The organism is Polaromonas sp. (assembly GCF_030680935.1).
Lineage (GTDB): Bacteria > Pseudomonadota > Gammaproteobacteria > Burkholderiales > Burkholderiaceae_C > Polaromonas.
The window spans coordinates 1-56,186 of sequence record NZ_JAUXUP010000010.1; the positions used below are offsets into that span (position 1 = coordinate 1).

Consider the following 56,186-nt stretch of genomic DNA (forward strand, 5'->3'; position numbering starts at 1 on the left):
AATTTATCGCTGGTGGAGAGGGCTGGATTCGAACCAGCGTACTCGTTAGAGGGCAGATTTACAGTCTGCTGCCATTAACCACTCGGCCACCTCTCCTTTGGCGAACCTCAGATTATGCCATGGAAATTTGACATCCGGCAATCCTGAACAACAAGTGCTTACCAGTGAATACGGCTCTGCCCCTGCCCCTGCAAAAAGAGGTTGGCAGCGCTGAAATGCCCACAGCCAATGAAGGGCACGGGCGGACGCAAAGCCGACAGCGGCGAAGGGTGATTAGCCGTCAGCACCAGGTGCCGCGCAGGAATCAGCGCCTGTTTGGTCTGCGCGTGGGCGCCCCAGAGCATGAACACCACCGGCTCGGGCTTGGCTGCCACCGCAGCCATGAGCAGGTCGGTCAGCACTTCCCAGCCCTGTCTGGAATGGCTGGCGGCCTGGCCTTCTTCCACGGTCAGGCTGGTGTTGAGCAGCAACACCCCCTGGCCAGCCCAGCGTTCCAGCGATCCACCGCTGTGTGGTTCGGTATCGACGGCCAGATCCCGAACCAGCTCCTTGAAGATGTTGCGCAGGCTGGGCGGCGGCCTGACGCCGTCAGGCACCGAAAAAGCGAGTCCCTGGGCCTGCCCGGGGCCATGGTAGGGGTCCTGACCCAGAATCACGACACGCACATCGGCCAGTGGCGTCAGGGCCAAGGCCCGAAACGGCTGGGGCGGATAGACGACTGCGCCGGCGGCCAGTCGCCGCTCCATAAAGGCACCCAGTTGCTGGCCAGCCTGACTGGCCAAAAACCGGCCGACAACCGGCGCCCAGTCAGCGGCCAGCGGCCAGTCGGCCGGGTTCCAGCGGGACAGATGCCGGCCGTGCCCTGGGCCTTCGGGGAGCGGTTTTGGCAGGTTTTCAAAGGCCAAATCGGCCTGTAGCCCTTGTGACATAAGCGCAAGCAGCTATTTAATTTATAGCGTCGGGAAACAGGGCCGCAAGCGCAACGCCGGGATCCTCGGCGCGCATGAAGGCCTCGCCGACCAGGAAGGCGTTGACCCCGGCCCCGCGCAACCGCGCCACATCGGCCGGGGTCGTGATGCCGGACTCAGTCACCAGCAGGCGGTCGGCCGGAACGTCCTGCAGCAGGCTCAGCGTGGTATCCAGCGACACCTCGAAGGTCTGCAGGTTGCGGTTATTGATGCCCAGCAAGGGCGTCTTGAGCTTGAGTGCACGCTCCAGCTCGACGCGGTTGTGCACCTCCACCAGCACAGCCATGTCCAGCGACAGGGCCAACGCCTCCAGCGATTGCATTTGCTCATCGTCCAGGCAGGCGGCGATCAAGAGGATGCAGTCCGCGCCCATGACACGCGACTCATAGACCTGGTAGGGATCGACAATAAAGTCCTTGCGCAATACCGGCAGGTCGCAGGACGCCCTCGCCTGCTTCAGGTAATCGACGCTGCCCTGGAAAAAATCCTTGTCAGTAAGTACTGACAAGCAAGCAGCCCCATGCTCCGCATAGCTTTGAGCAATATCCGCCGGAATAAAATCAGGCCGCAACACGCCTTTGGAAGGGCTGGCCTTCTTGACCTCGGCGATCACCGCGGGCTTGCCGGCGGCGAGTTTGGCGCGCAGGGCGCCGGCGAAGTCCCGCGTCAGCACCCGCGATTCGGCATCGAAACGCACCGCATCCAGTGGTTTGCGGCGCGTCGCCGCGGCCACTTCCTGGTGCTTGACGGCAACAATCTTGTTGAGGATGTCGGACATGGTTCAGGCCGCCAGGGCTTGGGAGGTGGCAACCAGCTGGTCCAGCTTGCCCTGGGCCGCGCCGGAATCGATGGCCTCTCGCGCCAGCGCGATGCCGGCTTTCATGCTGTCGGCGACATTGGCGGCATACAGCGCGGCGCCGGCATTGAGGATCACGATGTCGCGCGCTGCGCCGGGCTCCTTGTTCAGCACCCCCTTGAGCATGGCCATCGACTGCTCGGGCGTTTCCACCCGCAGCGTGCGGTTGCTGGCCATGGCCAGGCCGAAGTCCTCGGGATGAATCTCGTATTCGGTGATTTCACCGCCCTTGAGCTCGCCGACCACGGTGGCTGCACCCAGCGACACCTCGTCCATGCCGTCCTTGCCGTAAACCACCAGCGCATGTTCGGCGCCCAGGCGCTGCAAGGCACGCACCTGGATGCCGACCAGGTCGGGGTGGAACACGCCCATCAGGATGTTGGGCGCGTCGGCCGGGTTGGTCAGCGGCCCGAGGATGTTGAAGATGGTGCGTACGCCGAGCTCCTTGCGGACAGGCGCGACATTTTTCATCGCCGGATGGTGATTCGGCGCAAACATGAAGCCGACGCCGACATCCGCGATGCATTGGGCAATCGCCTCGGGCTTCAGGTTGATGTTGATGCCCAGGGCTTCGAGCACGTCGGCGCTGCCGGACTTGCTGCTGACGCTGCGTCCGCCATGTTTGCTGACCTTGGCGCCGGCCGCCGCCGCGACAAACATCGAGCAGGTCGAGATGTTGAAGGTGTGCGAACCGTCGCCGCCGGTGCCGACGATGTCCACCAGGTGCGTCTTGTCGGCCACGTGGACCTTGGTGGAAAACTCACGCATCACCTGCGCCGCCGCGGTGATTTCGCCGATGGTTTCCTTCTTGACGCGCAAGCCGGTGATCAGCGCGGCCATCATGACGGGCGAGAGCTCGCCGCTCATGATCAGGCGCATGATCTTGAGCATCTCGTCGTGGAAGATCTCGCGGTGTTCAATCGTGCGCTGCAGCGCTTCCTGGGGCGTGATTTTGTTGCTCATGGGCATGTCGTGCTCTTCTCTTGTCTCTTGATTTAGTCGGTGGGATTGTCGGTCAGCGCCAGCTTGATGCCAAACCCGATGAACATCAGGCCGGCGGCGCGGTCCAGCCAGTGCATGCCCCGCTGTACCGCATCGCGCCTGGCCATCCACGCGGCGGCCAGGGCCCAGCCCACATTGACAGGGATGGCGTTGAGGTTGAACAACATGCCCAGCAGCGCAAAAGCCAGCGCCGGGTTGGCGGCGTCGGGCGTTATGAACTGCGGCACAAAGGCCAGAAAAAAAATCGCCACCTTGGGATTGAGCACATTCGTCCAGAACCCGCCAACAAACACCTCCTTGAGCGGGCGCTGCGGTTCGCTGGCGGCCACTGCTCTCAGGTCGGTGCTCGCCTGCGGGCGCCTGGAAAACAGGATCTTGATGCCTGTCCACAGCAGGTAGGCCGCGCCCAGCCACTTGAGCACCATGAACGCCGCGCTAGAAGCGGCCAGCAACGCACCGACACCGACTGCAGCCGCGAAGATGTGGACAAAACAGCCCGCCGTGATGCCCAAGCCGGCCACGACACCCGCACGTGCGCCGGAGCGCAGGGAGTGGGTCACGATGTAGAGCACATCGGGACCCGGCGTCAGGTTAAGCAACCAGCCAGCGGCGATGAAAAGCAGAAGATGCTGAAAGTCGGGCACGGCTTGCTCCTCAAGCTTTGAAGAATTTCCGAATGGCGGCGACAGCGCGGTCCACGCCGCCAGTGTCCACATCCAGGTGGGTGACGAAACGCAGGCGGTAAAGCCCCGTCGCCTCAATACCCTGACCCGCCAGGTGTTTGAGCAGTGCGGCCGACTGCGCCCTGGCCTCACCCGTCAAGTCCACAAACACGATATTGGTTTGCGGTGCCTCGACCTGCAGGCCCTCGATACCAGCCAGGCCATCTGCCAGATGGCGGGCCAGCGCATGATCCTGCGCCAGACGATTCACATGGTGATCCAGGGCGTACGAAGCCGCCGCGGCCAGCAGGCCCGCCTGCCGCATACCGCCGCCGGCCATCTTTCGGATGCGATGCGCGCGGGCGACGAATTCGCGTGAGCCGCACAGGGCAGAGCCAACCGGGGCGCCGAGGCCCTTGCTGAAACACACCGAAACGCTGTCAAAACACTGCGCGATACGCCGTGCCTCATCCAGCGGGTTGCTGCCGGTTTGCGCGGCCTGCGCCACGGCGGCATTAAAAAGTCGCGCGCCATCCAGATGGCGGCTCAAGTCTTTGCTTTTTGCCAGCGCCGTGGCCTGCTTCACATAGTCGAAGGGCAACAATTTGCCGCCCAGAGTGTTCTCCAGCGCCAGCAGCCGGGTCCGCGCAAAGTGTGCATCATCCGGCTTGATGGCCGCTTCGATGTCGGCCAGGGCCAGCGTGCCGTCGGGCTGGTGATTCAGCGGCTGAGGCTGCACGCTGCCAAACACCGCGGCGCCGCCACCTTCCCAGCGATAGCAGTGCGCCATTTGCCCCACGATGTACTCGTCACCGCGCTGGCAATGGGCCAGGATGGCGCACAGGTTGCTCTGGGTGCCGGTGGGCACAAACAGGGCCGCTTCAAACCCCAGCATGCCGGCGATTTTTTCCTGCAAGGCATTGACGCTGGGGTCAGCGCCGAACACGTCGTCGCCCAGCGGGGCTCCCAGCATGGCCGCACGCATGGCCGCTGTGGGCCGGGTCACGGTGTCACTGCGCAGATCAACCATCATTTTGGCCTCCAGCTCATAAGCAGCAGGCGCGAGCAGCTACTAAATTTATAGCAATTTTCATGCGGCCTGCACCAGAAAGTTCTTCAGCATGGCGTGGCCGTGCTCAGTGAGGATGGATTCCGGGTGAAACTGCACGCCCTGAATCGGAAGCTCCTTGTGGCGCACACCCATGATTTCTCCGTCGTCGGTCCAGGCCGTGACGGCCAGCACCTCGGGGCAGGACGCTTTCTCTATTGCCAGCGAGTGGTAGCGGTTGACGGTGAACTGCGCCGGCAGGTCGGCGAACACGCCCTGCCGCGTGGTGCTGATCACGCTGGTCTTGCCGTGCATCAGCTGCTGTGCCCGGACGATCTTGCCGCCAAAGGCCGCACCCACCGCCTGGTGACCCAGGCAGACGCCCAGGATCGGCAGCTTGCCGGCAAAGTGCTGGATGGCCGCCACCGAAATACCGGCTTCCGCCGGGGAACAGGGGCCGGGTGAGACCACCAGTAGGTCCGGCGCGCGTTCGGCAATGCCTTCAACGGTGATTTCGTCGTTGCGGAACACCTCGACCTCGGCACCGAGTTCGCCAAAATACTGGACGATGTTGTAGGTGAAGGAGTCGTAGTTGTCGATCATCAACAGTTTGAGTTTGCCGCTCATGATTTACTCCAGACCTTCTTCAACCAGCTCAGAGGCACGCAACAAGGCCCGCGCCTTGGCTTCGGTCTCTTTCCACTCCAGCTCGGCCACCGAGTCGGCCACCACGCCGGCCGCCGCCTGCACGTAAAGCATCTGGTCCTTGATCACACCGGTGCGGATCGCAATCGCCACATCCATGTCGCCGGCATAACTGAGGTAGCCGCAGGCGCCGCCGTACACGCCGCGCTTGGTCGGCTCAAGCTGATCAATCAGCTCCATCGCGTGAACCTTGGGCGCGCCGGTCAGCGTGCCTGCCGGAAAACTGGCCTTGAGCACATCCATGCTGGTCATGCCGTCGAGCAACACGCCCTCGACATTGCTGACGATGTGCATGACGTGGCTGTAGCGCTCGACTGAAAACGCCTCCGTCACCTTGACCGAGCCGGTTTTTGCGATGCGGCCAATGTCGTTGCGCGCCAGGTCGATCAGCATGACGTGTTCGGCGCGTTCTTTCGGGTCGTTGATCAGTTCCTGCTCGACCGCCGCATCGGCTTCGGGGGATGAAGCGCGGGGGCGCGTGCCGGCCAGCGGCCGCACTGTGATTTTCTGTCCCTGCTCCACCTGCTCCTGGCGCACCAGGATTTCCGGCGAGGCCCCAACCACGTGGAAATCCCCGAAGTGGTAGTAATACATGTAGGGGGAAGGGTTCAGCGAACGCAGTGCGCGATAAAGGGACAGGGGCGACTCGGTATACCGCTTCTTGATGCGTTGGCCAACCTGCACCTGCATGAAGTCACCGGCCTCGATCAGCCGCTTGGCGCGTTCCACAGCGGCGAGGTAGTCTGCCTTGGCAAAATCGCGCTCGGCCGGGTAGCCCTGGGTGGGCTTGACCACCGGCGCACTGACCGAGTACTTGAGTTGCTCTTTCAGTTCACGCAGCCGCTTTTTGGCACTCGCATACGCCTCGGGCAAGGCTGGGTCGGCATACACAATCAGGTAGAGCTTGCCCGACAGGTTGTCGATCACCGCCAGCTCTTCACACTGCAAGAGCAGGATGTCGGGGCAGCCCAGCGTGTCGGGCGGGCAAGAGGCTTCCAGCTTTTTCTCGATGTAGCGCACCGTGTCGTAGCCAAAATAACCGGCCAGGCCGCCGCAAAAGCGCGGCAATCCGGGTCGCAGCGCCACTTTGAAACGCTTCTGGTAATCGTTGATGAAATCCAGCGGATTGACTTTGGAGGTTTCAATGACCTGCCCATCCCGCACCACTTCGGTCAGCACATCGGCGCCAAACCCGCTGGCCCGGACCAGCGTGCGCGCCGGCAGGCCGATGAAGCTGTAGCGTCCAAAACGCTCGCCGCCGACCACGGATTCCAACAGAAAGCTGAATTTTCCGCCGTCCCGGGAGTGGGCCAGCTTGAGGTAAAGCGACAGCGGGGTTTCGAGATCGGCAAAGGCCTCGGCCATCAGCGGAATGCGGTTATAGCCTTGCTGCGCAAGGCTTTTGAATTCAAGTTCAGAGATCACGGTGGTGTCCTTTTGCCGGTGACAAACACCCTCTGGTGCTATCACCCTCATTCACGAGGCCCGTGTGCGGGGCCGGGATGCCCGCACGGCAGCGCGGGCGCATCAACATCTGCAAGCCAGAGGCCGCGGCCTCAAGGGGCGGCGAAGTCAGGCCCGCCAGGGCCAGGCTCCCCGGTCGCTGCTACCTGTTTTTATGATGCGGTGAATGAACATAAGAGCCGGAAGTGTATCAAACCACTTGCGCTTATCGATCAGCATCGGCTCATACTCGCAAACCCTGTTGCCCTTACGCCATTTCGCTTACAAAATGCTACAAAACGAACGCTCGTTCTATTTCTATTAAGGAGATGACCATGAAGATGATCAAACGACTGACCTTGGCCCTGCTTGCAGGCCTGCTGGCCGTGGGGGCCACTGCGGCCACTGTTGAAGTGGGTGGCGTCAAACTCGAGGACAACATTGATCTGCGCGGCAGCAAGCTGGTGCTCAATGGTGCGGGCGTGCGTTACAAAGCCGTGTTCAAGGTCTACACGGCCGGCCTGTATCTGGGCAAAAAAGCCGCCACCCCGGAAGAAGTGTTTGCAACCCCCGGCCCCAAGCGGCTGCATATCACTCTTCTGCGTGAAATCGATTCGAACGAGCTCGGGAAAAATTTCACCGCCGGATTCACCGACAACGCCCCCAAAACGGAAATGTCCAAGCTGATCCCGGGTTTGATCAGAATGGGGCAAATTTTCTCTGACCAGAAAAAGCTGCTGGCCGGTGAAACCTTCTCCATCGACTGGGTGCCCGGCACCGGAACCGTCATCACGGTCAAGGGAGTGCCACAAGGCGAGCCGTTCAAGGAGCCGGAGTTTTTCAATGCGCTGATGCGCATCTGGCTTGGCTCCAAGCCCGCTGACTGGCAACTCAAGGACGCGCTGCTCGGCAAGGCCGCCTGAACCGGGCCCCAGCCACTGACAACACTAACGGGGCGCAGGCCCCGTTGTTATTTCAATCCGGGCCAGATCAATTTCGGCCAGCGTATCAACAAAGCCGTCGGCGTCCACGCCGCGCACCGGCTCGCCATGGTTGTAGCCATAGGTCACCAGCAGCACCGGGCAACCAGCGGCACGGGCCGCAGCGGCGTCATTGCTGGAGTCGCCAATCATCAGCGTGCGGGCCGGCAGGCTTTGCAGCGCCTCACAGGTCCTGAGCAAGGGCAAGGGGTCGGGCTTTTTGCGCTCAAACGAGTCGCCGCCAAACACCTGCAGGAAAAAGCCATCGAGCCCCTTGGACTTGAGCAGGGGCCGCGCAAAGGCGATCGGCTTGTTGGTCAGGCAGGCCAGCCGCAGGCCCTGGCTTTCCAACAGCTTCAAGCCGTCGGTCACACCTGGATAAACATCGGCATGCTGCCCGTTGATGGCCAGGTAATGGCGCTGGTAGCTGCGCCAGGCTGCAGCGTACAGATCGGCACCTGCTCCTGAATTGATAGCTTCTTGCGCACAACCAGCATGGGCTGGAGGCCTTTTTTTCACATACTCCAGGATTGACCGGATCAAATGCTCCGAGCCCTTGCCCACCAGTGACTGCACGACGCCTCGATCCACCTGCGCCAATGAAAGATCGCCCAGCATGCGGTTCAGGGCAACCACAAAGTCACCCATGGTGTCCACCAGGGTGCCGTCCAGGTCGATGATGGCGGCGTCAAATGCACCCGTGCCCGGCCGGAACAATAGCTCAGCGCTCACATACGTCCGATCCAGAAGCGCCCGCCCGGCCCGATATGGCCAGCCGCAAACTGCCCAGCAATCGCCGCTCATCAATCGGCTTGTCCAACCAGTCAAAAACCGCCAGGGTGGCACTGGCGTGTTGCCTGGCTTCTGCTGCAGTCACCGACAGCACCAAAATGGGAATGTCTGCCGTGCGCGCCTCCTGCCGCAGTGCATGAATCAGCTCCAGGCCGCTCTCATATGGCAGCTTCACATCGACCGTCATGGCCACATAACTGTCGGTCTTGAGGCACTCCCTGGCCTGTGCTGCGGTATGGGCTACATCGGCGTCAAACCCGCCTTTGTCGAGCATCATGGCGATCAGCTGCGCCACATCCGGATCGTCCTCACAGACCAACACCCGGGGACGACTGATGCCGTCCAGCCCCATGGGAGCCGTCACCGGGGGCGCTTCGCGCCACTCGGGCAGCTCAAAGTAGAAAGTCGTCCCGACGTTGACTTTGGACGCAAACGCAATGCTGCCGTCCATGCGCTCCATCATTGCCTTGACGATGTTCAGCCCCAGGCCGGTGCCACCTTTTTGCCGGGTGTCCGATGAGTCGGCCTGAGAGAACTTCTGGAAAATCCGCCCGCGAAACTCCTCCGGTATACCCGGCCCGTCGTCGCTGACCTCCACCCGCACCCGGCCCGCATGCCGCCCGAGCATCACTCGCACGGTGCCTTCCGGCGGCGAAAACTTGATGGCGTTGGACAAGAGGTTGGCCATGACCTGAAGCAGGCGGTCGCTGTCCACGTTCACGCGCAGTGCCAGGCGTGGCGCCTGAAGCGCGAGTTTGACTTTGTGCTGCGCGGCAAAGCCCTGATTGTCGGCCAGCGCCTGCTCCATCAGCGGCAGCATCTCCATCGGCCTGAGCTCAAACTGCATCTTGCCGGATTCTATTTTTTCGCTGTCCAGAATATCGTTGATCAGGCGAATCAATCGTTCACAATTGTTTTTGGCGATCTCCACCAGGCTGTGTGCCTTGTCCGGCAGCACACCTGCGATGCCCCCCGAGATCAGGCCCAGCGACCCGCGAATGGACGTCAGCGGGGTACGCAGCTCATGGCTGACGGTCGACACAAACTCGCTTTTCATGCGGTCAATCCGCTTGAGCTCGGAGATGTCGGTGCCGAGTGAAAAAAACCCGACGACCTTGTCTTCCTCTTCCTCTTCGCCGTAACGCGGCAAATAACTCATCACGTATTCGCGCTTTTCGCCGTTGGGGGTTGTATGCTCGCGCTCATAACGCACTGCATACCCGGCCAGCACCTCATCGACCTTCTCGCTCACTTCGGCATACAGCGCCGGCCCCATGACTTCGAGCATGGTTTTCCCCTGAATCTTCGCGCGCGGCAGGCCGAATACTTCTTCATACGCCTTGTTGTGAAACCGGAAATACCGGTCCCTGTCCACATAGGCGATCAGCGCGGGGACGTTGTCGGTCAATTGACGCATCTGCGCCTCACTGTCGCGCAACGCGTCGGCGATCTGTTTGCTTTCTGTGACGTCGCGGATGATGGCGGTGAAAAGCCGCTGGCCTCCCACATTGACATCGCCAAACGAGGCGCGAACGGGAAATTCCTTGCCATCGCGGCGCTGCCCCATCACCTGGGTGTCAGACTCCCGAAAACCGGGGCGTCGCAAGGCCAGCGACTCAAAAAAGGCCCGAAAGGCCATCCGATACCGCTCCGGCAGCAGCAGCGCGACATGTTGCCCCTGCAACTCCTGCAGGGTGTAGCCAAAAAGCTGCCTTGCAGCAGTGTTCGCATTGACCACCAGACCCGCCTGCGTGACCGTCACCACACCATCGGCCATGCTTTCAGCCACCGCACTGGCAAGCGCCTCACTGTCTGCCAGCTTTTCCTGAACGCGCAGGCGTTTGGCCTGGGTCCGGAAAATCATGATCGCCGCCCAAAGCAGGACGCCCAAAGACAGCACGCCGCCCGCGACGATCAGGTATTTGACGTTCTGCGCGTTTTCGCGCGCCGCCTCCCGGGCGCTGTCGAGTGTGCGGATTTCGCCACTTCTGATACGCGGCAACAGCGCCGCTATCTCGTCGTTGAGCTTGCGGTTCAGTTCATTGCCAACAAACGCCGCAGCTGCTTCAACTCCGGCGGTACGTCCCACTTCCACCGCACGCTCCATCAGCTGGATGCGCCCCGACATCGCGCTTTCAAGCGTTCGCCAGTCCTCTAGTTCCCCGCTGGCGCCACGCACCGCAAGCACCTGGGGCAAGGCCTGCTGCAGTTTCATGCTGGCCTGGCGGTAGAGGGCAAGGTCGGAATCTGTGCGCGTCAGCAGGTAGCGGCGCTGCAAGGACTCGGTGGTTTTGAAATCGGAAATCACCGACTCCAGGAAAAGCAGCGTTTCCTGAGTCTGCGCTTCCTGCTCTGTACCGCGAATCAGGGAGTTGATGGTCAGGTACGACGCGGTGATGCTCCCGGCAATCAGTACCACGCCCACACTCAGGGCGGTGATGATGGTGGGGCGAAAAGGCAGTTTCATGGATTCAGCACTTTTGTATTTCCCGGTGCAGCAGACCGGTCAGGGCGCTGGCGTTACTGTTGCCAGGCCCGCGTCCAGCGCAGCCATCAGCTCGCCCAGCGAATCCTCCAGCGGCATCAACAGACCTTCAATTACCTCACGAGGCTGCGCCTCATGAATAGCCTGCTCCAGAGCCCCGGCGTCCAGCGGCACGCGGACGGCGCCGATTTGCCCTGCCACACCACGCAGCGAATGCACGAGCAGCTCGGCAGTTTTCGTGTCGCCGTCGTGCAGCGCCTGGCGAACTTTCGCCGGTGTGTCCCTGCGCCCTTCCTGAAAGCGCGTCAACATTGAAACATACAGGGTTTTCACACCCATCGCACGGCGCAAGCCCAATTCGGTGTCCAGGCCAAAAATCACCAGGGGCCAGGCCGGTTCTCCGGCAGCAGGTTTTGCAGCCGCCGGCAGCGCGGCCGCTGCGGCGGGGGCCTGCTCCAGGGTCTGCAGCAAGCCCCGCAACTGGGCTGCCGCATCCAGCCGCTGCGCAGGCGTCATGCGGGCCATGTCAATTTCAACGTGCATGCCGGCTTGCTCGCAGCGCAACACGTCCTCTGCCCCGGGCGAGGTGCTGGCGCCCGGCCTGACCACATACACCGGGATCGGGTGCGCAAACCCCTTGGCCTGAACCGCTGGCCGCGCCTCGGCCGCTATTTCGCGCTGGACAAGCGCATAGGTTTCGCTGGATATCAGGATTTCGCCGGGCTCGGCCGCCTGCTCAAGGCGCGCAGCCAGATTGACCTCGCGACCGATGATGGTGTATTCCATGCGCAGGGCGCTGCCAAAGTTGCCGACATCACAAAACCCCGAGTTGATGCCTATGCGTATCTCAAACGCCTTGTTGATACCCATCTCGCGCCAGCGCGCCTGCAACTGGCCCATGCGCAGCTGCATGGCAATGGCCATGTTGACGCATTGCACCGCATCCTCGCGAACCCCCAGCGTATGCGGATCGCCAAAAAAAATCACGATCGCGTCGCCTATGAACTTGTCCAGCGTGGCGCCGTACTCGGCGGCAATCTGCGACATTTCGGCGAAATAACTGTTCAGCAGCAAGGTGACCTCTTCGGGTTGCCATTGCGCCGTCGATTCGGTGAAGTTCTTGATGTCCGAAAAAAACACCGTGAGCTTTTTGCGCTGGGTGCGGATTTCCGCCTGACGCGAACCATCAAACAGCGATTGATAGACCTGAGGAGCCAGGTAACGGGACAGCTGCTCGGACAAATCCTTGAGCCGCCGGGCGTTGATACTGCGCTCCAGGTGCAGCTTGATGCGTGCCAGCAGGATGGGCGGGCTGATCGGCTTGGCCACGTAATCGGTGGCGCCCAGATCCAGACCTCTCTCTTCTTCATCCACGCTACCCAGCGCGGTCAGAAAAATCACCGGAATATCGGCAGTACGTGCGTCCCTACCGAGGTGTTCCAGCACCTCATATCCGTCCATGTCCGGCATCATCACATCGAGCAGGATGATGTCGGGACGCGGCTCCCGCATGGCCAGGCGCAACCCTTCGTCACCCGCCGCTGCGGCCAATACCTCGTACTTGTCCTGCAGCAGCGCCGCCAGCAGATACCGTATGTCCTCGCTGTCCTCTATCACCAGAACGCGCGCCCGCGCGCCTTCACGCCGCTCTAGTGGCTCAACCGTCCCGCCCGGCGGACCCTGCTTGTCCGATGCATCCGGTTCGCCCGCTTGATTCATGATGAGGCTCTTCCGTTCAACCCAGGCCAGGACCTGGCACCTGTCAGCCGCCGGCCAGCGCCGCCCGCATGCCGGCAATCACCGCCCGGTAATCCGGCTTGCCAAAAATAGCACTGCCGGCCACAAAGGTATCAGCGCCGGCCGCCGCCACCCGGGCGATATTGTCCAGCTTGATACCGCCGTCGACTTCAAGACGGATGTCCTTGCCCGACGCATCGATACGCTTGCGCGCCTGCTCGACCTTGCGCAGCGCCGAGTCAATGAAGCTCTGACCGCCAAAACCCGGGTTGACACTCATGATCAGGATCAGGTCTATGTCTTCAATCACCCAGTCCAGCAGGTCCAGCGGCGCAGCCGGATTGAACACCAGCCCGGCCTGGCAGCCTTTGGCCTTGATGGCCTGCACGCTGCGATGTACATGGCCCGAGGCATCGGGGTGAAAGCTGATCAGGTCGGCACCGGCATCAGCAAAGGCTGCGGCCAGCGCATCGACCGGCTGCACCATCAGGTGCACATCAATGGGTACCGGCGTGCCGTCGGCCTTTTTGGCGTGTGGCTTCAGGGCGCTGCAGATCATGGGTCCGAAGGTGAGATTGGGGACGTAATGGTTGTCCATGACGTCAAAATGGATCCAGTCAGCACCGGCTGCGATCACCGCCTCCAGCTCTTGCCCCAGCCGCGCAAAGTCAGCCGACAGCAGAGAGGGGGCAATCCGGTACACCGGTGGTGTTTTTTGGCTCATGCCGGAATTGTCGCAGCAAGCGCCCGCCATGGGTGTTACCCCGCGTTTTTTCTGCCCGGTGGCGTGCGGTTAACATGATCGCCAATCCGCCTCAAGCCATGTCCAAATACCAGTTTTCCTGCGAAGTCCTGCCCCGTTACCTGCCTGAACAATCCGCGCCCGGGCAAGAGGTGTACAGCTTCGCATATACCGTCACCATCACCAATACCGGGGGTGTGGCGGCCCAGTTGATCTCGCGCCACTGGGTCATCAGCGATGCCAAAGGCCACACCGAGGAAGTCAAAGGCCTGGGCGTGGTCGGTCATCAACCTCTGCTCAAGCCCGGTGAATCTTTCCAGTACAGCAGCGGCTCGCGCCTGCGTACGCCCACGGGCACCATGCACGGCAGCTACTTTTTTGTGGCCGAGGACGGTACGCGTTTTGAAGCGCCTGTTGCGATGTTTGTGCTGGATGCCGGTGGCGCAAGCGGGCTTGCCCCGGGCAGTGGCCGGGTATTGCACTAGCATTGCAAGGCCAGATGCTTACGCTGACTGAACTGCTGGACCGGCTTGATCCGCAGGCCGAGCTCGCGGGCCGGCATCTGTGGTTCATAGCCGCAATGGACTGGATCCGCGGGGACGGCGGCAACGCGCAGGCATCTGTAGCACGGGTACGGCTCTTTATTGATGCGGCGCAGGCTCGGCCGGGTTTTGCGAGCCAATTGCAAGCCTGGTGGCGCAGGCTGACCGAAACGGTGGACGCCACCCCGCTGCTGGCCGATTTCGGATTTGCGCCCCGCGCCGCATTTTTAAGCGAAGTGGGCGAACGCCTGCGCTACAAGTTGCTTCCCGGAACGCCGGAAACCACTCACGCTACCGAATTGTTCATGCTGCTGTTCCCGCAACCGTTTGATGCCCAATGGCTCAAGCGGCTGGATCAGGCCACGCTGACGCAGCTCGGTGACCTGCTGAGCCCGTCGGGCGCAGGCGAAGAACCCGAGCCCGGCGCGCGCAGCCTTCTGCAGGGCTGGCAGGCCACACTGCTGGAGGCGCTGACCTACTGCACCAGCCAGGTCATTGCTACCGGTTTTTCCCCGGAGTTGCGCTTGCGCATGAGCCCTGCCACTTTGCAGACGCGGCCTTTTCACGGCCTGGCGAGCGATCTGGATGCGCTGCGCGCGGCGCTGATGGCGCATGGGCTGGACAGCGGCGCCCTGCACCTGTCACTGGACCAGTTCAAAAGTCGGCTCGACGCCTGCCGCAGTGCGGCCGCGTCGGTATACAACCACCTGGATGAGCACGGCATATCGGTTGGCCTGGTGTTTCGCCTGCGGCAGATGCGCGAGCGCATCTTGCGCATCCGCGAACTGCTGGACTGCCTGCTGTCTGACAAACCCGCCGCCAGCGCCATGCAACTGCTGGCGCGGCTGGTGCTGCTGGCCGAAGAGCGGCGCAGCATACGCGCGCTGATCGCCGCCAACTCCACGCTGCTGGCCGCCAAGGTCGCCGAACGCGGCGCCGAAACCGGCGAGCGCTACATCACGCGCGACCGCGCCGCCTATGTTGACATGCTGGGCAAAGCCGCCGGTGGCGGCGCCCTGACGGCCGTCACCACACTGCTTAAATTCGGCGTGGTCACGCTGGCACTTTCGGCCTTCTGGAGTGGCTTTCTGTCCAGCGTGGTGTTTGCCGCCAGCTTCGTACTGATCCAGCTCCTGCATTTGACGCTGGCCACCAAACAGCCCGCCATGACTGCCCCCGCCATGGCAGCCAAACTCAAGGACCTGCGTTCCGTTACGGCGGTCAGCGAGTTTGTGGACGAGGTGACCCATCTGGTGCGCTCCCAGGTGGCGGCAGTGTTGGGCAACGTCCTCACCGTGGTGCCGGTGGTGGTGATCATCAGCGGCCTGATGCAATTCGGGCTGGACCGCCCGATGATCGATACCCGGGAAGCGATACATGTGCTCAACGCCCTGAGCCTGCTGGGACCCACGCTGCTCTGGGCCGCTTTCACCGGCACGGTGCTGTTTGCCGCCAGCATCATAGGCGGCTGGGTTGAAAACTGGTTTGTGCTGTATCGCCTGGCATCCAGCATGCGCTACAACCCGCGTATCACACGCGCGCTAGGCGTGGCGCGCGCACGGCGCTGGGCCGGTTTCATGCGCGACAATATTTCAGGCTTCGCTTCCAATATCTCGCTCGGTTTCATGCTCGGTCTGATCCCGCCGATCACCGGATTTTTTGGATTGTCGCTGGAAATGAGACATGTCACGCTGTCGTCGGGCCAGCTGGCTGCAGCCGCCGCGACCCTTGGCTGGGAGGTATTGCGCCAGCCAGCGCTTTGGTGGTGTGTTGCGTCCATTCCACTCATAGGCGCTCTCAACCTGGGCGTGAGTTTCTATCTGGCGTTTCGCCTGGCATTGCAGGCACACAATGTCAGCGGCGTGGACCGCGCGCGCATTCGAGCCGCCATCTGGGCGCGCTGGCGCATCCGGCCCGCCAGCTTTTTCAGGCCTGATTGACAGCTTGGCGGGCAGGGTTGGCATGGCGTCGGCTCAATCCGAGTGTCAGGGCTTGTCCTACATGCTCCGCGACTGACGCGCTGTAGAATAAAAAAGCGGTTCCATGGGTTCCGCAATGGCCCGCTCCCATCGGCGCAAACATCAGTGTGTCGCCCCAAGCACCTCCGGGCTGTCGTCCCTACCGGTTTCCACCAGGCTTGGGCAGGCGCCATCGGCCATTCTCAGCCCCCGCGAGCCGGCGTAACGGCGCAGAACTTTCATTAACCAACGGAGACCCCCTTGCATGAATGAAGTCTTGGCCATCTGGGCCGAATGGATCAGGCCCTCGGCCGGCTTGCCTACCGTCCAGTGGTCGATACTGCTGGCGGTTGCCGCCCTCACCGGTCATCTGGTGCAGCGATATGCGGGTATTCCCAAAGTAGTTGGCTACTCCATGGTTGGCGCTTTTGCCGGCCTGGCCGGCTTTACCGGCGCTGTCTGGCCCCTGCAGGGCACAGGCCTTTTTCTGCTGGAGCTTGGCGTGGCTGTTGTGCTGTTTGAAGCGGGCGGGCGGATTCCGCTGCGCTGGTTTCGTCACAACCCGATGGTGCTGGTGCAAAGCCTGGCCGAATCCAGCCTGACGTTTGTAGCCGTGTACTGGGCACTGACTTACGTGGGGGTGCGCGAGATCGTTGCCGAACCCCTGGCTCTGCTGGCCATGGCCGCCTCGCCGGCGGTGCTGTCGCGCGTCATCATGGACACCCGCGCGTCCGGCCCGGTGACCGAACGCGCGATGGTGCTCTCTACCTTGAGCACGCTGTATGCACTGACCTTTTGCAGCGCCCGCGCCGGCATGATGAACACCGCCGATCTGAGCCTGACCAACACCCTCTACCCCGTGGCGGTGGTCCTGGGCCTGTCAGTGGCGGTCGGCGCCGGCCTGGCGCTGGCCCTGCGTTCGGCCCTTCGCGTGATGAGCCCGACCAGCGAGAACACCGGCATTTTGCTGTTGGCACTGATTGCCGCGGGTGCAGCGCTGGCCGCCAATTTTGGCGGGTCGGCGCCGCTGGCCGCGCTGCTGGGCGGCATGCTGCTCAAGCAGCTCAACCCGCGCCCATGGTCCTGGCCGCGGCAAATGGGCACCGCATCGAGCATGCTGACCATGTTGATGTTTGTCCTGGTGTCCGTGGTGGCGGCTCAGGCCGACTGGAGCGGGCAGGTGGCAGGGCTGGTGGCCGCACTGGTCGTGGCGCGGGCGCTGGCCAAAATCATCGGCGTCGCGCTGGGCAATGTGGGCAGTGGCGCCAGCTGGAAACAGGCCCTGTGGGTGGGCTGCGCGATGTCGCCGATGTCATCGGTCGCGCTGCTGCTGGTGTCGCAGTTTGTGGTGGCGTCCGGCTCCATCGGTCCGCGTATTGCCAGCATTGCGTTACCGGCCATTCTGCTGATGGAAGTGCTGGGGGCCATTCTTGCCACCTTTGCCATCTACCGCGCCGGTGAAAACTCCCGGCCCTGGACACACAAACCGTGGAACAACAGCACAGGAGATCTTCGTGAGTGAACACAAAGACCGGCCGACGGCGCCGGGCGGGCTGGAGCCTTTCCAGAAATCTGAGGCGCTGTCCCTGGGCGTTGAGCTGGAGCTGCAACTGGTCAACACGCACGACTACGACCTGGCGCCCTATGCCGAGGACATGCTGCGTCTGATGCACAAAATACCGCTGCCCGGCAGCGTGGTGCCGGAGATGACGTCCAGCATGATCGAGATATCCACGGGCGTGTGCCAGTCTTCGTCGGAGGTGCTGGGGCAGCTGACGCAGATTCGCGACGCGCTGGTCAAAAGCGCGGACAAACTCAACATCGCGGTGGTCGGCGGCGGCACCCACCCTTTCCAGCAGTGGCACGAACGCCGCATTTACGACAAGCCGCGTTTTCGCGAGCTGTCCGAGCTGTATGGCTACCTGTCCAAGCAGTTCACGATTTTTGGCCAGCATGTGCATGTGGGCTGCCCTGATGCCGATACCGCGCTGCTCACGCTTCACCGCATGTCGCGCTACATACCGCACTTCATTGCACTGTCGGCCTCGTCGCCTTATGTGCAGGGGCAGGACACGGCCTTTGATTCTGCGCGGCTCAATTCAGTGTTTGCCTTTCCGCTATCGGGCCGCGCACCGTTGGCCCTGACCTGGGACGACTTCACGGTTTATTTTGAGAAGATGACACGCACTGGTGTGGTCCGCAGCATGAAGGACTTTTACTGGGACATCCGTCCCAAGCCGGAGTTTGGCACCATCGAAATCCGGGTCTTCGACACACCACTGACCGTAGGCCGGGCTGCAGCGCTGTCCGGCTATGTGCAGTCGCTGGCCTCATGGTTCATGAACGACCAGCCCTTCACGCCCACCGAAGACGACTACCTGGTCTACACCTACAACCGCTTCCAGGCCTGCCGCTTTGGGCTGGAGGCCGTGTACGTGGATCCAGCCACCGGCGAACACATGGCACTGCGGGATCACATTCTGATGACCATGGACAAGATCGGGCCGCATGCCGGGCCCCTGGGCGCCAGCAGCGGCATACACCTGCTGCGCAGCAGCGTTGAGCTGTCCAACAACGACGCGCGCTGGCTGCGCGAACTCCAGGCCAAGGAACAACTGCTGGCCGAAGTGATTCGTCAGGCCGCGCTGAAGTTCAGGGGTTTGCCGGTTTAGTGCCTGTTACCAGGCCCTGGTTGGGGTCTGCCTGCTTGACCAGGTGATCCAGCGCATGCGCCACCACGCCGTGCATCTCGACGGGTATCAGCAGGCGCTCCTTGATCAGCCGCTCGCAGCTGCGTTTGGTCATCGAATGCGGATGCCCGCCGTGGCTGACAAACATGAAAAGTGTGCCGCGTGTGCTGGCCCAGATGAGCTGGGCGCGCAACCACTGGCGCTTCGAATACAGGTCCACCCAGCTGCCTTCGCGCAGCGCCATGAGGATGTCTTCAGGCTGGCGCTCATCGTCCTCGGTGACCGACTGCGCTTGCTGGTCTTCATGCCCATAAACCGCCGCAGCATATTCGTCGTCAGGCGTTGCGCTCAACTCCGCGGGGCCTGACGCAAGGGTGTCCTCAAAACCCGCGTCATCGAGCTCTTGCGGTGCCATCCATGGCTGGCCAGCGGCCTTGGCGGTGCGTTGCGCCAGTGTGGCGGGCTGAAGGTCGCTGAGGTCAGACGCGTCATTGAAGCCGGTCATATCGGTGTCGGTGGAGGTTGACTCCAGCGGCGCAGGGCAAGACTCGGCCACATCGCGCCGACTGCGCACCCGGCGCAGCTTGAGCACTGGACGGTGCAGTTGCTCCATCGCCGCGAAAAAGGCTTCGGTCTCGCGCGGGTCCTGCCCCAGCGACGCCAGGCCGGCGTGCAACCTGGCCAGCAGGCCGGGGATCATCTCAATCAGTTTGGCGGGCCGCTTGAGGGTGACCTCGCGCTTGACGCTCCACAGCAGGTCGGTCACCAGCGAGCCATAACCCTGGGGGTCGATCTGGCGCTGGGTATCGGTCAGGCGGGCATGTGCCAGCACCAGCGCCCAGGGGCCAAAGAGGAAATCCAGCACCACCCCGGGTACCTGCGCCAGGTCAGCGCGCGCACTCAGGTCGAAAGCGATCTGGTCGGCCTTGAGTTGCCGCTCTTCGGCGAACTGCATGTTCTGCCGGATATGGCCGCGCTGCGCCTGCTCCTGCTGGTCCTGCCCGTCCCATAGCTCGATCAGCGCGTTCAGCGCCGCGGCAAAGGGGCGGGCGTCGTTTATCGCGCTTGCATTGAGTGCATTGAAGGCGTCGGTGACAGACTGAAAGAAACCATCGAACTGCGGACTGCTCTCGTCCTTGTACATGAAGCTGCGCTGCGCCACGCGCTCCATCAGGCGCCTGCCTGGGTGGCTTTCGTCACTGAAAAAACGCGAGTCCACCATGGCCAGCCGAAGCAGCGAAGGCTCCAGCGCCACAATGGCTTCGCGCACCGGTACCAGCAGGCGCGGGTCTTGCGCCACGCGGCTGACGAGTTTTCTGACCACCTCCATGCCCAGCACCTGGCCGACGCGGGTGGCGTCTTTTTTCAACTGGGTGTGGACCAGCGCACGCTCGCGGGCGCGCCCATACACGCCCCAGACCTGGGAGCTGAGCTGGCTCAGCACATCCACAATGCCCGAAGCGCCCTCGGCGTCATCCGCATCCTGCGCGGGAAGCGGCTGGCGTTGCGGGTCGCTGCGGGTTCCTGAATAGCTGTGTCCCGTGCCGTTCACAGCCACAGCCGAGGATGGAGGTTCCGCCCGCAGGGGCGCCGGGGCAGAGTCGCGCGCGGCCTTCAGCGCGATCAGCTCTTCTTCGATGGTGGCGTAATAAGCGGGTGCCAGTCCATGGCCAGCGGTGCTGCGGTCACCCGAGAGGAAATTGTGAAAAAGCGCATTCCTGATGTCGTGGTTGGACAGATCGGCGAAGTGGGCAGGGCGGAACGGCTCCTCGTCAGAGGCATATCCGCCCGCAGGCCCGGCCGCGTTGCGCGCGCTGCCGCTGGCCGTTGCACCTGGGCCGCCCGGTCCGCCCGTCCGCTTGCCAGTGGCCGCCGGTGTGGGCAACACGCGGTAGCTGGCAGTGCGTACCTGGGCCAACTCAAGCACATTGATCAACCTTTCGTAAACCCGCTTGAGCTCACGCCCCAGAGGCTCAGCCAGGTGTTTGGCCCACAACACACTGACGGCGGGTTCTACCGGCGCCGCAAGCAACAGCGTGCGCAGGGTTTGCACATACACCGCAGGCCGCACGGGGTTGCGCTCGGGGCTGACCTGGATCAATCCCTGGGCTGAACTCATCAATCCATCAAGCTCGGTGAGCACCTGCTCCAGCATCGGCAACACCTGCTGCAGCAGGCGCGAGGCCTCAATGCCTTCTTCGACTTTCGAGTCATCCACCAGCGAGAACATGTCGTCCAGCAGCACCGGAGCCGGCCCATTGCCGGCAGCGGTCGGCAGAGAAGCGACGTCGGAGGCACCGGCAAGCTTGAACGCCGCCATCAGATCGGCCGGGTACCGCGCGCACCAGGCGTCTTTGTGCTTCAAAAGCTCGCGCCAGGCCATCCCCAGCTCATCGCGCTCTGCCACTTTCATGCTCTGGGTTTCAGCCACCTGCAGCGCCGAGACCGCATGGCCTATACATTGCGCCAGCGCGGGCTGCGATGCGGCGGCGGCTTCCTTCAGGCAACGCTGAAGAACATCGGCCGACGGCGCGAGGGTGGAAGGCAAGGTCGATAACAAGATGGCATCCCGTCCAGTGAATTTGCCGGAAGTCTCCGGCACAGCCCGAAAGCGGAGTGTGGGCCGAACTGGTCCGCCAGAGATGAAGGCGGGGAAGGATCTTGTAACGATTTCTAACCCGGGCGCTAGCAAATGGACGCTGCTTACATTTGTGATCGACTTCCAGGCCAGCTGCGCGGGCAGCTGGCTGATACCCCGTTGCCAGGTTTTTGCCCCGCAGAACCAGCAGCATAAAACCGCACCAGCTCAATAGGAGCAGTCGTACTTAGCTATTATTTATATAGCAACTCGCACCTTGCCATGTGCCAGGGGCGCCTCGGCCTGACTGGTATCCGGGGCGCGCCCTGCACGCCCTGCGCAAAAAAAGCCGCCACAAACCGTTGCAGTTTGTGGCGGCTTTGGCCGGGCCCGGACAAGCAATGCCCGGAAAGAGACGACTGGCTTAGTTCGGCACCAGCACCTTGTTGACCACGTGGATCACGCCATTGGACTGGTAAACGTTGGCAATGCTGACCATGGCCGTGCCGCCTTTTTCGTCGGTCACCATCACATTGGAACCGCTGGTGGTCACGACCAGGGCGTCGCCGCTGACGGTGGTCAGTGTGGCGCGGCCATTGCCAGCCATCACGCGCTGGCTCAGTGCCGCTGCGTCGAGCTTTCCGGACACCACATGGGCCGTCAGGATTTTGGTCAGTGTGGCCTTGTTCTCAGGCTTGAGCAGGGTGGCGACCGTGCCGGCTGGCAGGGCGTCAAACGCCGCATTGGTCGGTGCAAAAACGGTGAACGGGCCGGGGGTCTTGAGCGTGTCCACCAGACCGGCTGCCTTGACTGCGGCCACCAGCGTGGTGTGGTCTTTGGAGTTGACGGCGTTGTCAATGATGTCCTTGGTCGGGAACATGGCCGCGCCGCCGACCATGACCGACGAGCCACCCGACATGCTGCTGCCGGACATACCCGTGTTGGACATGCCACCGGCACAAGCGCTGAGCAAAACGGCAACGCCGGCTGCAATAAGTAGTTTTTTCATAAAAGTGAGGCTCCTGATTTGAAGTAGATGGGTCTGTGGAATCCGCCACAGTGCGTGAGCGATGTATCCGCTTGGGAGGGATACGCCAGGCTTTGGCAACTGGATTCAAAAGAGGGCGCAAGGGCGGGTCCGTTGTAGTGATGGCCACAAAAAAGGCACCCGAGGGTGCCATTCATGTAAAAGTTTGAGTCAAATCGGACTCCAGCCCTTATCCAACAAGCGTAGACAGCTATCCAATCAATAGCAGATATCAGACACTGCCTGCCTTCACCTTGAGTCGCCAGGCATGCAGCAACGGCTCGGTATAACCACTGGGCTGTTCAAGCCCTTTGAACACCAGCTCACACGCCGCCTTGTACGCCGCCGACTTGTCAAAGTGCCCGGCCATGGGCTGGTACAGCTTGTCGCCGGCATTTTGCTTGTCCACCACAGCGGCCATGCGTTCGAAGGTCTCTGTGACTTGCGCCTTGGTGACCACGCCGTGGTGCAGCCAGTTGGCGATGTGCTGGCTGCTGATGCGCAGGGTGGCGCGGTCTTCCATCAGGCCGATGTTGTGGATATCGGGCACCTTGGAGCAGCCCACACCCTGGTCAATCCAGCGCACCACGTAACCCAGAATGCCCTGGGCGTTGTTGTCCAGCTCCTGCTGCTTCGCTTCCGGCGTCCAGTTGGGCGCGTTGGTCACAGGGATTTGCAGCAAAGCGTTCAGGATGTTGTTTCGCTCCTTGCCGGCGTCGATTTTTTCAAGGTCTTTCTGCACCTTGCTGACCTTGACCTGATGGTAATGCAGCGCATGCAGGGTGGCGCCCGTCGGGCTGGGCACCCAGGCGGTGTTGGCACCGGCTTTCGGGTGGGCAATTTTCTGCTCCATCATGGCTTTCATGAGGTCAGGCATGGCCCACATGCCTTTGCCGATCTGCGCCTTGCCGCGCAGGCCGCAGCTCAGGCCAACCAGCACGTTGTTTTTCTCGTAGGCGGCAATCCAGGCGCTGGTTTTCATGTCGCCCTTGCGGATCATGGGGCCGGCCTGCATGGCGGTGTGCATCTCGTCGCCGGTGCGGTCCAGAAAGCCGGTGTTGATGAAAGCCACGCGGCTGGAGGCGGCGGCGATACAGGCTTTGAGGTTGACGCTGGTGCGGCGCTCTTCGTCCATGATGCCCAGCTTGACGGTGCTGTCCGGCAGGCCCAGCATTTTTTCGACGCGGCTGAACAGCTCGGCGGCAAACGCGACTTCCGCCGGACCGTGCATCTTGGGCTTGACGATGTAGACCGAGCCCTTGCGTGAGTTTTTGATGCCGGGCCTGCCCTTGCGTTTCAGGTCGTGCATGGCAATCGTTGTGGTGATCACTGCGTCCAGAATGCCTTCAGGAATCTCGCGCGTCTTGCCATCGGTGCCTGTGTACAGGATGGCCGGGTTGGTCATCAGGTGGCCGACATTGCGCACAAACATCAACGACCGTCCATGCAGGCTGACCGGTTTGCCTTTGGGCGAGGTGTACTCGCGGTCGGGGTTCAGGCCACGGGTGAAAGTCTTGCCATCCTTGGTCACGCTTTCGGTCAGCGTGCCCTGCAAAATGCCCAGCCAGTTGCTGTAAGCCAGCACCTTGTCGTCGGCGTCGACCACTGCCACCGAATCTTCCAGATCCAGAATGGTGGACAAAGCCGCCTCCAGCACCAGATCGCTGACACCAGCCGGATCGGTCTTGCCAATCGGCGTGTTGCGGTCTATGCGGATGTCGATGTGCAAGCCGTTGTGCTGCAGCAGTACCGACGTTGGCGCCAACGCTTTGCCCTGGTAACCAATGAGCTGGTTCGCGTCGTCCAGTGTGGTGGTTTTGCCGCTCTTGAGCGTGACGACCAGTTTGCCGCCCTTGATGGCGTAGCTGGTGGAGTCGATGTGCGAGCCCTTGGACAGCGGCGCGGTGCGGTCCAGCACATAACGCGCGTATTCGATCACTTTGGCGCCGCGTACCGGGTTGTAGCCTTTGCCTTTTTCAGCGCCGCCGGTTTCGTCAATCACGTCGGTGCCGTACAGCGCGTCGTACAAAGAGCCCCAGCGCGCGTTGGCGGCGTTCAACGCGTAACGGGCGTTCAGGATGGGCACCACCAGCTGCGGACCAGCCTGCTTTGCCAGCTCGGCGTCGACGTTGCTGGTGGTGATGCTGACTTTTTTTGGCTGCGGTGCCAGGTAGCCGGTTTTCTCCAGAAAGGCGCGGTAGGCCTTCATGTCGGCTATGGGGCCGGGGTTGGCCTTGTGCCAGGTATCCATCTCGGTCTGCAGGCGATCGCGCTCGGCCAGCAGGGCGATGTTTTTGGGTGCCAGGTCGGCCACGATGGCACCGAAGCCTTTCCAGAACGTGGCACTGTCCACACCAGTACCCGGCAGCACCTTGTCGTCGACAAAACGTTGCAAAACCGTAGCCACCTGCAGGCCATGGAGTGATGTGCGCGGGTTGGTTGTTGTCATGGAAGAACCTCAAAGAAAGAAAATGGAAAAAGGAAGAAGCGAATTACAAAGAGCGTGTTGCGGATTATCCCGCGTCAAAAAATCCAAGCACATCGCGCAGCGTGCCGCCGGTGCGTGTGGGCTGTGTGCCCAGTTCTTCAAACGGCAAGGCGTACCGGTTGACCCACAAGGTCTGGTAGCCGTACCAGGTGGCGGCCAGCGCGTCCCAGCTGTTGCAACTCACAAACACCGTCTGCGCCGCCGGCAGCCCGGTGGCCTGGGGGCCCAGGGCATAGGCCTGCGGGTGGGTTTTGTATTTGCGTATGCCGTCCACGCTGATCACATGGTCCAGCAAATCATCCAGCCCGGCAGACTTGACGGCCACGTCCAGCATGGCCGGATCGCCGTTGGACAAAATGCCAGTGACGATGCCGCGCGCCTTCAGGGCGCGCAGCACCTCGCGGTTTTCCGGAAAAGCCGAGAGATGCCGGTACTGGTTCATCAGCCGCTGTTCGCGTTCAGCCGTCAGGTCCAGCCCCAGGCGTTTACAGGCATACCGCAAGCCGGCGCGGGTCAGGTCCCAAAAGGGTTGGTAGTGCGCACCGTCATTGCTGGTGGTCACCAGGCGGGTGTATTCAATCTGTTTGTCACGCCAGAGCAGGCCCAGCGCCTGGCCCTGTCCCGGGAACAGTTGCTCGGCCAGCAGGCCCACGCTGTACACGTCAAACAGCGTGCCGTAGGCATCAAATAGAACCGCACGTGCAGGGACCGGCCCGCCTTTGGGATTTTCCATCTCCATAATGTATTTGATACTTTGTCAGTGATTAACTGGCCAAATATTAGTTTATCCGTGACTTTTACAACTGTAATTCGACACAAGAGCAGCGTCGCATAATTTGCCCAGCCGCAAAACCCGCTTTTTCCAAGGATTCCCTCTGTGTCCGATTCCACTACGCCCCTCGCCAGCCAACTCCCGCTTGCGGGGCTGCGTGTGATTGAATTCAGCCACATGGTGATGGGCCCCACCTGCGGCATGGTGCTGGCCGATCTGGGGGCCGAGGTCATCAAGGTGGAACCGCCGGGCGGCGACAACACCCGCCGCCTGCTGGGTTCTGGCGCCGGCTTTTTTGCCATGTTCAACCGCAACAAGAAAAGTGTGGCCCTGGATCTGCAGACGCCGCAGGGTCTGGAGGTGGCCCTCAAACTCATCGCGACCGCCGACGTCGTCACCGAAAACTTCAAGCCCGGTGCCCTGCAAAAACTGGGGCTGGACTACGCCAGCCTGTCCAGGCTGAACCCGCGCCTGGTGTATGCCAGCCACAAGGGGTTTTTGCCCGGCCCCTATGAACACCGCACCGCGCTGGATGAAGTGGTGCAAATGATGGGCGGCCTGGCCTACATGACGGGCAGGCCCGGCGACCCACTGCGCGCCGGCTCCAGCGTCAACGACATCATGGGCGGCATGTTTGGCGCCATTGGGGTCATGGCCGCACTGAGCGCTCGCGAAAAAACAGGCCTGGGCCAGGAGGTACAGGCTGCCCTGTTTGAAAACAATGTGTTTCTGGTGGCCCAGCACATGATGCAGTTTGCGGTGACCGGTCAACCCGCCGCACCCATGCCGGACCGCATTTCGGCCTGGGGTATTTACGACGTCTTCACGGTGCGTGAAGGCGAGCAGGTTTTTCTGGCAGTGGTCAGCGACACCCAGTGGCAGCTGTTTTGCGACGCCTTCGGTTTTGCCGACCTGCGGTCCGACCGCCGGCTGGACAGCAACAACGACCGGGTCCGCGCACGCGACTGGCTAATGCCGCTGCTGCGTGAGCGCCTGGCCTTGTACACCGCGCCAGAACTCAGCACGCTGTTTGAAGCGCGCGGCCTGCCGTTTGCGCCCATCACCCGGCCCGAGGATTTGTTTGAAGACCCGCACCTGTTGCAGACCGGCGGGCTCGCGCCCATGACCTTGCCCGACGGCCGCGCCACCAGCGTGCCCTTGCTGCCGCTGACGCTGGCTGGCCAGCGCCCCGGGGTGCGCCTGAACCCGCCGCGGCTGGGTGAACACACACTGCCACTGCTGCTCAGCCTGGGTTACAGCGAGGCGGAGGTGGCTGCGCTGGCGGCCAGTCGGGTCGCCGTTTTGGCGCAATAAAAGCCCTTTGACCGCCATTGCCACCTTTCGTGCGCATAATCGCCAGCCATGGACAAACTCAAGCAGATGGAATCATTCGTCTCGGTGGCCACGCGCGGCAGCCTGACTGCCGCCGCCAATGCCGAGGGCGTGGCCCCGGCCATCATGGGGCGGCGCCTCGATGCGCTGGAAGAGCGCCTGGGTGTCAAGCTGCTGGTACGCACCACGCGGCGCATCACGCTGACGCATGAGGGCAGCGCCTTCATGGAAGACTGCCAGCGTCTTCTGATCGATTTTGCCAACGCAGAGGCCAGCGTTTCAGCCGGCGGCGTCAAGGCCAGCGGCCACCTGCGCATCACCGCGCCTGCGGGCTTCGGGCGCCGCCATGTGGCGCCACTGATACCGCGCTTTCGCCAGCAGCACACCGATGTGACGATTTCACTGAACCTGAGCGACCGGGTGGTGGATCTGGCGGGCGAAGGTTTTGACTGCGCGGTGCGGGTCGGCGACCTGCCCGACTCGTCGCTGGTCAGCGTACGCATGGCCGACAACCGGCGCCTGTGTGTGGCCACGCCCGAATACCTGAAGCGGCACGGCACACCGCAGCGACCAACTGACCTCGCAAAGTTCGACTGCCTGACACTGTCAAGTGATGCGTCCCAAACCAGGGGCTGGGCATTTCGCGTCCCGCGCAATACCCCAGGGCAGCAAGCTGAAGGCGCCCCGACGGACGCGGCGGCCGACAGTGACTTCGATGTCATCCACCTCAAGCCAGGCGGCCCGCTCGATTGTTCGGACGGCCAGGTGTTACACGACTGGTGTATGGCCGGTTATGGCATTGCCTGGCGCAGCACCTGGGAGGTCGAGGCCGAGATTGCCGCCGGCAAACTGGTGGCGGTGCTGTCCGCGTTTGATGCGCCGCCAAATGGCATTTACGCGGTTTTTCCGCAGCGCAAGCACCTGCCGCTGCGTGTGCGGCTGTGGATAGACTTTCTCAAACACCACTATGGCCAGCGGGAGTTCTGGGCCGGGCCACAACCCGAACACCACTGAGCCAGAGGATCACCCGCCATGGCACTGGAAGCCCTGCTAGCTTACGCACACATCCTGGCCATCCTGACCATGGTGGTGTTTCTGGCCAGTGAAGCGGCCTTGTGCCGGGTGGAATGGATGAACGCGGCTGTGGTTCAGCGCTTGCGCAAGATCGACCTGATCTACGGCGCGGCAGCGGGCGCAGTTTTCCTGACGGGTCTGATGCGCGTCTTCCTTGGCGCCAAGGGCGGCGAGTGGTATGGCAGCCAGCCCCTGCTGTATGTCAAGCTGGCGCTGTTTGTCACGATCGGCCTGCTGTCCATCAAGCCCACGCTGATGTTCGCCCGCTGGCAGCGCGAGCTGGCAGCCAGCGGCGCATTGCCAGGCGCCGACCAGGTGAAGAAAGCGCGCAAGCTGGTCATGCTGCAGGCGCACATCCTGCCATTTATCCCGCTGGCGGCCGTGTTTCTGGCGCGGGGATTTGGCTAAGGGAGCGGCGCACCGCGACCGCCCCCTCCCGTCTCAGGCCCGGACGGCTGCCGGTCGGCCCGGCGAGACCAGCTTGCGTGAATGCCCCAGGCCGGTGAAGGCAAAGTCCACCTCCGGGACCCGCCCGCTGACGATGTCCGCAATTGCTGCACCGGAGCCACAAGCATGCGTCCAGCCCAGCGTGCCGTGCCCCGTATTGAGAAACAGCTTGCGGGTTTTCGAGGTGCCGATATAGGGCACATTGGACGGCGTGGCGGGCCGCAGCCCGGTCCAGTACTGCGCATTTTTTCCGTCCGTCATCTCAGGGAACAGCTGTCGCACGCGCCTCACTATCGCTTCGCAGCGCACCAGATTCAAATCGGTGTTGTAGCCGCCCAACTCGGCCGTGCCAGCAATCCGCAGCCGATTGCCCAAGCGCGAAAACACCAGTTTGAATTCGTCGTCAGTCAACGACACATGGAAGGACGCCGCCTCGTTGATCACCGGCAAAGTGACCGAATAACCCTTGGCCGGGTAAATCCGCAGGCTCTGGCCCAGCAGCGCGGCCCACTGCGCGCTGTAGCTGCCCAGACACATCACATAGGCGTCGGACTGGACCTCACTGACGATGCCGTCGGCATTGGCGATCTGCACACCTTCCAGGGCGTCGCCTTCCTTGCGCGCGCCGACGATGCGGGTGTTGTACAAAAACTCCACGCCGGCCGATGCACACAGGGCCGCCAGTTTGGCGGTGAACTGGTGGGCGTCGCCCGACTCGTCGCTGGGCGTCATGCTGCCACCCACCAGCTGGCTGCGGCTGGCGGCAAGCGCGGGTTCAATCGCCACACATTCATCGGGCGTCTTCATGTCGAGCTCGCAGCCGTATTCACGCATCAGCGCAGCGGGCGCCTGCGCATCGGCGAATTCCTTTTCACTGGTGTAGAAATGCAAAATACCTTCGGTTTTTTGCTGGTAGTCGATGCCGGTGGTGGCGCGCAGTTGCTGCAGCGTGGCGCGGCTGTAAAGGCCCAGGCTCACCATCTGTTGGATGTTGTGGCGCGTGCGGCCCGGCGTGCACTGGCGCAAAAAGTCCAGGCCCCAGAGCCACTGGTTCAGGTCAGGGCGCAGGCGAAACAGCAGCGGCGCGTCTTCGCGCAGCAGCCACTTCAATACCTTCAGCGGTGCGCCCGGGTTGGCCCACGGTTCGGCGTGGCTGACAGAGACCTGGCCGCCGTTGGCAAAGCTGGTTTCCAGGCCCGCGCCGGGCTGACGATCGACCACAGTGACTTCGTGGCCGGCCTGGCGCAAAAACCAGGCCGTGGTGATACCGGTAACGCCGGCACCCAAAACAGTGACTTTCATGAAAAACTCCAAGGAAAAAAGGCCGCAATCCCTTGCCGGGCGTGCGTGAGCAGCTATGAAATTTGTAGCATTTCAAGGCGGCAGCGTACACCCGTCGGGGTGCCGCTCCCACTGTCCTTGGTACCTGAGAGATTCAACCTGCAGCGCCTGCGGCGCGTCGGGTTTTGCTCCTTCGGTGGTGGCCGCAGGGCGCGGCCACTCTCTCCAGATTCGGCGTGTTTCATTCAATACGGGGGCCTGAGCGATCATGGGAGATTGCGCCTTCGGCGGTTTGCGCCGGGGCGCAAACACTCTCTTGAATGAGCCTTGATTGTGGCATGCCTGCGCGGCAGCCATTTGCCGCCAATAGAAAAGCCCCGGCAGCCGTGCTGCCGGGGCTTTTAATGAACCGGGGCGTGCTTACTTGCTCAGGCACGCTTTCATGAAGGCCTTGCGCTCATCGCCTTTTTTGTCTTTGGCTTCCACATTGCAGGTTTTCATCCTGGTTTGTTGCGCAGGGGCTTCGGCTTTGGCGCTCAGGCACTGCTTCATGAAAGCCTTGCGCTCGTCGCCCTTTTTACCCTCGGCCTCTTTGTTGCAGGTGCCCATTTTGCTTTGCTGCGCGGTTTTGGCCGGTGCGGCAGCGGGCGTGGCGGCGGGTTGGGCCAGTGCGGACAGGCCGGTCGACAGAACAACAGCGGCAGCAATCAGGGAAAACAGTTTTTTCATGGTGGCTCCAGTGGATTGGGGGCAAACAAATAGGGGCAGTGAGTTCCGTGTGGAATTCCCCTCCATAACGCCCGGCAGCGCTGGCCGGATGACCGCCTGCAGGCAAACCGTAAAATCAGCACATGCTCTCGATTAAAAAAGAACTGCTCGCAGCCCTGGCTGGCGCGCTGGAACAACTGTCCCCGGGCGCCGGGGACAAGGCCGCGTTTGAGTCACCCAAGGTGGCGGCCCATGGCGATTTCGCCTGCACAGCGGCGATGCAGCTGGCCAAACCGCTCAAGCTCAACCCGCGCCAACTTGCAGAACAGTTGCGTGGTTTGCTGCTGCAGACGCCCGCTTTTGAGCGCTGGGTCGATGCCATCGAGATCGCCGGACCGGGTTTTCTCAACCTCCGCCTGAAGCCCGCCGCCAAGCAGGAGACCGTACGTGAAGTGCTGCACGCCGGTGCGCAGTACGGCATGGCGCCCCTGGACCCCGCGCACAAAATGATTGTCGAATTTGTCTCGGCCAACCCGACCGGGCCGCTGCATGTGGGCCATGGCCGTCAGGCCGCGCTGGGTGACGCGATCTGCAAGCTGTTTGCCACCCAGGGCTGGGACGTCTACCGCGAGTTCTATTACAACGACGCAGGGGTGCAGATCCACACACTGGCGACCAGCACGCAGGCACGCGCCAAAGGCATCAAACCCGGCGATGTCGCCTGGCCCGAGCCCGCCTACAACGGCGACTACATCGACGACATCGCGCGTGACTTCAAGGCCCAAAAAACCGTCACCTCCGACGACCGCGCATTCACCGCCAGCGGTGACATCGAAGACCTCGATGCCATCCGGCAGTTTGCCGTGGCCTACCTGCGCCACGAGCAGGACCTGGACCTGAAGGCCTTTTCGGTCCACTTCAACAATTACTACCTGGAATCCAGCCTGTACAGCTCGGGCCGGGTGGAAGCCACCGTGGCCATGCTCAAGAACGCCGGCAAAACCTATGAGCAGGACGGCGCCTTGTGGCTCAAGTCCACCGACTACGGCGACGACAAAGACCGCGTCATGAAAAAAGGCGACGGCAGCTACACCTACTTTGTGCCCGACGTGGCCTACCACCTGGCCAAGTGGGAGCGCGGGTTTGCCAAGGCCATCAACATCCAGGGCATGGACCACCACGGCACGATTGCCCGGGTACGCGCCGGCCTGCAGGCAGCCAACCAGGGGGTGCCCGCGGGTTACCCCGACTATGTGTTGCACACCATGGTGCGGGTGGTGCGCAACGGTGAAGAGGTGAAGATTTCCAAACGTGCGGGCAGCTACGTCACGCTGCGCGACCTGATCGAGTGGACCAGCGCCGACGCAGTGCGCTTTTTCCTCCTCAGCCGCAAGCCCGATACCGAATACATCTTTGACATTGACCTGGCTCTGGCCAAAAACAATGAAAACCCGGTGTATTACGTGCAGTACGCGCATGCGCGCATCTGTTCGGTGCTGACGGCATGGGGCGGTGATGAGGCCACACTCAAGGACGTTGACCTGTCGCCGCTGGACAGCGCACAGGCCCAGGCCCTGATGCTGCTGCTGGCCAAATACCCCGACATGCTGGCCAACGCGGCCAGCGGTTTTGCGCCGCACGACGTGGCGTTTTACCTGCGTGAATTGGCGGCCAGTTACCACAGCTATTACGACGCCGAACGTATTCTGGTGGATGACGAAGCGGTCAAACACGCACGCCTGGCGCTGGTCGCGGCCACCGCGCAGGTGTTGCACAATGGCCTGGCGGTGCTCGGTGTCAGCGCGCCGCGCAAGATGTAACACCATGAATCCATCCACATCGGCCAAGGAGGCCGGGCTAGTGTCCTGTCCCACAAATAAGGTGATGCAATGAAATTGTCCAGTCAGCTGTCAGGCAAGGCGCGAGGAGGCGACATAGCCATAGCCATGGCAACGACGAGTAACGCCGTATGGCGGCTGAATGGGCGATTTCATATCGCCTTTATTTGTGGGACAGGACACCAGGTATGAACACACAAAAAGGCGGAACCCTGCTGGGTCTCATCATTGGCGCGCTGGTGGGGCTGGGTGCCGCGCTGGCGGTGGCGGTGTATATCACCAAGGTACCTATCCCCTTCACAAGCAAGGGTCAGTCGCGCAGCCCCGATCATGACGCGGCCGAGGCCAAGAAGAACCGTGACTGGAACCCGAACGGCCCCATGTACGGCAAAAACCCGGCCAAACCCTCAGCGGCTGCAAGCGGGACGGTGCAGGATGCCACGCCACCCACCGCAGCCGCGTCCGGCCCGGCGCCGGCTGCACCCAGCGCCAAGGCCGGGCCCGCAGCGGCAGATCCGATAGGCGACCTGGCCAAAGCCAGGCTGGCCACCCCGCCAGCGGCCACGGGTGGCGCCGACCCCTTCAACTATTTTGTGCAGGTGGGGGCTTTTCGCACCCCGGAAGATGCCGAGCAGCAACGTGCCAAGATTTCACTGATGGGCCTGGAAGCCAAGGTCACCGAGCGTGAGCAGTCTGGCCGCACGGTGTTTCGTGTCCGCCTGGGGCCATTTGACAAAAAGGACGACGCCGAAAAGGCCAAAGAGCGTCTGGACGCCAGCGGCGTGGAAACCGCCCTGGTCCGGGTGCAGCGCTGAACTTTTTGCCACCCGGTTAACCCAACGTGGCGTAGTAACAGAGAAATATCGGAGAAATAATTGATGCAACGACGTGAATTTTCGGTTTCTGCGGCTGCACTGGCTGCCGCTTCTGCTGGCGCCTGGACCCTGCCCGCGCAGGCCCAGGGCGCCCCGCGTGCCGGCACCGACTACCTGGTGCTGGACAAGCGTGCGGCCGTAGAGGCGCCCGACGGCAAGATCGAGGTGGTGGAGTTCTTCTGGTACAGCTGCGTACATTGCAACCGCTTCGAGCCCGCACTGGAAGAGTGGATCAAAAAGGCGCCAAAAGATGTGGTGGTGCGCCGCGTACCGATTGCTTTCCGGCCTGACTTCGAACCCCAGCAGCGCCTTTACTATGTGCTCGAGACCATGAACAAGGTCGAGGAGCTGCAAAAAAAGGTTTTTCACGCGATTCATGTTGAAAAGCAGATACTGAACACACCCGAGTTGATTGCCGCGTGGGTGGAAAAACAGGGCATCGACAAGGCCAAATTTACCGAGCTTTACAACTCGTTTTCCGTGGCGACCAAAGCGCGCAAGGCAACCCAGCTGCAGGATGCCTACAAGGTGGACGGGGTGCCCGCACTTGGCATAGCCGGGCGGTTTTACACCTCGGGCTCGCTGGCGCAGACCATGGAGCGCGCCCTGCAGGTCACCGACTACCTCGTAGGCCAGGTGCGCAAAGGCTGAGCGGCGGCGACTCTTCCTGCCGCGCGGCGACCGGCTGGCCGACCACCCGCCCCGAATGGGCGGGTTTTTTACGTGCGCTACATATTCCCGCGGGATGCGTCGCTACAATGAGCCCATACCACTCAAGCAGCAAGATTCGTGCCTTTATGAAAACCACCGCCTGTCTCCTGACGCTGGCCCTTGCCCTGACGGTCTTGCCGGCAAGTGCCGAAAAGACCGATCGCGACATGCCGATGAATGCCGAGTCCGACGCGCTGCGTTACGACGACCTGAATCAGACCAGCGTGTTCACCGGCAACGTGGTGATCACCAAGGGCACCATCATCATCCGCGGTGCGCGGGTCGATGTGCGGCAGGACCCCGAGGGCTACCAGTTTGCGATCGTCACGGCCGCGCCGGACAAACTGGCTTTTTACCGGAAAAAGCGCGACGGCGTGGACGAATTCATTGAAGGCGAAGGCGAACGTATTGAATACGACAGCCGCGCCGATACCGTCAAATTCATCAAGCGCGCCATCCTGCGCCGCTACCAGGGCGCCACCCTGGCGGACGAGACCACCGGTGACATCATTGTTTATGACAACCCGACCGATGTGTTCACCGTGGACAGCGGCTCCCTGAACCGCAGCGTCACCAATCCGAACGGCCGTGTCCGCGCCCTGCTGGCGCCACGCAACCGGGCCACCGTGCCGGCTCCTCCGCCGGCGGCACCTGCCGCCGGTGCCCCCGCCCTCAAGCCCAGCCGCGCGCTGGGTGACGAAAAAAAGTAATTGATTCCCCATGGATGTGAGCCCGGACACCGCCCCCGTCAGTCGTTTGATCGCCAGTGGCCTGAGAAAATCCTACGGAAGCCGCCAAGTCGTCAAGGACGTTTCGATCACGGTGCAAAAAGGCGAAGTGGTGGGCTTGCTGGGCCCCAACGGCGCCGGTAAGACGACTTCGTTTTACATGATCGTCGGCCTGGTGCGTGCCGATGCCGGCGAGATCACCATCGACGGGCAGTCCATCGAGCACATGCCGATTCATAAACGCTCGCGCCTGGGGCTGAGCTACCTGCCGCAGGAAGCCTCGATCTTCCGCAAGCTCACCGTCGAGCAAAATGTGCGGGCCGTGCTGGAGCTGCAAACCGACCCGGCCGGCAAACCACTGGAGCTGGCGGTCATCAACAAACGCCTGGACGCCTTGCTGCAGGACCTGCGCGTCGATCACCTGCGCGATTCGCCGGCCCCCGCCCTGTCCGGCGGCGAGCGGCGCCGCGTCGAGATTGCGCGTGCACTGGCCACCCAGCCGCGTTTCATTCTGCTCGACGAACCCTTTGCCGGTATTGACCCGATTGCGGTGATCGAGATTCAGCGCATCATCGGTTTCCTCAAAGCGCGCGGCATTGGCGTGTTGATCACCGACCACAACGTGCGCGAGACGCTGGGCATTTGCGACCACGCCTGCATCATCAGCGATGGCCATGTGCTGGCCACCGGTACCCCTTCTGAAATTGTGAACAACGCTGACGTGCGCCGGGTTTATCTCGGTGAACACTTCAAGATGTGATGGCTCCCCCCCGTTGTCGCTCACTGCGTGTAGCTCCCTCCCCCCTGCAGGGGGCGGCGCCTGCGCCCCGGCAAAGCCGGTTGCGCGGCCCCTGCTTGCTTAAAACCGTTCAACCCGCTTCCGCGCGCGCCTAGGTTTGTCATGAAGCAGGGCCTGTCCCTTCGCGTCTCGCAGCATCTGGCGCTGACGCCGCAGTTGCAGCAATCGATTCGCCTGCTGCAGCTTTCCACGCTGGAGCTGAGCCAGGAAGTTGAGCAGATGCTCGACGAAAATCCGTTTCTGGAGGTGACTGAAGAAGCGGCGCCGCGTGAAGAGTTTGGGCTGGCGCAGACCGATGCCCCGGTCAGCCAGGAGACCCGCGAGTTTGAATCTGCTACTGAATCGATAGCTGGTAGCGCAGATGAAACGGGGGCTGCAGGCCAAAATGATGCCGAACCCAGCAGCGAATCCAAGCTGGAAGAGAGCTGGGAGGGCGACGGCAGCGTGGAGACCGCGCCCGATGACAACGAATGGGGTGGCGACGCCACGCCACGCAAGAACAACAACAACGACGACAGCGACGTCGATGCCACCGAGCTGGCGCGCAGCCATGAGTCGCTGCAGGAGCATCTGCACCGGCAGGCGCTGTCGCTGCGCCTGTCGCCCGAAGGCAAGGCCGCGCTGCACTTCCTGATCGAATCGCTCAATGACGACGGTTACCTGGAAGACAGCCTGGCCTCGCTGGCCGCAGGCCTGGCCGGGGACGACATCGAGCAGCTGGAGGCGGTGGAGCATGAGTTTTCGGTGGCGCTCAAGCTGCTGCACCACATGGAGCCGGCCGGGGTCGGCGCGCGCAATCTGGCTGAGTGTTTGAGCCTGCAACTGCTCGACTGCAAGAACAACGACGAAACCCGCGCCGCCATCGCCATGTGCCAGCAACCGATGGAGCTGCTGGCCAAGCGCGACGTCAAGCGTCTGGTGCAGCTCTGCGGTTTTCCGGACGCGGTGATCAAGGGCGCGATCGCGCTGATTGGCCGGCTGGACCCCAAACCGGGCCGGCGTTTTGTCAATGTCGAGCGCAACCTGGTGGTGCCCGACGTGCTGGTGGTCAAGTCCGGCCGCGGCTTCAAGGTGTCGCTCAACAGCGATGTGATGCCGCGCCTGCGGGTGCACGACATCTACGCCAATGCGATCAAGCAGAACAAGGGCCAGGGCGGCGCCGCGCTGCAGCAGCGGCTGCAGGAGGCGCGCTGGTTCATCAAGAACATCCAGCAGCGTTTTGACACCATCCTGCGCGTCAGCAGCGCGATCGTCGAGCGGCAGAAAAACTTCTTCACACATGGCGAGCTGGCGATGCGGCCGCTGGTGCTGCGCGAAATCGCCGACGAGTTGGGCCTGCATGAATCGACCATCTCGCGCGTGACCACCGCCAAATACATGAGCACACCCTTCGGCACCTTCGAGCTCAAGTATTTCTTCGGTTCGGCGCTGGGCACCGAGACCGGCGGCAACGCGTCGAGCACCGCAGTGCGCGCGCTGATCAAGCAGTTTGTGGCGTCCGAAAGCCTGAAAAAGCCGCTCAGCGACAACCAGATCTCCGAAATGCTCAAGGAGCAAGGCATCGAATGCGCGCGCCGTACCGTCGCCAAATACCGCGAAGCGCTGCGTATTGCGCCAGCCAATCTCAGAAAATCTTTATGAACCAGCTTCAGTTATTTTTACCTTGCGCCGCCGGCGTCGAAGAGCTGCTGGCCGCAGAAGTCAGGCACATCACCGGCAACAGCGGCAAGGCCTGGCGTGCCGGCGTGCAGGTGGCCGGTTCCTGGCGCGATGCGATGCAGCTCAATCTGCACAGCCGCCTGGCCCAGCGCGTGCTGATCGAGCTGCAGCACAACAGCTACCGCAGCGAGCAGGACCTGTACAACGCAGCCGCCGCCGTGGCCTGGGAGATCTGGTTCACACCCAAACAGACCTTCAAGGTCGAGATTACCGCGCAGCACAGCCCGCTGACCAGCCTGAATTTTGCCGCCCTGAAAATCAAGGACGCCATCGCCGACCGCTTCCGCGACAAATACGATGTGCGCCCTGATGTGGATACCCGCTGGCCCGACGTGCGCGTGTACGTACACCTGACGACGGACACCGTCACGCTGTACATCGACACCTCAGGCGAGCCGCTGTTCAAACGCGGCTGGCGCGAGGACAAGGGCGACGCGCCACTCAAGGAAACCCTGGCCGCCGCCATGCTGGCCGCCAGCGGCTGGAGCGGTGAAAACGGTCTGTGCAAGCAGGGTGTGCCGCTGTACGACCCATGTTGCGGCTCCGGCACCATCGTGATTGAAGCCGCGCAGGTGGCGCGCAACATTGCCGCCGGCATGGGACGGCGTTTTGCGTTTGAAAAGTTTGTGCCCTTCCAGCCGCATGTCTGGGAAGGCCTGCTGGACCAAGCCGAAGCGGCCATCACCGCACCGACGGCGCAAGTGTTTGGCAGCGACGTGTCCTTCCGCATGGTTGATTTTGCGCAGCGCAATGCCGAACGCGCCGGCGTGGCCGATGTGGTGCAGCTGCGCGGCGGCGACGCCCTGCAGCGCATGCCGCCCGCGCCTTCCGGCGTGATGCTGGTGAACCCACCTTACGGCGAACGGATTGATGTGGCCGGTGTCGCCGGTATCCCATCGGTGCAAGGGCGCGACCAGCGCCGCACCACACAGTTCCAGGGCGCAGCCATTGATGAGTTTGGTCAGCCCCTGGCCCAGGCGCAGCGCGACACGCGCGATGAATCGGGCGCTGCCCCGGCACGCGACCGCAGCGCCAACCCGGGGCGTGAACAGGCCCAGACCGACAGCGGCGCAGAGGTCTCGGACTTCTTTCCGCAGCTGGCCAGCCACTGGAAAAAGAACTACGCCGGCTGGACCGCCCATGTGCTGACACCCGACATGAAGCTGCCGCAAAAAATGCGCCTGAAGGAATCACGCCGCGTGCCTATGTGGAACGGCCCCATCGAATGCCGGCTGTTCCGTTTCGACATGATGGCCGGATCAGCGCGCGAGAAAAAGCCCGCAGCGGCGCCTTGAGTAGCGCCTGATGCAGACACAGGTGCAAGCCGGTGACCGTGTGGTCCTCGACACCAACATCGTGCTGGACCTGTTGGTCTTCAAGGACGCGGCGACGCAGCCCCTGCAACAAGCGCTGCAAGCCGGCGCGCTGGACTGGCTGGCCACAGCGCCCATGCGTGATGAACTGCAGCGCGTCCTTGCCTACCCGCAGATTGCCAGGCGCCTGGCGTTTTACCAGTTGAGTGCGGAAGACGTACTGGCCGGTTTTGACCGCCATGCGCGCCTGGTAGCGTCGGCAGCCAAGGCGCCGGTGACCTGCAGTGACACCGACGATCAGATCTTCATCGACCTGGCCGTCGCGCACCAAGCCTGGCTACTGAGCAAGGACCAGGCAGTTCTTTGTATGCAAAAAAGGCTGCTAGCCCTTTCTGTACGTGCGCAATCAGCTATGAATACCATAGCAATGTAAGCCGGTATCGGCGGCAGATACACTTTCGACCACAAGAGCCTCGCGTGGGGTTCAGCACTGTTTTCTCATGACACCCTCCAACTCCCCCCCCTCTTCTGCCACCCCGCCTTCTGCACCGCCCGAGGGCGGCTGGATGGAAGTCGAGGGGTTTGAGGAACTCGACGACATCCTCGACGACTTGCGCAGCCGCTACGACGAAACCCCGCAGTGGGAGTTTTGTGAAGGCTTCATGGCCGCCGTGATCTGCACCCGCCGCCCGATTGCCGCCAGTGAGTATTTGCCGGTGCTGCTCGGCACACCCGCCGAGGGCGAGGCGCCCGACGCGGACGGCGGCTCGTTTTCCAGTGAGGCGCTGCAGGCGCGCTTCATGGCCCTGTGGACGCAGCGCTGGAACGAAGTGGCCACCGCACTCGACAACAAGGTCGAGACACTCGAAGACGATGCCTGTTACCACCCCGAGGTGATGGACGTGCGCGGCGCCGTGGCCGACATGCCGCCCGACGAACAAGCCGCCTTCAAGGGCGAAGACCTGCCGGCCTTTGCCCAGGTCTGGGCGCTGGGTTTTATGTTTGCGGTGGAAAGCTGGCCCGAAGAATGGGCCGCCCCGCGTGACAAAGACGCCGCCCAGTGGCTGGACGACGCGCTGCAGGCGGTGGTGGCGATGACCGAAGACGACGACGCAGCGCCCCAGGTGTCACCCCTCAACGACGAAGGCAAACCCAGTACCAGCATCGCACGCCTGAACGCTTTTGGCGACGCCATCTGGGCTGTGTACGACCTGCGAGAGCTCTGGAAGACCATGGGCCCGAAAGTGGAAACCGTGCGAAAGGAAGCTGAGCCTGGCCGCAATGATTTATGCCCGTGTGGCAGCGGCAAGAAATACAAGAAGTGCCATGGGGCGGGGTGAGCTTGAGGCCAAACGTCGGCGATGAGCGGTCGATAGCGCACCACTCGATCAATAGGTCAGGTTTCAGCGTGCCGGTACGACCGAGACGCGAGATACACGCCGAGCAAAAACGGCAGCCCCACCAGCAACACGCCCGGCGCCAGCTCTGTGAGCCACATGGTCAGGGACTCCAGGCGGTGATCACGATCCCAGTCGTTGGTCGGGATAGCCCAGGCGACCAGCACCAGCGTGAGCCAGCTTGCCAAAACCGCAGCAACCATGGTCTTCACCGTCAGTCGACGCAATTTGAGCAACAGCGCGGCCACAGGCACGCCCACCAGCCCAAGAAGCGGCAAGACAAATACGAGCGCGATGAATAGCCGGAAGATCGTCCACCCAGGAAGCGTGTCCCAACGCTGTGCCTCCGTCAGGAGCTTGTCTGCGACGCGCGCGCTGAACTCGATATAAGCCGAAGAAAAGTTGGCGACCAGCAGACCCACTGCTGCCAGTGCATAGGCGGCCAACAGCGGTTTGAACCCAATGCGCCGAAAGGCCTGCCCCAGCACAATCCGCCACACGATGAAAGGCAGCGCGACAGCCACCGCAATAAGCGCCAAGCCTGCCGGTTGCGTCATCCAGTAAAAGAGCCAGTCCAGTGCCACGCAGAAACCTCACTTTCAAAGTAGCCGAAGCCGGGCGGCTTCATCGCGCATCGTCCTTGATGAATGGGGAGTTGGGCCACATCGTATTGCGGCGCTACTTGGTCAGTAGCAAAAAGGCCCAATAGGCGGCAATGCCCATCTGTACGGCAAAGGCCACAAAGCGCATGGTGACAGCCGCCACGGAGAGCGACGCCAGGTGAATGATCGACTGAAGCACGCGAGCGCCCAGCAACGCGTAGGCCAGTGGATCGGTCACTGCCGACTGGCCCGCAAGCACCGCGACAAGCATCAGGCCGCCGAAGATGGGCAGTCCTTCCAGGCAGTTGGCGTGCGCCCTGGCCAGTCGCTGCATGAATGGCGTCAGGTTGGTGTTGTCCGGCTGGAAGCCGTTGGCAGGCATGGCCTTGGTGACGACCAGCTTAGAACGAATGATTTCCATCAGGACCAGGAGGAACAAGGTCCATGCGATGAATCCTGTCAGGGCGGTGAGGGTGGTGTTCATGGGGGTTTTCCCAAAGTGAATGACTGGTCGAAGGCTCTGAGGGGTCGCGCAGATGCGGCCTAGCGTTGGAGGCAACCGGACCACAACCTTTGCGGCGAAGCCGCCTCCTGCAGTTGTGGTTCCGTGTTGGCCGACTTGTTAGACATTTGCATCGTTAGGTAGAAAAAAGCTGCAGTACCAGCGCCACAAAAAAGCGCCCCAGAAGTCCGATCACGAAACCAATGCCGGCAAATAGCATGGCATTGTCGGGAGTTCCCGAAAGCATAGCGAGCCCGCCTCCAACAGCAGAACAATAGATTGCGAGTACAGCGAGCGAAAGTTTCGTGTTGCCCAAGCGGAAAAAGAGCCCAACTGCACCGCCAAGTAATGCACCGGCCATGGGAATTTCAAACCCGTTGCCGGAAATGCTGCCATGCAACGCTCCCCACAAGAGGCCTAGAACGGGCCAAAACACAAGCGCAAACCAGTGCGGCGCAACAGCATTGAGACAGAAGATGAACGCCGCGTGCTTACTCAGATATTTACTTTTGATTTCAGCAATGCGAAGGCGTCGTTCTCTTTTGGACGGACGTTCGCGGCTTGCAGGGGTGCTTCTGGGCACCTTCTCCGGGAAGCTAAATGGTCTGCGCTTCATGAAGGTCTAACTTAATGTATAGAGCAAATCCTGCTCTATAAAATTGCCTCTGCTCGATATTCTGGACATGACTTCCCTCCTGTAAGTGGCGTGGTTGCTGGGTTTTACCGCATAACGCTGCAAATTCATACAGGTATAAAAACTTTGTGAAATACCGCACTTCCTGCCGTCACTTTGCAACAACGCCCCGGCGCCAGAAAGAATCAATGATTCAGGCCTGCAGCCCAATGGCCACGTGCGCAAGCAGCTATTGATTCAGTAGCAACTACGGCTCGGGTTCAGAAATCGCATCGGCATCGTCCGCAGGTCAGCGCCCGGCGCTGAGGCCCTCAAACATCCTGCGAATAAACAATAAACCCCATGTGTTTGGCCACCTTGTCATACAGCAAGCGGCCCGCCGCATTGGTCGTGTGCGTTTGCCAGTACACCCGTGTGATGCCTGCCGCCCTGGCCTGTTCGTACACAGCTTGAATCAGCGCACGCCCCACGCCCTTGCCGCGTGTGGCCGGGTCGGTGAACAGGTCTTGCAGATAACAAGTCAGCTCGATGCGCGTGGTGCTGCGGTGGTAGAGGTAGTGGGTCAGGCCCAGCAATTCCCCATCAAACTCGGCCACCAGCGCGAAGACGGGCTCTGCCGGATCGAAGAACCGTTGCCAGGTGACTTGGGTGATGGCGGGCGCCAGCGCGGTGTCGCCGTGGCGGCCATAGAAGGCGTTGTAGCCGTCCCAAAGCGGCTTCCACGCCGCAAAGTCGGTTGGCTCGATGGGGCGGATAAGCATGGCAGCAGGCATGGTGCGGAATGTGCCTGAGATCAAGGCAGTGGCAGTGTCTTCGGTGTGTTTTGGTACCCGTCGACGTCCTGGTAGACCCGCGCCAGCAGCCGCTTGAAGGCAGGCAGGTGCGCGGCAGGGGTTGGGCGCAACACGCCTTGCTCTTGCAGCAGGGTGATAAGTTTGGTGGGGGCCATGCGTTTGTCGCCGACGATTTCGACATGGCCGGCTTTGACCTGCACGCGGCGGGTGCGCACATCGGCATCCACCACGGGATTGCGTTGCTCGGCCAGTGAGAAGATTTCGTCGTCCTCGACACAGCGGCCCCCGGCCTCGCGCCTGCAGCTGCCGCGCTCGTCGGTGTCGATTTTCAGATGGCTGACCACTTGGGGCGCCAGCGCCCCCGGCTCGCGAATGAAAGGCGATGAGAAAGTAATGTCGGCCCACTTGGCGCCAGTTGCCAGATAACAGCTCAAGGGAACAAAGCCCAGTGTCAGGGGATACAGCCAGGTCTTGCCGCAGGTCTGCGCCGCTTCGATGCCCGCGAAGGGGCCAGAGATGGTGACCAGGCTGACACTGGCCGGTGGGCCGCGCAAGGCGGCGCCTGAAAATTCGGTCATGGCCTTGCGGGCGATCAGCGCGCCCTGACTGTGACCGATCAGCGTGATGTGCGGCGAGCGGGATTGCGCACCCAGTTGCTGAATGGCTTTCTGAAGGTCGCTGGCCACTTCGGACAATCTGGCCCGGTCGTCGTAGGTAAAACACGCCGTCTGCTGGCCATGAAAAGCCAGTACCTGGGCCAGCCCCCTGAACTGGCCCGAAGACCCAAAGCAGCCATGCACCAACACGTGGACGGGTTTGCTGGAGTCCAGAGGCAGGCTGCGGTCCGGGTTGTCTGTGCAGGGGCCCAGCCCGGCGATGTTGAGCGTGGTGTCTGGTTGGGGCAGTTGGCCGCGCTCGATGTTGAAATAGGCCGGGTTGACGGGCTCGTAGGATGCGCACCCGCCCAGCAAGCCGGCAGCGGTGAGCAAGGCGGCAAGGTATTTCATGCTTGTTCCTGATGAGAAGGGGCCGAAGGCGTTTTGCACGATCAAGGCAGGGAGCTGCCGAAAAACTGGATGAGGGCGTCTGCCGTCTGCAGTGGCAATTCTTCAGGAATAAAGTGCCCGGCCGGCATGGCGTGGCCGCTGACAATGCCAGCGCACTGCGCCTGCCACAGGGCGAGCGGCTCGAACAGCTTGTGCACCACGCCACGCTGGCCCCACAAGACCTGGGTGTCGCAGCTTATCTTGTCGCCGCGCGCGCGACTTTCGCGGTCATGCACCAGGTCGATGCCCGCGCTGGCGCGGTAATCCTCACAGGCGGCGTGAATCGCCTCGGGGGTGCAAAAGCAGCGCTCGTATTCGATCAGCGCCTCGGGCTCGATGTAGCCCAGGCCGCTGCTGCCCCAGCCGCCCAGTTTGGCGTGCAGGTAGGCCAGCGCATTGCCACCAATCATGGTCTCGGGCAGCGGGCTGGGCTGGATCAGGTGAAACCAGTGGTAATAGGCACTGGCAAATGCCATGTTGGTGGCGTTGTACATGTCCAGCGTGGGCGCAATGTCGATCACACACAACTTGTCCACGCGGGCCGAATGGTCCAGCGCCAAGCGGTGCGCCACACGCCCGCCGCGGTCGTGGCCACACAGAAAAAAGTTGTCGCGCCCCAGTGCGTCCATCACGGCCACCGCGTCTTGCGCCATGTTGCGTTTGCTGTAGTTGCTGTGGTCCGGCAGGCCGGGGACTTTGGACGAGTCGCCATAACCACGCAAGTCCGGCAGCACCAGAAAGTAGCTCGCCTGCAGCACCTGCACCACGCGGTGCCACATCACATGGCTTTGCGGAAAGCCGTGCAACAGCAAAAGCGTGGGGCCTTGCGCATTGCCGCCGAAGCGGGCAAAGATGGACGTGCCGTTGACTTCAAAGTCGCGCGCTTCAAATCCTTCAAACCAGGTGTCGGGCAGGGTAGAGGCCATGCTCAGCTACCGCTTTTTGACCGGCTGGCCATAAATTTTTGCAAGTTGGCCGCCGCTGTTGCCCGCACCTTCGCACGCAGAAAAGGCGTCCAGCCCAGCAGCAGGCCGGGTGTACCCAGCGCCTGGCGCGACCAGGCCCAGAAGTCAAAGTGGTCCCTGTGGGTGGCAATCAGGCCTTCCCGGTTGAAAGTGAAGCGGCCGTCGATCACGTTGTGCACCATGCGCCCGGTGGCGCTGAAACGGTACCAGGCCTCCCAGTGCGCCTGGCCGCTGTTGGCGTCGGCCTGGATGTCGCTGTACTCAAGCTTCCACACATCGCGCCCTTTGGCCTTTGTGGCGCTGCACAACATGTGCCACATACCGGTGACCTGGGCATGGCCCCGCAGCGAAAAAGCCTCGTCGTCAAAAGTGGCGTCCGGCGCATAACACTGGGCCATCGTGTCAGAGTCCAGGCGCACAAAGGCGCTGTAGAACTTCTCTAAGGTTTGCTGATGGGGGTGCATGGGCACTTTCTGCTGGGGTGGGAGTGGGCCGGAGAAATCGTACACCTTCCGGGCGTGGGCAGGCATTGATAATGTGTCAAACCGTCCCATCTCCGACCCATGATCCCCTTTTCAGTTCTTGACCTGTCCCCCATCGTTGAAGGCAGCAACGCCGCGCAATCACTGCGCAACACGCTAGACCTGGCGCAACACGCCGAGCGCTGGGGCTACCAGCGCTACTGGCTGGCCGAGCACCACGGCATGCCGGGCATTGCCAGTGCCGCCACGGCAGTGGTCATGGCGCATGTGGCGGGCGGCACCTCACGCATACGGGTGGGGGCCGGCGGCATCATGCTGCCCAACCATTCGCCGCTGGTGATTGCCGAGCAGTTTGGCACGCTGGAGTCGCTGTTTCCGGGCCGCATCGACCTGGGCCTGGGGCGCGCGCCCGGCTCGGACCAGGCCACGGCACGGGCGCTGCGGCGCGACATGAATGCCGACGCCAACGAGTTTCCGCAGGATGTGGTGGAGCTGATGCACTACTTTGACCCCGTGACCGAGGGCCAGCGCGTGCGCGCCGTGCCCGGTAACGGCTTGAAGGTACCGATGTGGATTCTTGGCTCCAGCCTGTTTGGCGCGCAGCTGGCGGCCCAGCTGGGGCTGCCGTTTGCCTTTGCCTCCCACTTTGCGCCGGGGCAGATGATGCAGGCGGTGGAGATTTACCGCAGCCGCTTTCAGCCCTCAGCGCAACTGGCGCGGCCTTACGTCATGCTGGGTTTCAATGTGTTTGCCGCCGACAGTGACGAGCAGGCCCAATTGCTGGCGACGTCCTGGCAGCAGGCCTTTGTGAACCTGCGCAGCGGCAGGCCGGCGCAGCTGCCACCGCCGCTGGCCGCTTATGCAGACCGACTGGAGCCAGCCGCGCGCGCCATGCTGGACCAGGTGTTGTCGTGCTCAGCCATCGGTGCGCCGCCCACGGTACGGCGGCAACTGCAGGCCTTTGTGGACCGCACCGGTGCGGACGAGTTGATGATCACCTCGCAGATTTTTGAGCACAAGGCGCGCTTGCGCTCCTACGAGCTGACTGCTGGCCTGCAGCAGGACTGAGACTGCTCGGAAACAGCGAGCAAGCGGAAACGCCAAAATTCAAGCAGGGGCCGCGGATCTGGCTCTGCCAGTCCGCAGGCGCAGCGGCCCCCTCGGGGGGCAGAGAGCTACACGCAGTGAGCGAACGTGGGGGCTCCAGTTAACGGCTGACTGAGAGCAGCTCGATCTCGAACTGCAAGGTCGCGTTGGGCGGAATCACGCCACCGGCGCCGCGCGCACCGTAGGCAATCGCCGCAGGGCAGGTCAGTTTGGCCTTGCCGCCGACTTTCATTTTCTGCACCCCTTCCGTCCAGCAGGCGATCACGCGGTTCAGCGGAAACTCGGTCGGCTCATTGCGCTTGTACGAGCTGTCAAACTCCTTCCCGTCGGGAAAACTGCCGCGGTAGTGCACCTTCACCGTGTCGGTGGCCGCCGGGCTGGCGCCGCTGCCGTCTTTCAATGAGCGGTAAACCAGCCCGCTGGCAGTGACAGAAGCGCCGGGCTCTTTGGCGGCCGCAGCGGCAGCCACATCGGCCTGCGCCCAGGCAGCGGGCACAACAAACAATGACAAGACGGTCGCACAGAAAATGGATCGCACAAAAACTCCTTGGGTTGTTATTCAGAAGCCGATTGTGGGGTCTATCGTGGCTAACGAGGGGCGCTGAGAAACACGTCCTTGTTCTCGTTCCACCAGGGGTCATTGACACCGGCCAGAAGTTTGTCGAAGGCAAACGCTTTCTGGCTGATCACCAGCCGCGCCGCGCAACGCCGCAGCGCGTGAAACGATTCATCACTTGCATCCAGCTTCGGGCAGCGGGCGGTGAGTTTTTCGAAGTAGTAGGGCGGCCAGGTGCCGGTGCTGTTGATCTCTGGTCCCGTCAGCCAGTACACGCTGTTGTTGCGCGCGGCCTGCCAGCGCTCATAACTTGGCGGCGGCAGGCCCTGCTTGAACAGGTAGTTGCGCAGCCTGTCTGCCTGGACATCGCTGGCCTGCTGCGGCGCCAGCGGTTTTTGCAAACCGATGCGCCCCTCGGGCAGCATGCGCCAGGCGCCGGACAACCAGGTGATGGCGCAGGCGCCCGCGCAATCGCGGCTGGCCACCATGTGCGGGTAGAGCTCGGCCAGTGTGTCGGCCAGCCGCAAGGCCTCGCCGGGGTCGCCGCCCGAGATTTCCAGCTCGACCCGGCCCAGCGCAAACCAGGCGTCGGCCGGCTTGCGGCGTATCAGTTCAATCAGTTTGTCGGTGTCGCCCGCAAGGACTTCGCCGCTGAAGGTCATGGCGCGCGCAACACCGGCCAGCGGGCCGTCCGGGAACGGGTTGCTGTAGCGGACCTCCAGCGCGTGCGCCAGCGGAACCAGCATCAGCAGCGACAACAGGCAGAAACGATGCGCCACGCGATGTGCCCGGGCCACCTGACCGGCCCGGTACCCAAGCATCTGCAGCCATCGTAGTATCAGCATTCAATCCCTGTTCACCCGCCTGCCGCATGGCGGAGGGTCCTGACCGAAAAACCCACTTTACACGCGGCCCCGGGTCAACACCCTCGGGGAACGCTCTACTTTACATCGGGCGCCAGCTGGGCTCGCCTCCGGCCAGCCGTTTGACCCCTCCGCCACATGCTATTCAAATCATAGCTGCCTGCGCAACATCCGTGCTGCCTGAGGGCTTCAAAGCGCCTTCGGCAAAGCCTGGGCCAGAAAGTCATACACCGCCCGTATGCGGCGGCTGGTGCGGATCTCGCGGTGCACTGTCAGCCAGATCGGTATAGGCGGAACCTTGATCATGGGCAGTACCGCCACCACCGCCTTGTCGGTGGCGGCCAGGTAGTCGGTCACAAAACCAATGCCCAGACCGGCACGCACAGCCTGCCAGTAGGCAATCAGATCATCACTTCGAAAGGCAAACGATTCGCGCGTCACCGGCAGCCCAAACCCGGCCATACCTTTGACGATGGCCTCATCGCGATCAGTACCCACCAGATCATGGTTCAGCAAGTCCTGCGGTTGCCTGGGCGTGCCGCGCCTGCGCAGGTAGTCGCGGTGCGCGTAGGTGCCCAGGGTAGCTTTGGCGATGCGTTTGACGACAAGGCTGGCCTGATCGGGTTGCACCATGCGCAAGGCGATGTCGGCCTCGCGCCGCAGCAGGTTGCTGACCTCGTTGCTGACTACCAGCTCCACCTGCACGTCCGGCAAGGCCAACCGCATCTGCACCAGGATGGGCGGCAGCAGGTAGCAGGCGACCGGCTGGCTGGCGCTGATGCGCACCGTGCCCGAGATGCCGTCGTCTGCCCCCGCCACGCTGCGCGCCAGCTGGTTGGCGGCACTGTCCATGGCGCGCGCCGATTCGGCCAGTTGCAGTGCGGTGGGGGTGGGCAGCAAACCACGGCCTGTGCGCTCGAACAACACTACGCCCAGCTGCGCCTCCAGCTCGGCAATGTGCCGGCCTATCGTGGGCTGGGTGGCTTTGAGCACCCGCGCCGCGCCCAACAGGCTGCCCTGGTCCAGGGCCGCCAGGAAAGAGCGCACCAGGCGCCAGTCGAAGTCGTTATTCATTTTTGAATACCTGATGTGGACAGTTAGGGGATTGTCGATCAGCTTGCAGGCTTTCACAATCGACCCATTGCAACCACTTTCACTTACCGGAGCGCAACATGATCAATCGCAGAAACTTTGTCCGCATCGCCGGTGGTGGCATGGTGCTGGGCGCCACCGCTGGCCTGACCGGCTGCTCATCGGAATTTCCGCCCGAGGCGGTGGTTGCGTGGAAAGAGCCCGCAGCCAACACCGCCGACGTGCGCCACTGGGTGCTGAGCTACGCCATCCTGGCCCCGCACTCGCACAACCTGCAGTCCTGGCTGGTGGACTTGCGCCAGCCGGGCGAGATCATGTTGTACTGCGACCTGACCCGTTTGCTGCCAGAGACCGACCCGCTGTCGCGCCAGATCATGATGAGCCAGGGCACATTTCTGGAGCTGCTGGACATTGCTGCGCGGCAAAAAGGGCTGCGTGCCGACATCACCCTCTTCCCGCAAGGCGAATTCGGCCCGGCCACGCTGGACAAGCGGCCGGTGGCGCGCATCGTGCTAGCTGCCGATGCTGCCATCAAGCCGGACCCGCTGTTTGCCGAAATCCTGAAGCGCCACACGAATCGCGAAGCCTATGAGGCGCGCGAGCCTGCTGCGGCGGCTCTTCAGGCCATCGCTGCCAGCGTCGCGCCGCACGCTGTACGCACCGGTTTTGTCGGTGGCGCCCAGCCCGACGTCCTGCAAAAACACCGTGCGATTGCCATGGAAGCCTGGCACATCGAGCTGGTGACGCCGCGCACCATCATGGAATCGTTCAAGGTGCTGCGGGTGGGCCCGCGCGAGATTGCCGAGCACCGCGACGGCCTGAGCATCAACACACCCATGGTGCGCGCACTGACGGCGCTGGGCCTGTTTGACCGCAGCAAGGCGCCGGGGCCGGATGACTCGGCCACCACCGGACAGATCAAGGACTTCAACGCGAAGATAGCGACCACGCCGGCATTTTTCTGGATGGTGACCGAGGGCAATGAGCGCAAGACCCAGGTGAATGCCGGCCGGGCCTATGCGCGTGCACAACTGGCGGCCACCGGGCAGGGCCTGGCCATGCAACCCTTGTCGCAGGCCCTGCAGGAGTATCCGGAACAGGCGCGGCCCTATGCCGACATCCACGCCCTGCTGCAGGCGCCGGCACCGCGTTACACGGTGCAGATGTGGGCGCGCCTCGGTTACGCCCCTGCCGTCGGGCCATCGCCGCGGCGCGGCTTGCAGGCCCACCTGATCAAGAGCGCGTGAGGATGGGTGAGTGCGGCCTGAGCGTGCGGCGCAGCAAAAAGAGCACCACGCCAAAGTTCAGCAGGTTCCACGCAATGCCGTTGAAAAAGGCGGCGTTGTAGGAGCCGGTCAGGTCAAACACCTTGCCCGACATCCAGCCGCCCAGCGCCATGCCCAGCATGGTGAACATGATGACGGTACCGACCCGCGCGCCGGCCTGGGCAGCCGGAAAATGCTCGCGCACGATGATGGCGTAACTCGGCACAATGCCGCCCTGGAACAGGCCAAACATCGCCGAAATCACGTACAGCGAGACCAGCCCGTCAAACGGGATGAACAGCAGCAGCGCCACGGTTTGCAAGGCCGAACCCAGCAGCAACGTGCGCAGCCCGCCGATGCGGTCGCAAATGGCGCCGGAGATCAGCCGGCTCACAATGCCGCAAGCCAGCATCAGCGACAACATCTCCGCGCCGCGCGCCGCGCCAAAACCCAGGTCGCTGCAATAAGCCACGATGTGCACCTGCGGCATGGACATGGCCACACAGCACGATAAACCGGCCACACACAGCAGGGCCTGCGCTTGACGCAACGACAAGTTGAACGGCCGGTCACTGGCAGCCACGCCGCGCACGGTGACTGGCGCCAAGGCCAGCGCCGGGGGGCGCTGCCGCATCAGCTGGGCCAGCCCGAACATCGCCAGGCTGCAGAACACGGCCAGTCCCCAGTAGGTCTGGCGCCAACCCACACTTTCCACAAAGTGCTGGATGATGGGCGGCCACAACGCGCCGCCCAGGTAGTTGCCGCTGGCACACACCGCCACTGCAATGCCGCGCCGCCGCAAAAACCACAGCGAGGTGTCGGCCAGCAGCGGCGAAAACGTGGCGGAACTGCCCAGCAGGCCAATCAACACGCCGTGCGCCAGCGCAAACAGCCAGATGTTTCCCGACATGGCGGCGGCTGCGAAACCCAGGCCCATGCCGACAGCGCCCACGCCCAGCGGCAGCGCCACCCCAAAGCGGTCGGCGAGCCGGCCCATCAGCATGCCGCCCAGGCCGAAACCGACCATCAGCAGGGTGTAGGGCAAGGCCGCGTCGGCACGCGCCACGCCAAAGTCGGCCTGCACCGCCGGCAACACCACAGGCACCACATACATGCCGGCGGCGCCCACCGTCATCAGCGCCAACGTGACCAGCAGGCGGCGCCAGGCGCTGCGGGAGTCAATCAGATCGGCAGCGGCTGGCGTGGCGTGCATGGCCATTCAGCCTAGCAGTTGCACCAGCCGCTGCAAGCCGTGCTGCACGGTGGCAAGGCGCACCGCCGCGCGGTCGCCGTCAAAGTGCTGCACCTCGCTGCTAAGCTGGCCGTCCAGCATGAAGCCAAACCACACCGTACCCACCGGCTTGGCGCGGCTACCGCCCGTGGGGCCGGCCACGCCGGTGACGGCCACCGCCACCTGCGCTTTGGAATGTGTGATCGCGCCCTGCACCATCGCACGTACCACCACGTCGCTGACCGCGCCGTGCGCGGCAATCAGCGCCGCATCGACACCCAGCAGTTCAACCTTGGCGTCGTTGGAGTAGGTCACAAAACCGCGCTCAAACCAGTTGCTGGAGCCTGCCAGATCGGTACACGCGGCCGAGATCAAACCGCCGGTACAACTTTCCGCGGTGGCCAGCAGCCAGCCTTTTTTAAGCATTAAATCGGCCACCAGCCCACACAGGGCGGGCGTGGACAGCTCTTCTTTTGATAGCGAAAAAATAGTCACCAAAACCTCCAGGCGGCGATCACCAGCAAGGTGCAAAAGGCTGCAGCGATGTCGTCCAGCATGATGCCGAAGCCACCGCGCCAGCCGAAGCCCTTGAAGTGTCTGTCGGCCCAGGCGGTCGGGCCAAACTTCACCGCATCAAAAAACCGGAACAGCACAAAAGCCGCCAACTGGCCCCAGAAGCCGGCCGGCGTGACCAGCCAGAGAATCAGCCAGAAGGCCGCCACCTCGTCCCAGACGATGCTGCCGGGATCGGCAACGCCCATGTTTCTGGCCGTGACGGTGCAGGCCCAGCTACCCACCAGCAAGGACGCGGCAATCAGCAAGCCCATCTGCAGCGCCGTCAGCCAGGGCGCCATGACCACAAAAGCCAGCCAGGCCCACAAGGTGCCGGCCGTACCGGGCGCCACCGGACTCAGGCCGGAGCCAAAACCCAGCGCGATGCAATGCGCCGGATGCGCCAGCATGAAACGTGCGCTCGGTCGGCGCGGCGGGCTGAGCGGGGCGGTAGAGGCCTGGGCGAAGGGGTTCATCGGATTGAGTTGGAGCGGTCGGTGTGTGCCATGCGATTATGTTTGGTGGGGCGCAAGCCCCTGGCCACGGGCAAACCAGTCCACCCAGTGCTCGATGCAGGCGCGTATCTTGGGCAAGCGGTGCCGGGCGGTCAGGGTCACGGCGTAAATCGGGCTGGGCTGCTCATCGACAAATTCAGCCAGCACCGGCACCAGCAGGCCCCGTTGCACCAACGGCTCGGCCACCACCGTGGCAAAACGCGAGATACCCAGGCCGTGCAGCGCCAGTTGGGCGGTGATACCGGTGCTGCCAGAAGACCAATGACCCTCAGCCTGCACCACAACCGGCTTGCCTTTGACCAGAAAAGGCCAGCGATTCAGCATGGTGACCGCACTGTTGGTGATCAGGCGGTGCTGATGCAGATCATCCGGATGCAGGGGCTTTCCATGGGCTTGCAGATAAGCTGGCGTAGCGTACAGCCTGCGGCCCAGTACGCCGAGTTGCCGCGCCACCACCGTGTCGGTCGGCGGGGTGCCTGTGCGGATGGCGATGTCGATGCCGTCATGCGCCATGTCCACCAGCCGGTCTTCGACCTGCAGGTCAATATGCAGCCTGGGGTGTTTTTGATGCAGGCTTTCAAAACCGGGGATCAGCAGGTACTCGGCCACCACGGTGCTGGCGGCGACACGTACCCAGCCGCTGGCCTGGCCTGACTGACTGGCAAACTCACCTTCGAGCGTTTCAAGCGTGCCGGTCAGGCGGCGGCAATACTGCAAAAAGGTCTGCCCCTCGGCGGTCGGCGTCAGTCCGTGCGTAGAGCGGTGGATCAGGCGCGCCCCGCAAGCCTTTTCAATGCGGCTCAAGCTGCGTGATATCTGGCTTACCGGCACATCGCGCTCGCGTGCGACAGCCGACAGCGTACCGAGCTCAGCCACGCGGGCAAACAGATGCAGGTCGTCAAAGCTCAGGTCACGCATGCCGCCATGGTAACCAGCCCCGCCCGGGATTGCCTTTGTGTTGTGTGCAAAACGGCTTTGCGTGATCTGCTGTTTCCGCCCTGGCACCGCTTGCCTAAAGTCAAACCCATCGCAAAACCCTCAAGGAAAGCACCATGCACCCAACACCCACTGCCAACGAATACGCCCATCTCATGGATGCAGCCAAACGCCGGGCCAGCCACCTGCGCGACCAGGCCATCAGCGACTTATGGCGGCAAGCCCGGCTCGTGGCGCGTAAGGCCCTGGGCGACGCAGGCCGGTTTGCGCGCCATCTGACACACCACGGCCAGCCCGGCAAACAGCAAGGCGCCTGACATGCCAACCCTGAACCTGAAAGTGGCGCCGCTGCAAAACCCCGGGCGCCACCGGCAACTGGCGCAGGCCCTGACGGCGTTGACGGCAGAGCTGCTCGGCAAACGGCGCGAGGTCACCGCCGTGATGATTGAAGACTTGCCCACAGCCCGCTGGTACGTGGACGCCGAGGAAGTGCAACGCCCCACCGCATTTCTGGAAATCAGCATCACCGCAGGAACCAATACCGATGTTGAGAAGGCGGCGTTTATCGCGGCGGCGTATGCCGAGCTGGAACGCCAGCTCGGCGCGGGCGGCCCGCTGGAAGAGGCCAGCTACGTGATCGTGCGCGAGCTGCCAGCCGCCGACTGGGGTTATGGCGGAGCAACCCAGCAGCTGCGCCGGCTCGCAAAGCTTTCAGCGCCGGTTCAGGCGAAGTGATCAAACGAGGCGTAACGCTTTTCCAGCAACTGCCCCTGGGCGTTGTGCAGCCGAAGGCCGGGCGCGGCCTCGATCTGCCCGATGCGCGTGACGGCGGTTTGCGCCTGCTGCGAGGCCTGCTGCACCGCCTGCCGCTGCGCAGCCGGGGCGGTGAAGGCCAGCTCGTAGTCGTCGCCACCGGCCAGCACGTAAGCCAGCATTTTTTCATAGGAAAAAAGCCGCTCAGCCCTTGCTATCTGCGCGTTAGAAGCTATTAAATTGATAGCGATTGAGGTGTCGATACGGGCCCCCACACCCGACGCATTCAGGATGTGACCCAGATCGCCGAGCAGGCCATCACTCACGTCTACCGCCGCCGTCGCAATACCGCGCAGCGCCATGCCCAGCGCCACGCGCGGCGTCGGCTGCTCCAGCCGGTGACGGGCGAGGGCCAGCAGTTCGTCGGGCAGCGGCGTGTGGTCGCGCAGCGCGTCCAGCGCCAGCCGCGCCTCACCCAAAGTCCCGCTGACATAGACGTCGTCACCCGCCTGCGCGCCCGAACGCAGCAAGGCCTGGCCGCGCGGCACTTCGCCAAACACCGTGATGCAGATATTGAGTGGCCCCTGCGTGGTGTCACCACCGACCAGCTCGCAGCCGTGTACATCGGCCAGCGCGAACATCCCGCGCGAAAACCCGGCCAGCCAGTTTTCATCCACCCGGGGCAAGGCCAGCGCCAGCGTGAAAGCCAGCGGCTGCGCACCGCAGGCCGCCAGGTCACTGAGGTTGACCGCCAGCGCCTTGTGGCCCAGCGTATGCGGGTCCACATCAGCAAAAAAATGCCGGCCTTCGACCAGCATGTCGCTGGAGACAGCCAGCTGCATGCCGTCCGCCGGTTGCAGCAAGGCACAGTCGTCACCGACGCCAAGCACGGCGCGTTTGGTGGGGCGCGTGAAATAACGCGCGATCAGGTCGAATTCACCCATGGCTTGAGCATAACGGGTGGGGCTTCGGTGCGTATTTGAAATGGCTTAGTGGCGCGCCTGCGAGCCGGGGTTTGCCCGGCGGCAGAGAAACTCTTCTTTGCATCACGCTGCGTCCCGGGTTTGCTTTGGGTAGTAGGCGTAACTCCCCACTCCCACCCCTAACCCCTCCCTCGCCCCGCTGGGCGATGGAGGGGGACTTCATTTGGCCGCGTGTGCTGCTCCCGCGTGCAAACATGACGGTCCCGTGGTCCGACGGTGATGCGCAAAGCGCGTCACCGTCTCCCCGAATCCGCATTTGTATTCATCCCCCCACCCGTCGGGCTGGGCCGAGGAGCGCAGGTCAAAGCGGATCAGGGCTCGCGATTGACTGAGCGAAGCGAGTTCGAGCGAGACCCCGCTTTTACCGAGCACCGCAGGTTGCCCGCAGCGAAGCGAAGGGTCCCAGACCATCGGGTCGCCTTTCTTTTGGGTACTTTTCTTTGGCGACTGTATAGACCGGAGACATGGGAAACAGGTGTGCGGAGACATAGGAAACACCTTGGAATCTCATCAGGCTTGCGTCAGGGTATTCAAGTCGAGCCGCATGAAGCGGTGGTGACAGAAGAACACATCGTAGCAACCGTCGGCTTCGGGGTCTGGTCTGAAGGCTATCGGCAGCTTGAGCAAGGCGCTCGACACCCTCAGCTTGTTGCCCTTGAAGTGAACCTCGCCATTCCACTTGACGAGCGCTACCGTGTCGCCAACGGCGTACTCGATGGGGGGCAATGTTTGCGGATAGCTTGTAAGGCTGGGCTGATAGCGCTTGGCCGGCGTCTGCATGTCCAGCGCATCGTGCGGTCGCTCCTGGTTGTAGATACCCCGCCAGCGCTCGAAGGCAGTTTGCGCCTGCTGCAGATCGGCAAAGCTGCGTCCAGCCAGCACCTCGGCTTTGAGCGAGCGGTGAAAGCGCTCGATCTTGCCGTTGGTCTGCGGATGGTACGGCGCGCTGTGGCTCACGCGTATGCCCAGCCGGATCAGCCACACGCTGAGTTCGCTCAAGCCATGCCCAGCCAGCCGGGGACTGCCCCAGGGCGCGCCGTTGTCGGCATTGATGCGCATTGGCAGGCCATAGCGCTGGAACACCTGGGCCAAATGGGGTTGCACTGCGCTGGCGGCCACACGGGGGCAGGCCTGCAGCGCCAGGCTGAAACGCGAATGGTCGTCCAGCAGCGTCAGAGGGTAGCAGCGCGCTTGCTCGGTCGCAAAGTCTCCCTTGAAGTCGATCTGCCACAGCGCGTTGGGGCTCTCGTGCTCGAAGCGCTGCCAGTGCTGGGCTGCCAGGCTGGCCTGTGGGCTGATCAGGCCATGGCGGTGCAAGATGGCCGTGACGGTGCTCGGTGGAGGAACTTGTGCATGACCCAGGTCGCGCAGGCGGCGCGAGATCTTGCGTCCACCCCAGCTGGGATGCTGCTCGCGCAGTCGCGTGACCAGCTCCTCCATTGCCGGCACGGTGCGACTCGGACTCAGCTGGGGTCGTCTGGAGCGCGCCATCAAACCGGCTTGGCCCTCGGCCGCATACCGAGCCAACAGGGCGTAGCCAGCTTTCGGGCCAATACCGAAGCGTCGGCACAGCTCGCGCCGGTTGGCCCCCTCGCGCAAGGCCAGCTCTAC

General features: G+C 62.7%; 54 protein-coding genes, 1 tRNA gene and 1 riboswitch (1 of these 56 running past the window's edge). Of the genes, 21 read left to right on the top strand and 34 right to left on the bottom strand.

What is annotated here, in order from left to right:
- Positions 1-10 precede the first annotated feature (10 nt).
- The 8 genes from Q8L50_RS02855 to trpE all read right to left on the bottom strand — a co-directional run bounded on the left by Q8L50_RS02855 (position 11) and on the right by trpE (position 6,666).
- Positions 11-96 (bottom strand) — tRNA-Tyr (locus tag Q8L50_RS02855).
- A gap of 62 nt (positions 97-158) precedes the next feature.
- On the bottom strand, positions 159-929 hold the full coding sequence (locus Q8L50_RS02860; RefSeq protein WP_305347140.1) for a uracil-DNA glycosylase: 771 nt from the start codon (positions 927-929) through the stop codon (positions 159-161).
- A 16-nt stretch (positions 930-945) separates the two neighbouring features.
- A complete protein-coding gene (gene trpC, locus Q8L50_RS02865; protein ID WP_305347141.1) occupies positions 946-1,746 on the bottom strand; it encodes an indole-3-glycerol phosphate synthase TrpC in 801 nt (266 codons plus the stop codon).
- A gap of 3 nt (positions 1,747-1,749) precedes the next feature.
- On the bottom strand, positions 1,750-2,793 hold the full coding sequence (gene trpD, locus Q8L50_RS02870) for an anthranilate phosphoribosyltransferase (protein WP_305347142.1): 1,044 nt from the start codon (positions 2,791-2,793) through the stop codon (positions 1,750-1,752).
- Positions 2,794-2,819: 26 nt separating this feature from the next.
- Positions 2,820-3,470 carry a LysE family translocator gene (locus Q8L50_RS02875; protein ID WP_305347143.1) on the bottom strand — a complete coding sequence of 217 codons (651 nt, stop codon included), beginning with the start codon at positions 3,468-3,470 and terminating at the stop codon, positions 2,820-2,822.
- Positions 3,471-3,480: 10 nt separating this feature from the next.
- Positions 3,481-4,521, bottom strand: coding sequence for a low-specificity L-threonine aldolase (gene ltaE / locus Q8L50_RS02880; RefSeq protein WP_305347144.1), 1,041 nt, complete (start codon positions 4,519-4,521; stop codon positions 3,481-3,483).
- 57 nt (positions 4,522-4,578) lie between these two features.
- A complete protein-coding gene (locus tag Q8L50_RS02885; RefSeq protein ID WP_305347145.1) occupies positions 4,579-5,163 on the bottom strand; it encodes an aminodeoxychorismate/anthranilate synthase component II in 585 nt (194 codons plus the stop codon).
- Positions 5,164-5,166: 3 nt separating this feature from the next.
- Positions 5,167-6,666 (bottom strand): anthranilate synthase component I, encoded by a 1,500-nt coding sequence (gene trpE / locus Q8L50_RS02890; protein ID WP_305347146.1) that lies wholly within the window; start codon positions 6,664-6,666, stop codon positions 5,167-5,169.
- 353 nt (positions 6,667-7,019) lie between these two features.
- On the opposite strand from trpE, the gene Q8L50_RS02895 reads away from it, so the two are divergent.
- On the top strand, positions 7,020-7,607 hold the full coding sequence (locus tag Q8L50_RS02895) for a chalcone isomerase family protein (protein ID WP_305347147.1): 588 nt from the start codon (positions 7,020-7,022) through the stop codon (positions 7,605-7,607).
- Between the two features lie 24 nt (positions 7,608-7,631).
- Here the strand turns inward: Q8L50_RS02895 and Q8L50_RS02900 are convergent, their stop codons facing one another.
- From Q8L50_RS02900 to rpe, 4 genes are all read right to left on the bottom strand, one after another.
- Positions 7,632-8,312, bottom strand: a complete 681-nt coding sequence (locus Q8L50_RS02900) for an HAD-IA family hydrolase (RefSeq protein WP_370869738.1) — start codon at positions 8,310-8,312, stop codon at positions 7,632-7,634.
- A gap of 73 nt (positions 8,313-8,385) precedes the next feature.
- The gene (locus Q8L50_RS02905) at positions 8,386-10,923 is read right to left on the bottom strand and encodes a PAS domain S-box protein (RefSeq protein WP_305347149.1); all 2,538 of its coding nucleotides are present in this window, start codon (positions 10,921-10,923) and stop codon (positions 8,386-8,388) included.
- A 39-nt stretch (positions 10,924-10,962) separates the two neighbouring features.
- Entirely contained in the window at positions 10,963-12,660 is a 1,698-nt protein-coding gene (locus Q8L50_RS02910; RefSeq protein WP_305347150.1) for an adenylate/guanylate cyclase domain-containing protein, read from the bottom strand.
- A 43-nt stretch (positions 12,661-12,703) separates the two neighbouring features.
- Positions 12,704-13,402 (bottom strand): ribulose-phosphate 3-epimerase, encoded by a 699-nt coding sequence (rpe, locus tag Q8L50_RS02915; protein WP_305347151.1) that lies wholly within the window; start codon positions 13,400-13,402, stop codon positions 12,704-12,706.
- 98 nt (positions 13,403-13,500) lie between these two features.
- On the opposite strand from rpe, the gene apaG reads away from it, so the two are divergent.
- The 4 genes from apaG (at position 13,501) to Q8L50_RS02935 (ending at position 18,592) form a co-directional block, all read left to right on the top strand.
- The gene (gene apaG / locus Q8L50_RS02920) at positions 13,501-13,905 is read left to right on the top strand and encodes a Co2+/Mg2+ efflux protein ApaG (protein WP_305347193.1); all 405 of its coding nucleotides are present in this window, start codon (positions 13,501-13,503) and stop codon (positions 13,903-13,905) included.
- 14 nt (positions 13,906-13,919) lie between these two features.
- A complete protein-coding gene (locus Q8L50_RS02925) occupies positions 13,920-15,902 on the top strand; it encodes a site-specific recombinase (protein WP_305347152.1) in 1,983 nt (660 codons plus the stop codon).
- Positions 15,903-16,185: 283 nt separating this feature from the next.
- Positions 16,186-17,442 carry a cation:proton antiporter gene (locus tag Q8L50_RS02930; protein WP_305347153.1) on the top strand — a complete coding sequence of 419 codons (1,257 nt, stop codon included), beginning with the start codon at positions 16,186-16,188 and terminating at the stop codon, positions 17,440-17,442.
- Positions 17,435-18,592, top strand: coding sequence for a YbdK family carboxylate-amine ligase (locus tag Q8L50_RS02935; protein ID WP_305347154.1), 1,158 nt, complete (start codon positions 17,435-17,437; stop codon positions 18,590-18,592). The genes Q8L50_RS02930 and Q8L50_RS02935 overlap by 8 nt, the downstream gene beginning before the upstream one ends.
- Here Q8L50_RS02935 and Q8L50_RS02940 read toward each other — a convergent pair.
- The 4 genes from Q8L50_RS02940 to Q8L50_RS02955 form a co-directional block, all read right to left on the bottom strand.
- Positions 18,573-21,158: a DUF1631 family protein gene (locus tag Q8L50_RS02940; protein ID WP_305347155.1), complete on the bottom strand. Its 2,586-nt coding sequence runs from the start codon at positions 21,156-21,158 to the stop codon at positions 18,573-18,575. The two genes, Q8L50_RS02935 and Q8L50_RS02940, sit on opposite strands and share 20 nt — an antisense overlap.
- Before the next feature lie 454 nt (positions 21,159-21,612).
- The gene (locus Q8L50_RS02945; RefSeq protein ID WP_305347156.1) at positions 21,613-22,197 is read right to left on the bottom strand and encodes a fasciclin domain-containing protein; all 585 of its coding nucleotides are present in this window, start codon (positions 22,195-22,197) and stop codon (positions 21,613-21,615) included.
- Between the two features lie 250 nt (positions 22,198-22,447).
- Positions 22,448-24,664: a malate synthase G gene (locus Q8L50_RS02950; protein ID WP_305347157.1), complete on the bottom strand. Its 2,217-nt coding sequence runs from the start codon at positions 24,662-24,664 to the stop codon at positions 22,448-22,450.
- Between the two features lie 64 nt (positions 24,665-24,728).
- On the bottom strand, positions 24,729-25,436 hold the full coding sequence (locus Q8L50_RS02955; RefSeq protein ID WP_305347158.1) for a haloacid dehalogenase type II: 708 nt from the start codon (positions 25,434-25,436) through the stop codon (positions 24,729-24,731).
- 144 nt (positions 25,437-25,580) lie between these two features.
- Between Q8L50_RS02955 and Q8L50_RS02960 the strand changes: the two genes are divergently transcribed.
- Genes Q8L50_RS02960 through Q8L50_RS02970 form a run of 3 tightly spaced genes read left to right on the top strand, consistent with a single transcriptional unit; the run spans position 25,581 to position 28,289 of the window.
- Positions 25,581-26,789 (top strand): CaiB/BaiF CoA transferase family protein, encoded by a 1,209-nt coding sequence (locus Q8L50_RS02960; RefSeq protein WP_370869736.1) that lies wholly within the window; start codon positions 25,581-25,583, stop codon positions 26,787-26,789.
- Between the two features lie 48 nt (positions 26,790-26,837).
- A complete protein-coding gene (locus Q8L50_RS02965; RefSeq protein WP_305347159.1) occupies positions 26,838-27,821 on the top strand; it encodes a LysR family transcriptional regulator in 984 nt (327 codons plus the stop codon).
- A gap of 18 nt (positions 27,822-27,839) precedes the next feature.
- Positions 27,840-28,289 carry a DUF2214 family protein gene (locus tag Q8L50_RS02970; RefSeq protein WP_305347160.1) on the top strand — a complete coding sequence of 150 codons (450 nt, stop codon included), beginning with the start codon at positions 27,840-27,842 and terminating at the stop codon, positions 28,287-28,289.
- Between the two features lie 33 nt (positions 28,290-28,322).
- Here Q8L50_RS02970 and Q8L50_RS02975 read toward each other — a convergent pair whose 3' ends face one another.
- Positions 28,323-29,630, bottom strand: coding sequence for a D-amino acid dehydrogenase (locus Q8L50_RS02975; RefSeq protein ID WP_305347161.1), 1,308 nt, complete (start codon positions 29,628-29,630; stop codon positions 28,323-28,325).
- Between the two features lie 215 nt (positions 29,631-29,845).
- A riboswitch (glycine riboswitch) is annotated at positions 29,846-29,938 on the bottom strand.
- Positions 29,939-30,029: 91 nt separating this feature from the next.
- Positions 30,030-30,338, bottom strand: coding sequence for a PsiF family protein (locus Q8L50_RS02980; RefSeq protein ID WP_305347162.1), 309 nt, complete (start codon positions 30,336-30,338; stop codon positions 30,030-30,032).
- A gap of 122 nt (positions 30,339-30,460) precedes the next feature.
- On the opposite strand from Q8L50_RS02980, the gene argS reads away from it, so the two are divergent.
- The 9 genes from argS to Q8L50_RS03025 all read left to right on the top strand — a co-directional run bounded on the left by argS (position 30,461) and on the right by Q8L50_RS03025 (position 39,640).
- Positions 30,461-32,137, top strand: a complete 1,677-nt coding sequence (gene argS, locus Q8L50_RS02985; protein WP_305347163.1) for an arginine--tRNA ligase — start codon at positions 30,461-30,463, stop codon at positions 32,135-32,137.
- Positions 32,138-32,343: 206 nt separating this feature from the next.
- A complete protein-coding gene (locus tag Q8L50_RS02990) occupies positions 32,344-32,970 on the top strand; it encodes an SPOR domain-containing protein (RefSeq protein WP_305347164.1) in 627 nt (208 codons plus the stop codon).
- Between the two features lie 63 nt (positions 32,971-33,033).
- Positions 33,034-33,681, top strand: a complete 648-nt coding sequence (locus Q8L50_RS02995) for a thiol:disulfide interchange protein DsbA/DsbL (protein WP_305347165.1) — start codon at positions 33,034-33,036, stop codon at positions 33,679-33,681.
- Between the two features lie 146 nt (positions 33,682-33,827).
- The gene (lptA, locus tag Q8L50_RS03000) at positions 33,828-34,451 is read left to right on the top strand and encodes a lipopolysaccharide transport periplasmic protein LptA (protein WP_305347166.1); all 624 of its coding nucleotides are present in this window, start codon (positions 33,828-33,830) and stop codon (positions 34,449-34,451) included.
- Positions 34,452-34,461: 10 nt separating this feature from the next.
- Positions 34,462-35,229, top strand: a complete 768-nt coding sequence (gene lptB, locus Q8L50_RS03005; protein WP_305347167.1) for an LPS export ABC transporter ATP-binding protein — start codon at positions 34,462-34,464, stop codon at positions 35,227-35,229.
- Positions 35,230-35,370: 141 nt separating this feature from the next.
- Positions 35,371-36,909 carry an RNA polymerase factor sigma-54 gene (locus tag Q8L50_RS03010; protein ID WP_305347168.1) on the top strand — a complete coding sequence of 513 codons (1,539 nt, stop codon included), beginning with the start codon at positions 35,371-35,373 and terminating at the stop codon, positions 36,907-36,909.
- Positions 36,906-38,282: a class I SAM-dependent RNA methyltransferase gene (locus tag Q8L50_RS03015; protein ID WP_305347169.1), complete on the top strand. Its 1,377-nt coding sequence runs from the start codon at positions 36,906-36,908 to the stop codon at positions 38,280-38,282. The genes Q8L50_RS03010 and Q8L50_RS03015 overlap by 4 nt, the downstream gene beginning before the upstream one ends.
- A 10-nt stretch (positions 38,283-38,292) precedes the next feature.
- Positions 38,293-38,733, top strand: a complete 441-nt coding sequence (locus Q8L50_RS03020; RefSeq protein WP_305347170.1) for a putative toxin-antitoxin system toxin component, PIN family — start codon at positions 38,293-38,295, stop codon at positions 38,731-38,733.
- Between the two features lie 67 nt (positions 38,734-38,800).
- Positions 38,801-39,640 (top strand): UPF0149 family protein, encoded by an 840-nt coding sequence (locus Q8L50_RS03025; protein ID WP_305347171.1) that lies wholly within the window; start codon positions 38,801-38,803, stop codon positions 39,638-39,640.
- A 56-nt stretch (positions 39,641-39,696) separates the two neighbouring features.
- On the opposite strand, the gene Q8L50_RS03030 is transcribed toward Q8L50_RS03025, so the two are convergent.
- From Q8L50_RS03030 to Q8L50_RS03060, 7 genes are all read right to left on the bottom strand, one after another.
- Entirely contained in the window at positions 39,697-40,281 is a 585-nt protein-coding gene (locus Q8L50_RS03030; protein ID WP_305347172.1) for a hypothetical protein, read from the bottom strand.
- Between the two features lie 94 nt (positions 40,282-40,375).
- On the bottom strand, positions 40,376-40,783 hold the full coding sequence (locus Q8L50_RS03035) for an MAPEG family protein (protein WP_305347173.1): 408 nt from the start codon (positions 40,781-40,783) through the stop codon (positions 40,376-40,378).
- A gap of 154 nt (positions 40,784-40,937) precedes the next feature.
- Positions 40,938-41,417 (bottom strand): hypothetical protein, encoded by a 480-nt coding sequence (locus tag Q8L50_RS03040; protein ID WP_305347174.1) that lies wholly within the window; start codon positions 41,415-41,417, stop codon positions 40,938-40,940.
- Between the two features lie 329 nt (positions 41,418-41,746).
- On the bottom strand, positions 41,747-42,208 hold the full coding sequence (locus tag Q8L50_RS03045) for a GNAT family N-acetyltransferase (RefSeq protein ID WP_305347175.1): 462 nt from the start codon (positions 42,206-42,208) through the stop codon (positions 41,747-41,749).
- 20 nt (positions 42,209-42,228) lie between these two features.
- A complete protein-coding gene (locus Q8L50_RS03050; RefSeq protein WP_305347176.1) occupies positions 42,229-43,236 on the bottom strand; it encodes a triacylglycerol lipase in 1,008 nt (335 codons plus the stop codon).
- A gap of 41 nt (positions 43,237-43,277) precedes the next feature.
- On the bottom strand, positions 43,278-44,201 hold the full coding sequence (locus Q8L50_RS03055) for an alpha/beta fold hydrolase (protein ID WP_305347177.1): 924 nt from the start codon (positions 44,199-44,201) through the stop codon (positions 43,278-43,280).
- 2 nt (positions 44,202-44,203) lie between these two features.
- Positions 44,204-44,704, bottom strand: coding sequence for a nuclear transport factor 2 family protein (locus Q8L50_RS03060; RefSeq protein ID WP_305347178.1), 501 nt, complete (start codon positions 44,702-44,704; stop codon positions 44,204-44,206).
- 99 nt (positions 44,705-44,803) lie between these two features.
- Between Q8L50_RS03060 and Q8L50_RS03065 the strand changes: the two genes are divergently transcribed.
- Positions 44,804-45,790, top strand: a complete 987-nt coding sequence (locus Q8L50_RS03065) for an LLM class flavin-dependent oxidoreductase (protein ID WP_305347179.1) — start codon at positions 44,804-44,806, stop codon at positions 45,788-45,790.
- A 139-nt stretch (positions 45,791-45,929) separates the two neighbouring features.
- Here Q8L50_RS03065 and Q8L50_RS03070 read toward each other — a convergent pair whose 3' ends face one another.
- The 3 genes from Q8L50_RS03070 to Q8L50_RS03080 all read right to left on the bottom strand — a co-directional run bounded on the left by Q8L50_RS03070 (position 45,930) and on the right by Q8L50_RS03080 (position 48,322).
- Positions 45,930-46,367: an FKBP-type peptidyl-prolyl cis-trans isomerase gene (locus tag Q8L50_RS03070; RefSeq protein ID WP_305347180.1), complete on the bottom strand. Its 438-nt coding sequence runs from the start codon at positions 46,365-46,367 to the stop codon at positions 45,930-45,932.
- Positions 46,368-46,417: 50 nt separating this feature from the next.
- A complete protein-coding gene (locus Q8L50_RS03075; RefSeq protein WP_305347181.1) occupies positions 46,418-47,230 on the bottom strand; it encodes a hypothetical protein in 813 nt (270 codons plus the stop codon).
- 207 nt (positions 47,231-47,437) lie between these two features.
- Positions 47,438-48,322, bottom strand: coding sequence for a LysR family transcriptional regulator (locus tag Q8L50_RS03080; protein ID WP_305347182.1), 885 nt, complete (start codon positions 48,320-48,322; stop codon positions 47,438-47,440).
- A 98-nt stretch (positions 48,323-48,420) separates the two neighbouring features.
- Between Q8L50_RS03080 and Q8L50_RS03085 the strand changes: the two genes are divergently transcribed.
- Positions 48,421-49,587, top strand: coding sequence for a nitroreductase family protein (locus tag Q8L50_RS03085; protein ID WP_305347183.1), 1,167 nt, complete (start codon positions 48,421-48,423; stop codon positions 49,585-49,587).
- On the opposite strand, the gene Q8L50_RS03090 is transcribed toward Q8L50_RS03085, so the two are convergent.
- From Q8L50_RS03090 to Q8L50_RS03105, 4 genes are read right to left on the bottom strand one after another with little or no spacing between them, the layout of a single operon-like run.
- Positions 49,574-50,818: an MFS transporter gene (locus tag Q8L50_RS03090; RefSeq protein WP_305347195.1), complete on the bottom strand. Its 1,245-nt coding sequence runs from the start codon at positions 50,816-50,818 to the stop codon at positions 49,574-49,576. The genes Q8L50_RS03085 and Q8L50_RS03090 overlap by 14 nt on opposite strands.
- 6 nt (positions 50,819-50,824) lie before the next feature.
- Positions 50,825-51,331, bottom strand: coding sequence for a CinA family protein (locus Q8L50_RS03095; RefSeq protein WP_305347184.1), 507 nt, complete (start codon positions 51,329-51,331; stop codon positions 50,825-50,827).
- The gene (locus Q8L50_RS03100) at positions 51,328-51,864 is read right to left on the bottom strand and encodes a phosphatidylglycerophosphatase A (protein WP_305347185.1); all 537 of its coding nucleotides are present in this window, start codon (positions 51,862-51,864) and stop codon (positions 51,328-51,330) included. Before Q8L50_RS03100 ends, Q8L50_RS03095 begins: the two co-directional genes overlap by 4 nt.
- A gap of 36 nt (positions 51,865-51,900) precedes the next feature.
- Positions 51,901-52,821: a LysR family transcriptional regulator gene (locus Q8L50_RS03105; protein ID WP_305347186.1), complete on the bottom strand. Its 921-nt coding sequence runs from the start codon at positions 52,819-52,821 to the stop codon at positions 51,901-51,903.
- A 134-nt stretch (positions 52,822-52,955) separates the two neighbouring features.
- On the opposite strand from Q8L50_RS03105, the gene Q8L50_RS03110 reads away from it, so the two are divergent.
- Both Q8L50_RS03110 and Q8L50_RS03115 read left to right on the top strand, forming a co-directional pair.
- Positions 52,956-53,156, top strand: a complete 201-nt coding sequence (locus Q8L50_RS03110) for a hypothetical protein (protein ID WP_305347187.1) — start codon at positions 52,956-52,958, stop codon at positions 53,154-53,156.
- 1 nt (position 53,157) lies between these two features.
- Positions 53,158-53,574: a tautomerase family protein gene (locus Q8L50_RS03115; RefSeq protein ID WP_305347188.1), complete on the top strand. Its 417-nt coding sequence runs from the start codon at positions 53,158-53,160 to the stop codon at positions 53,572-53,574.
- Here the strand turns inward: Q8L50_RS03115 and thiL are convergent.
- Both thiL and Q8L50_RS03125 read right to left on the bottom strand, forming a co-directional pair.
- Entirely contained in the window at positions 53,562-54,536 is a 975-nt protein-coding gene (gene thiL / locus Q8L50_RS03120) for a thiamine-phosphate kinase (RefSeq protein WP_305347189.1), read from the bottom strand. The genes Q8L50_RS03115 and thiL overlap by 13 nt on opposite strands.
- Before the next feature lie 549 nt (positions 54,537-55,085).
- Positions 55,086-56,186: the 3' portion of an IS481 family transposase gene (locus tag Q8L50_RS03125; RefSeq protein WP_305347190.1), read on the bottom strand. The gene runs 45 nt beyond the window's last position; only the last 1,101 of its 1,146 coding nucleotides appear in the window; the start codon falls outside the window, past its right edge — the gene reads right to left on this strand; it ends in the stop codon at positions 55,086-55,088.

Bases quoted from the DNA above. Each gene is read 5' to 3' on its own strand.
- Q8L50_RS03050 (WP_305347176.1), bottom strand. From the start codon at position 43,236: ATGAAATACCTTGCCGCCTTGCTCACCGCTGCCGGCTTGCTGGGCGGG.
- Q8L50_RS02930 (WP_305347153.1), top strand. From the start codon at position 16,186: ATGAATGAAGTCTTGGCCATCTGGGCCGAATGGATCAGGCCCTCGGCC.
- Q8L50_RS02910 (WP_305347150.1), bottom strand. From the start codon at position 12,660: ATGAATCAAGCGGGCGAACCGGATGCATCGGACAAGCAGGGTCCGCCG.
- Q8L50_RS02980 (WP_305347162.1), bottom strand. From the start codon at position 30,338: ATGAAAAAACTGTTTTCCCTGATTGCTGCCGCTGTTGTTCTGTCGACC.
- Q8L50_RS03110 (WP_305347187.1), top strand. From the start codon at position 52,956: ATGCACCCAACACCCACTGCCAACGAATACGCCCATCTCATGGATGCA.
- Q8L50_RS03015 (WP_305347169.1), top strand. From the start codon at position 36,906: ATGAACCAGCTTCAGTTATTTTTACCTTGCGCCGCCGGCGTCGAAGAG.
- Q8L50_RS02895 (WP_305347147.1), top strand. From the start codon at position 7,020: ATGAAGATGATCAAACGACTGACCTTGGCCCTGCTTGCAGGCCTGCTG.
- Q8L50_RS03075 (WP_305347181.1), bottom strand. From the start codon at position 47,230: ATGCTGATACTACGATGGCTGCAGATGCTTGGGTACCGGGCCGGTCAG.
- Q8L50_RS03060 (WP_305347178.1), bottom strand. From the start codon at position 44,704: ATGCACCCCCATCAGCAAACCTTAGAGAAGTTCTACAGCGCCTTTGTG.
- Q8L50_RS03010 (WP_305347168.1), top strand. From the start codon at position 35,371: ATGAAGCAGGGCCTGTCCCTTCGCGTCTCGCAGCATCTGGCGCTGACG.
- Q8L50_RS03065 (WP_305347179.1), top strand. From the start codon at position 44,804: ATGATCCCCTTTTCAGTTCTTGACCTGTCCCCCATCGTTGAAGGCAGC.
- Q8L50_RS02860 (WP_305347140.1), bottom strand. From the start codon at position 929: ATGTCACAAGGGCTACAGGCCGATTTGGCCTTTGAAAACCTGCCAAAA.
- trpC (WP_305347141.1), bottom strand. From the start codon at position 1,746: ATGTCCGACATCCTCAACAAGATTGTTGCCGTCAAGCACCAGGAAGTG.
- Q8L50_RS03035 (WP_305347173.1), bottom strand. From the start codon at position 40,783: ATGAACACCACCCTCACCGCCCTGACAGGATTCATCGCATGGACCTTG.
- Q8L50_RS03115 (WP_305347188.1), top strand. From the start codon at position 53,158: ATGCCAACCCTGAACCTGAAAGTGGCGCCGCTGCAAAACCCCGGGCGC.
- Q8L50_RS03080 (WP_305347182.1), bottom strand. From the start codon at position 48,322: ATGAATAACGACTTCGACTGGCGCCTGGTGCGCTCTTTCCTGGCGGCC.
- rpe (WP_305347151.1), bottom strand. From the start codon at position 13,402: ATGAGCCAAAAAACACCACCGGTGTACCGGATTGCCCCCTCTCTGCTG.
- Q8L50_RS03090 (WP_305347195.1), bottom strand. From the start codon at position 50,818: ATGCACGCCACGCCAGCCGCTGCCGATCTGATTGACTCCCGCAGCGCC.
- Q8L50_RS02955 (WP_305347158.1), bottom strand. From the start codon at position 25,436: ATGGAAAATCCCAAAGGCGGGCCGGTCCCTGCACGTGCGGTTCTATTT.
- Q8L50_RS02995 (WP_305347165.1), top strand. From the start codon at position 33,034: ATGCAACGACGTGAATTTTCGGTTTCTGCGGCTGCACTGGCTGCCGCT.
- Q8L50_RS03020 (WP_305347170.1), top strand. From the start codon at position 38,293: ATGCAGACACAGGTGCAAGCCGGTGACCGTGTGGTCCTCGACACCAAC.
- Q8L50_RS02905 (WP_305347149.1), bottom strand. From the start codon at position 10,923: ATGAAACTGCCTTTTCGCCCCACCATCATCACCGCCCTGAGTGTGGGC.
- Q8L50_RS03025 (WP_305347171.1), top strand. From the start codon at position 38,801: ATGACACCCTCCAACTCCCCCCCCTCTTCTGCCACCCCGCCTTCTGCA.
- Q8L50_RS03045 (WP_305347175.1), bottom strand. From the start codon at position 42,208: ATGCCTGCTGCCATGCTTATCCGCCCCATCGAGCCAACCGACTTTGCG.
- lptA (WP_305347166.1), top strand. From the start codon at position 33,828: ATGAAAACCACCGCCTGTCTCCTGACGCTGGCCCTTGCCCTGACGGTC.
- Q8L50_RS02965 (WP_305347159.1), top strand. From the start codon at position 26,838: ATGGACAAACTCAAGCAGATGGAATCATTCGTCTCGGTGGCCACGCGC.
- trpD (WP_305347142.1), bottom strand. From the start codon at position 2,793: ATGCCCATGAGCAACAAAATCACGCCCCAGGAAGCGCTGCAGCGCACG.
- Q8L50_RS03085 (WP_305347183.1), top strand. From the start codon at position 48,421: ATGATCAATCGCAGAAACTTTGTCCGCATCGCCGGTGGTGGCATGGTG.
- Q8L50_RS03055 (WP_305347177.1), bottom strand. From the start codon at position 44,201: ATGGCCTCTACCCTGCCCGACACCTGGTTTGAAGGATTTGAAGCGCGC.
- Q8L50_RS02925 (WP_305347152.1), top strand. From the start codon at position 13,920: ATGCTTACGCTGACTGAACTGCTGGACCGGCTTGATCCGCAGGCCGAG.
- Q8L50_RS03100 (WP_305347185.1), bottom strand. From the start codon at position 51,864: ATGAACCCCTTCGCCCAGGCCTCTACCGCCCCGCTCAGCCCGCCGCGC.
- thiL (WP_305347189.1), bottom strand. From the start codon at position 54,536: ATGGGTGAATTCGACCTGATCGCGCGTTATTTCACGCGCCCCACCAAA.
- Q8L50_RS02945 (WP_305347156.1), bottom strand. From the start codon at position 22,197: ATGAAAAAACTACTTATTGCAGCCGGCGTTGCCGTTTTGCTCAGCGCT.
- Q8L50_RS02970 (WP_305347160.1), top strand. From the start codon at position 27,840: ATGGCACTGGAAGCCCTGCTAGCTTACGCACACATCCTGGCCATCCTG.
- Q8L50_RS02900 (WP_370869738.1), bottom strand. From the start codon at position 8,312: ATGGGTGACTTTGTGGTTGCCCTGAACCGCATGCTGGGCGATCTTTCA.
- Q8L50_RS02885 (WP_305347145.1), bottom strand. From the start codon at position 5,163: ATGAGCGGCAAACTCAAACTGTTGATGATCGACAACTACGACTCCTTC.
- Q8L50_RS02975 (WP_305347161.1), bottom strand. From the start codon at position 29,630: ATGAAAGTCACTGTTTTGGGTGCCGGCGTTACCGGTATCACCACGGCC.
- Q8L50_RS03040 (WP_305347174.1), bottom strand. From the start codon at position 41,417: ATGAAGCGCAGACCATTTAGCTTCCCGGAGAAGGTGCCCAGAAGCACC.
- Q8L50_RS02950 (WP_305347157.1), bottom strand. From the start codon at position 24,664: ATGACAACAACCAACCCGCGCACATCACTCCATGGCCTGCAGGTGGCT.
- argS (WP_305347163.1), top strand. From the start codon at position 30,461: ATGCTCTCGATTAAAAAAGAACTGCTCGCAGCCCTGGCTGGCGCGCTG.
- lptB (WP_305347167.1), top strand. From the start codon at position 34,462: ATGGATGTGAGCCCGGACACCGCCCCCGTCAGTCGTTTGATCGCCAGT.
- apaG (WP_305347193.1), top strand. From the start codon at position 13,501: ATGTCCAAATACCAGTTTTCCTGCGAAGTCCTGCCCCGTTACCTGCCT.
- ltaE (WP_305347144.1), bottom strand. From the start codon at position 4,521: ATGATGGTTGATCTGCGCAGTGACACCGTGACCCGGCCCACAGCGGCC.
- Q8L50_RS02990 (WP_305347164.1), top strand. From the start codon at position 32,344: ATGAACACACAAAAAGGCGGAACCCTGCTGGGTCTCATCATTGGCGCG.
- Q8L50_RS03105 (WP_305347186.1), bottom strand. From the start codon at position 52,821: ATGCGTGACCTGAGCTTTGACGACCTGCATCTGTTTGCCCGCGTGGCT.